A 55,506-nucleotide genomic window follows, 5' to 3' on the forward strand; every position below is an offset into this window, starting at 1 on the left:
CCGGGCCGGAGGCACACTGTGCCCCCGGGGTACCGGTCGCCGCCACCGCCATGCCCGGTCGTTTCCCGGTCGCCCGGGCATCTGCCGGTGCCGGTCGCGGGGCGCGCGCGGGCGGGCGGCTGCCGGGGGCGCGGTGGACGACGGGGATCCGACCGCGGGCCAAGGGTGCGGCGACGGGTGGCTGCGGGGCACGGTGTGCTCGCCCGGGAACGAGCCCCCGCGCCCGCCTCGCCGTGAACGTCCTCTGGTATGCGGCGGGCGGGGGCGGCCACGACATGAGTTGGGGAGTGATGGATGGACGCCTACTTTCTCACCAAGCAGCACCGGATCCTGAGAGAGCGGGTGAGGGACTTCGCCGAGAGGGAGGTACGGCCCCGGGTTGCGGAGATGGAGGCGGAGCGCCGGGTGCACCACGGCCTGTCGCGGCGGATCGCCCAGCAGGGCTGGCTGGGGGCGACGATCCCGAGGGAGTACGGGGGGATGGGCGCGGGACATGTGGCGAAGACTGTCATCGTCGAGGAGCTGGCGCGGGCGAGCGGGGCGATGGGGGCCATGGTCCAGGCGTCGCAGCTGGGGGTCGCCAAGCTGCTCCACTTCGGTACCGGGGAGCAGAAGCGCCGGTGGCTGCCCCGGGTCGCGGCCGGTGAGGTGCTGCCGACGATCGCGGTGACCGAGCATGAGTCAGGGGGCCACGTCGCCGGGATGCTGGCCACCGCGGTCCGGGACGGGGACAGTTACGTGCTGACCGGCCGGAAGGTGTACGTGGGCAACTCGCATGTCGGCGATGTCCACGGGGTGGTGGCCCGGACCGGACCGGGCCCGCGCGGTCTGACCGCGTTCCTGGTGGAGAACGGCCAAGGCGGGTTCGCCGTGGCCGAGCAGGAACCCGCGCTGGGACTGCACGGGTTCAGCTTCGGCGAGCTCGTCTTCACCGGGTGCCGCATACCGGTGGAGAACCGGATCGGCCGGGAGGGCGAGGGGCTGAAGGTGGCCTACTCCAGCAGCATCCTCTACGGGAGGGCGAACCTGACCGCGGTGGCGCTGGGGGTGCACCAGGCGATCCTGGAGGACACCGTGCGCTTCTGCGCGGAGCGTGAACGCTACGGCCGGCCGCTGCACGAGCAGCCGGTGGTCCGTGACCGGATCGGGCGGATCACCTCCCGGCTGATGACCGCCCGCCTGGCCGCCTACCACGCGGTGCACCTGCTGGACCGTGGGCTGGACTGCGACGCGGAGCTGATGAACGCCAAGCTCATCGGCGTCGACTCGGCGGTCGACTCGGCCCGCGAGGCGCTGGAGATCCAGGCGGCGGCGGGCCTGCTCACCTCACGGCCGGCCGGGCGGCATCTGCGTGATGTGCTGCACTTGTTCGCCCCGGCCGGAACGTCCGACGTGCAGCGCCTGCGGCTCGCCCAGATGTCGATGGGGCTGGCGGGCGAGCCGTGGTCGCGGCAGCTTTCACCGGCCGTCCGGGGCGTGGTGCGGAGGGAGCAGGAGGAGACCGCCGTGCCGGCCTGAGCCGTCGCCGGGCTCGCCCTGGCCCGGCTCGTGACCGGGGCGCGGGGGGAGCCGGGCGGGGTCCGCCGGACGGGTGTGGTCCATGACGAGTTCCTGGGCCTGCCCGGCGATCTCTTTCATGAGGAGCCACAGGGGCCGGCCGTCCTCGATGGGCCGGGCCACGATGTCGATCGCGCACACCGTGCCCAGGATCACTCCCGTGCCCGGTTCGGTCACCGGGGCGCCGACGTAGGAGCGGACACCGATGCGGTTCGCGGCCTCGTTGAACGCCAGGCGCGGATTGACGCAGACGTCCGGCAGAGTGAGCGCCTTGCCGCGGTCCACGACCAGGGAGCAGTAACCATGGTCGAGGGACATGGTGCGGCCCACCGCCGGGAAGGGGCGGCCGTCGGGTGTGTGGGTGGGCGCGTGAAGGCCGACGAAGTGCTGCTCGTCGCCGATCAGGTTGAGCATCGACACGAGCATGCCGGTGCGCCTGGCGACGTCGGCGGCGAACGCGTCGAACGCCGTCCGGGCGGCCGGGGCCGGTTCGGTGAGGCCGAGGGCCCGTAGCCGGGCCATGCGAGCGGGGGTGGCGGCGAGCATGACGCGGATCTGGTTCAGGCTGGTGCGCGGGTCGAACAGCAACAGGGTCTCCCGGAGGGTGGTTACAGGGCGCGGGCGCGGGCGAGGGTGTGGCGGACGAGGGTGAGCAGCACCTGGTGGGCGGAGGTGCGGTGGCGGGCGTCGCACAGGAGGACGGGCACGTCGGTGGCCAGCTGGAGGGCGTGGTGGATCTCGCCGGGGGTGTAGCGGTCGGCGTCCTGGAATTCGTTGACCGCCACGACGAACGGCAGGCGCCGCTCCTCGAAGAAGGCGACCGCGTCGAAACTGGCCGCGAGGTCCCGGGTGTCGATCAGGACCACGGCGCCGAGCGCGCCCTTGGCGAGGTCGTCCCACACGAACCGGAACCTCTCCTGGCCCGGGGTCCCGTACAGGAGCAGGATCAGGCCCTGGTCGGCGAGGGTGATGCGTCCGAAGTCCATCACGACGGTGGTGGTGGTCTTGGGTTCGGGGCCGCGCAGATGGTCGATTCCTTCGCCGGCGGCGGTCAGGTACTCCTCGGTGCGCAGGGGTTCGAACTCGCTGACCGCGCGGACGAAGGTGGTCTTCCCGACACCGAACGGTCCGGCGATCACCAGCCGGACGGGGACCATGTCGTAGATGCCGTAGGCACAGGCCGGGTCAGTAGCGTTCGAGGCCGGCAAGGACGCGCTCCATGAGGTCGACGTCGGGGGCGGACGCGGGGGTCGGCCGGTCGGACAGCTGGACGAGGAGCCGGACGTCGAGGAGGTCACCGATGAGGATCTTCACCGTCTGGACCGGGAGGTGGAGGCGTCCGGACAGCTCGGCGACCGGCATCGGGTCCTTCTGGCACAGGCCGAGCAGGCGGGTGTGCTCGCTCTGCAGTCCGTGGGCCGGCCGGAGGCCGGGGTTGGCGATGACGAGGCTGTCGCGGCCGAGCCCCGCCGGGGCGCTGGTGCGGCCCTGGGTCAGGGTGTAGAGCCGTGGGGTCACGGCGTCCTGTTCGACCCAGGGCCGGCTGTCCGGGCGGCCTTTCATCCGGCCTTGGGCCGGCGGACGCTGGTGCCCAGGTGCTGGGGAAGCCGGGCGGCGAGCTGTTCCATCTGGTACGCGATGACGGACATCTCCGCGTCGGGGCGGGTCAGAACGGCCAGGATCGCCTGGTCGCCCGCACGGCCGACCAGGAGACGGCCGTTCCCGTGGTAGATGACCACCTGTTCGAGGGAGCCACCGGAGGGCAGGTCCAGGCCGGGGATCCGGTCCAGACCGCGGCCCAGGGAGGCGAGACCGCTGACGATGGCGCTGACTCGCTCGGCGCCCTCCTGGGTGAATCCGTGCAGGTGCAGGGGGAGCCCGTCGTTGCTGGTGACCAGGGCGCCCATGGTGCCGGGGGCGCTGGTGGCGAACCCTTCGAGCAGCCAGGCCAGATTGCCGGCGCCGGTGTCGGTCATCGCGATTCTCCTTGGGTCGGTGGAACGGACAGAGCAGCGCCCCGCAGCACCTCGGCCGCAGCGACGGAATCGGCGAGTCCGCGCCCGGACACCGGCTCGCGGGCGGGCTCAGGGGCCACGGGTTCCGGCGGTGCCGCTGTGCGGACCGGAAGGGCGCGGCGCCCCGGCGTACGGGCGGGCAGGAGGGCCGGGCCGGGCGGGGACGGACGCGGGCCGGGCCGCTTTGGGGCTGTGGCGTGAGGCACCGGTGCGGGAGCGGATGCCGCAGGCACCGGAACCCGCTCCGCTTCGTGAGGGGCGGCGTCCGGGGGCGGCGTCGTGACCAGGCGCGGGGGCAGGGTCACTGTGGCGCGGTGGCCGGGCCCGTCGGTGCGGGAGGCGAGGTGCACGGTGGCGCCGTGACGGCGGGCGATCATCGCGACGACGATCAGCCCGGTCCGGCCCTCCCGGAGCTGGCCGGTGAGGTCCGCGTTCTCCGGGTGCGCCATCAGGTCGTTCATCCGTTCGAGCTGGCCCTCGGCCATCGCCAGGGCCCGGTCGTCGATCTCGATCGCGAGACCGCCGTCCTCGGCGCGCTGCGCCCGGATCTCCACCGGTGTGCTGGGGTGGGAGTAGTCGGAGGCGTTCTCCAGGAGTTCGGCGAGCATGTTCGCGATCTCGACCATGGCGAATCCGGGAATGGTGCCCGGCGGGCAGGAGGTGACCTTCATCCGGGCGTACTGGGCCGTCTCTCCCATGGCGGTGCGCAGGACTTCCTGGATCTCGACCGGGTTGCGGATCTGGCGGGGGCTTCCCCCGCCGAGGACCGCGAGATTCTCGATCGAGCGCCGCAGCAGGGTGACGAGGTTGTCGAGGGCGAACAGCTGGGCCAGCTCGTCGGGATCCTCGACCGACCGCTCGATCAGGTCGAGCTGTTCCAGCGCGCGCAGCACCAGGACCTCCAGGCGGCGGGCGATGTGCACCAGGATGTCGACCTGCTGGCCGGGGACCGCGGCTGCGGTCCGCCGGTCCTGGGCCACCGACGCGATCACCGCGAGCGCCTCGTCCTGGCCGCGCACGAGCAGCCGCTCCAGCTGTGCGAGCGGCCCGTCCCCGGCGGGCAGCGGGCGCGGCCGGGGCACCGCGGGCTGCTCGCCCCGCTGGATCCGCCCCGCCAGATGGCTCACGTCCCAGCGGCCCTGTTCGGCCAGGGCCAGCAGACGGCCGACCACGTCCTGCTCGTGTTCCGGCGGCGGCGCGGGAACAGGGGATGGAGAGGACGGTGGGGGAGAAATGCGGGCGGCCCGCCGCCAGGAGACCAGCAGCGCGGCACCACCAAAGCCCGTCACCAGCGTCCACGCGGCCGCCGGCGGCAGAACGTGCGGGGCAGTGAGCGACAGTCCGGCGGCGCCGATGGTCCCGGCCAGCGACACCACGGCGGGAGCAACGACCGCAGGGCGGGCCAAGTCCGCGCGGCGGCGGTGGCGTGCCCGCGGGGTACGCGGCTCAGCCATGCCGCTGCCCGTCACCGGCGCCGGCCAGCCCGCCAAGAGCCTGCGGAGAGAAAGAAGGGGACATTGCATGCCTCAAGAGGTGACAGGGGAACGACAAGGAGGAGCACGGGCCCGTCCAGGCGCGACGGCGCGGACGGTGCCGAGGGGGTCGGGGCACTACAGCAGCAATGGCCCGGTCGCCGCCACGCCCGGGCCCGGTCGATTCCCGGTCGCCCCCGGACAGCTCAGCAGCCCCGTACGGCCCGTGCGCTGCGCGGTCACCCGACCGGGTAGGCCGCCCGGGGCCGGGGGCGACGGCGATCCGACCGGTGACCGCCCACCCGGCGACCGGACCCCGACGGCTCATCGTGAGAGGTCCGCGAGCCGGGACAGGGAAGCCTCAAGCCCGCCCATGTGCAGGAGATGACTGCGCGTGCGCACCAGGCCCCCGATGCCCGACGCGGTCAGTTCGCGGCACCGCCCGGCAAGCCCTCCGGCGTCCAGGTCCAGATAGGCGGCCAGCCGCAGCAGCCGGCCGGTGCTGTCACCGGCCGCGATGACGCTGTGGGCCCGCGCGTGGGCGACCGCCCCCGCGTACAGGGCCACCCGCGCCGGGTCCTCCGCCGTCGCGGCCGCGCAGATCCCGTCCCCCCGCGGCACCCAGTTCCCCACCACCGCCATGCGCTCCGCCACCAGCACCTCCTCCATCACCTCATAGGCCGGGTCGTCGGAGACCGATATGACGATCCCCCGCGACTCCAGCAGCGCGGCGAACAGCAAAAGCAGCATCCGCTCGTACGGCTCGCTGCCCCCCACCGCCTTCTCCGGCAGACACACCGCCATCTGTCCCTGCCCGGTCCCGCCGGGCGGCCGCAGCAGCTCCAGCACCCTCAGCCGGTCCCTCAGCAGCAGCCAGGCCGCGGCCTCCGGCCCGCTGCGGACTTGCGACCACAGCACCGGCACCCCGCCGCCGGAGTCCGCGAGGTGACGCTCGGCGTGTACCGCACACACATGCGACCCGAGCCACACGGCGCCCGCCGACGACAGTCCCGGCAGCGCCGACCGGGCGAAACCCGTCCGCCCCACCGCCCCGTGCTCCAGCCGCTCCCGCTCGGCGGTGAGCAGCACGTCGTCGGCCTGGAGCCAGTCGTCGAAGCAGAGCGCCGCCCACACCAGCGCGTAGGTGAGGTCATCGAGCCGGTAGGCGTCCGGCACCGTCAGATCACGCACGAAGGGCAGCGCCGTCGCCTCCCGTGCCGCCGTGCCGTCCATCAGGTGAAAGACGTCACGGCCCCGCCCGCTCAGCGACCCGAGCACCAGTCCCCGCCGCGCGGGCCGGGTGAACATCCGCACGTGGTCCAGGTCCTCGTCCCCGATCACGGCCCCGCCGGCACCGGGCCGCGCCTCGTACGCGGCGACGGCCACCTGCGTCCCGTCGAACACACCCGCGTCCCCGCCGTGCAGATGCCACAGGCCCCCGCCCCCGGGCGGCGCCGTCAGGAACAGCGACGACGTCGGCATCCGGCGGTCCACCTGGTATGCAGCCGACAGGGTCTGCGGATCCAGATCCCGCACAGCGGTGTACTCCCAGTTCACCGGCGCCGGCTGGAGCAGCTTCTTCACCTCGATGCCGAACAGGAACTCCAGCACGGTGGCGAAGTCGCCGGTGGGCTCCTGTGTCCCCTGCCGCCAGCGCCGGTAGGTGGTCTCCGTGAGATCCAGACCCCGCAGCCGGCTGTTCCTCAGCTTCCGCGCGGCGTTCTGCCCGGCCTCCTTGAACCGGGCCCTGAACACCCGGTACGGCGTCCACTGATACTTGTCCAACAGCGCGTCCAGCAGCGTCGGCGGGCGCGTCGTGTCGGGCGGGTGCATGAGCGAGACGATCCTTCCTCAGCCCCGCCACCGGGCGGGACCCATGAGTACGAACAAGAAAACGGGACAGAACGCCCGAAGAGAGGAAACAGGCAGAACAGACGCGAGGGCCCGGCGGTCTCAGGCGACGGCCGTCCGCACGGCCGCGTCATGGAACACCGCTCCCTCCAGGGACGCGAACCCCACGCCGGCACGCCGCTCGGCGAGCAGATCGGGCGCCTCCACCGTCCACAGCACGCCCGGCTCCGCCCCGGCCCACTGCTGAGATCCGTACCACTGGTGCTGCCCGTCCAGCACGCACGCCCGGTCGTGCAGCAGTGCCCCGAACACCGGCACCGCGTCCTGCTCCCGGAGCGCGACCTCGATGCCCCGCAGCAGCCGCCGCAGGAACGGTCCGTCCCCGCACAGCAGCGCGATCTCCAACGCCGCCAGCGACCCCTCGACCCCGACCAGCCGGAACCCCGGCCACCCGTGCACCTCGACGATCCGCCGCAGCGCCCGCGCATGAGACGCGGTCAGCAGAGCGCGCGGGGACGGCGAACCGTGACCGTCCTCTTCCTGCACGTCGCCCCGCCAGTCCCGCGCGGTCCGTGCACGGCTCGTCAGATCCGTCACGAGCGCCGGACTCAGCGGCTGCCGATCCGGCAGACGCCGGCACGCGGCACCCGCCGCGGCGAGGTCGTCCGGACGCACGTCCCACAGGTCCTCCACCGCCGCGACCGGCACCGGGCCCCGCGGCACGACGGCACGCACGGCGGGAGCAACGCCGCGGCCAGCCGCTTCGCCGCCGCACACCGGGCCGGAGACCGTACGGGCGGACCGGAACAGCAATCGGCGGATCCATCCACCGGCGCACGGCCCCGGGCACCCCCCGAACACCGCAGACATGAACCACTCCAAATCATCATAAAAGGCGCGTCGAATGGTGGCGTTGGCCCGCGCCGCCGTTGTCACGGCGCGGGAAACCTGAAGGGGGTGGGGGCCGGTGCCTGCGCCGGGATGTGCGGGTCCCGCGCGCAGGCACCGGGAGCGGACGCTCCTCCGCCGGACACCCGGCCCGGCCCCCACCCTCAAGGAGGCGCGGGACACGGCGGACGGCGGATCCCCCGGGAAGGGGCGCGTACCGGCGCGGCTGCGGATGGCCGGACCCCGCAGAAGGGGCCGGGCCCGTGCCGGTACGGCCCGTAGCTTCGCTACGGCGGCCGGCCCCGGTAGCCGCCGGCAGCCCGGGGCAGCGGCGCGCCCGCAGGAGGCCGGGTCCCGGGGGCGCTGCGGGTGCTGGGGCTCGGGTCGTAGAGGGGGAGCGGTTCGGGACGGTCCGGGTGCCAGGGCGGGACCAGCCACCGTCGGCCGCCCGCGGGCGGGAGCGCCAGCCACTGGTCCGCGCCCGTCAATACCGCTCCCCCGCACTGGACCATGCGGTGTCCCGTGCCCGGCCGGACCAGGAGCGCCGTCCACTCGGCGTCCAGGGCCATGGCCGGGGCGGGCGTACCGTCCGGTGCGGTCCGGGTGAGGAGACCGGCCACCACGGACGGCACCACGACCGCGTCGAACACGTCGCAGAAGACGCCCAGGTGGACATCACCCGCATCACCAGGCTCCAGTGCCTCCTCGAACCGGACCCTCGCGGGCCGGTGGGTCACCGGCCAGCCCAGGACCTCGCGGTACGCGGCCTCCAGCGCCGACGCGTCACCCGGGCCGGGAGGCCAGGACGAAGGAGCGGTGCTCACAGGGGCCTCCGGGAGAAGTAAGCGGCGGTGAGCGGCCGGCGGGGCCCTGCGGCGCGGTCCCGTACGCGGGGCGGTACCGGGGCGGTGTGGGGCGGTGTGCCGGTCATGCGGCCACCTGCCGCGTGCCGGTGGGCCGGTGCGGGGCGATGATCTGGCCGTCGGGCAGGAGGGCCCCGGTGTCGTCGAAGAGGAGCACCCCGTTGCACAAAAGAACCCAGCCCTGGACCGTGTTACAGGTGACGGTGTGGGCGTTCGCGCCGTTCTTCGCGTCCGGCTCCGGGCACGGCGGCGTGTGCGGGCAGGCGGGGCCGGTCATCGCGCACCCCCGGGGAGCAGGAGCAGGTGCCCGGTCGCCCGGGGTGCGGGACGGATGTGGGTGAGGAGCTCCTGCACGGCTTCCGCGAGCTGGACCAGTGCCACCACGGCCGCCATGTCCCCGGGGGCCACCTGCCGCCGGGCCTTCTCGCGGGTCTGCTCGGCCAGAGCGGCCGCGTCCTCGCCTCCCGCCCCGCGCACACGGAGCAGGAGCAGGGGGTGGCGCAGTAACAGCTCCGCGATCCCGGCCAGTGCCTTCATGAGCCCGGGGGCCTGGTCGGCGCCGATGGGCATCGGGCCCTCGTCGTCCTCCAGGAGGAAGCCCGTCATCCGCCGGGCCAGATCCTCGGCGAGGTCGAAACCGTCGGGCCCGCACGCACGGCCCGTTCGGGACCCGGCCCCGGCGCCGCCCGCCCGCAGGACACCGCCGGGCGGGAGCGGGGGCGGCCCACTGGCGGCCAGGACGGCAGCAGAGATCACATGCACCACAAGAATCACTCCAGACACAGCACAGTGCACAAAGAGACGGACAGGACTGGCGGGGCGGGGCGTTGGGGTGCCGGCCCGTGTGAGGACCGGACGCGCCCGCGGGCCTCCCGGGCGGGCCGGGAACGGCGCGCTCTAGGGCGGGGGCGGGCTGTCCCGGGCCACGAGGGCGGCGTCCGGGAACGCGAGCGGTGCCCGGCGGGCCGGGTCCCACGGGGGGATCTCCCACCGCATCCCCGGGGAGGGCGGCACGACGAGCTCGCCGCCCACCCCGATCATCGGCCACCCCCTCACCCGGGACACCTCTTCGGCCGTATCCGGGCGGACCAGGAGGGTGCGGGCCCCGCTGCCGGTGACGAACGAGGGCACGACCAGGTCGCCGCAGTACAACCGGTCGTCGAGTTCCAGGACCGGCACCGGGGGCCCGCCGGGGCGTGCCGGCAACTGCAGGGCCTCGAAGCCGATGCAGACCACGGAGACCATCGAGTCGGGCCGCCGCCGCAGCGTATCGGCCGCGTCGGTGCCCGGGACCCGGAGTCCCTCCACGGCCACGGTCCAGCCCATTACCTGCTCGTAGGCGGTGAGCAGGGCGGTCAGGTCACGGTTCCGGGGCGGCGGCACAGCACCGGTGCCGGCGAGCGGGGGAGGCAGGGGGAAGGGCATGGGGACTCCGAAGCAGGGATCACTGGAACGTCAGGCCGCGCTGGTGAAGAACCGGGGGCGGGGTGCCCGGTCGTGTTCGACGCGCATCCACACGGTTTTGCCCGGGCCGGTGTGGTTGGTGCGGGAGCCCCAGGAGTGGGCGACGCTGTCCACGATGCCCAGGCCCCGCCCGGAGCAGGCCCCGGCCTGGGCCGGGCGCGCACACGGCAGCACCGGTGAGCGGTCCTCCACCGCGGCCTCCAGGAACCACCGCGCCCACCGCAGGGTCAGGACCACCGGATCACCGGTTCCCGACACCGAACCGTGGCGGGTGGCGTTGGCGACCAGCTCGTGCACCGCGAGCCCCACCTCATCGGCATCCCACGCACAGCCAGCGACGGTCCGTGGTCGCAGGAACGCCCGCACCAGCCGGCGTGCGGAGCCGAGTTGCGACAGTTCCCCCGGGAACACGGAACACCACACCACCTCCGCGCCGGCGCCCGCCTCCGCCATGGTGCAGCGCCTGGTGTCCGGGGCGGGTGTCAGCTCGACCACCCGTACCACGGGCGGGCAGGGACCCAGATCGCGGCGGGAGGCGACCACCAGCACCGGCGCGGCCCCGCCCGCGATCCCGCCCACCCGCGCCCACCCGGGTCGGGAGGCCAGCTGCCCGTAGGGTGCGACCGAGTCGCTGACCGCCCCGCGCACCGCGTAGCCGCGGTCCTCGGCGGCCGCGGCCAGACCCGCCAGCGCTCCTATCGCGGAGGGACCGCAGGCGTAGACGACAGCGGGCGGCGCACAGCTGGTCACGACCAACCTCCAGAGGGGAAGAACGGAAGGGGAACTTCGGCCGTGGGGTCGGCGGTGGAGCGGGATGGGCCGACGGCGGCCGCTTGACAGGTGCCCGGGGTACCGGTCGCCCGGATCCGTGAGAGCGGCCGCAAGGGCACCCGGACGGGCTAGTGCTGGTGTGCGGGCGGGCCCGTGGGAACGCGGAGCCACCGCGTGAGCACCTGGCCATCCGGCAGGTCCAGCGGGCGGCGGCCGGCCCGGGCCCACGGCGGGGTCTCCCACCGCAGCCCGAACGTCGGCGGAAGGACCACCCGGCTCTCCCCCGACAGCACCTCCGCCCCAGGGACCCGGGGTGCGGTGCCGGGCCGGACGAAGAAGAACCGCTGGTCCCCGGCGACCAGGCACGGCACGACGGTCCCGGCCCGCTGGAGGTCCTCGTCCCGCTCCAGGAGCAGCGCCGTCTCCCGGCCCGCGACCGCGGGAACGGACACGGCGTCGAACCGGTCCCCGCACAGGACGCTCCACTCCGTGTTCCGCAGCCTGGTCAGTACGGTGCCGGCATCGGCCGCCACCGGCACACGGTCGGCGAGCAGCGGCCAGCTCAGGAGGCCGGTGTACGCGGTCAGAAGACCGGTGGCGTCGGCGGAGCGCGGGGGCCAGGGGGACGTCGTCGTTTCCATGCTGTTCCTCAAGGGAAGGGTCGAAGTGCCGTACTCGGAGCCGTGGTTGCCGTACGGGCGGTGATTTTCCGCCACGGGCGTCACGGGAATCGCGTGGCGCCGCTACGGTGAGCAAACCGTGGCCGGGGGTCGCGGGGTACCCCGGCGGCGGAGGCGATGCCGTCAAAGCCGTCAAAGATCATTTCAGGACCGGGGGGCGCACGATGGCGCGCACACGCAACACCCTTCTGGCGGCGCTCATCCAGGAGACGGGCTGGTCGCAACCCCAGGCCGCTGCCCATGTGGTGAGGGTGGCCGCCGAGGCCGGGGCGGACGAACTGGCAGCCGTGACCCGGTCGCACATCGCGATGTGGATCAGCGGGACGCGCCCGTCCGGCCGGGCGGTGCCTATCGTGTGCGAGACGCTGTCCCGCAAGCTCGGGCGCGTCGTCACACCCGCCGACATCGGACTGGACGGGGCCGACGGCCCCGGACCGGACGCCGATGCCTGGGAGACCGACACCCTGACCGCGATCACGTCCCTGGGGGGAACCGCGATGGACCCAGCCCGCCGGAAACTGCTGGCCACCTCCGCCTACTCGGCCGCAGCCGCCGCCCTGCCCGCCGCCGCCTGGTGGGACAACGCCCCCCGGGCGGCACAGGCCCGCCGCCCACTGTCCCGGGAGGACATCACCCCGGCCCACGTCGACGCCGTCCGCGAGACCGCCGGCTTCTTCTCCCGCCGCGACCAGCGCCTGGGCGGACGCGCGGGCCGCGCCGCCCTGGCCGCCTACCTCCACAGCGATGTCACCGACTACCTCGGCGGCCGCTTCACCAGCGAACCGCTGCGCCGGGAACTGACCTCCGCCGCCTCCGAGCTCGCCTACCTCGCCGGATGGATGGGCTTCGACGGCGGCGAGCACGCCCTCGCCCAGCGCTACTTCACCCTCGCCGTCCGCCTCGCCGCCGAAGCCGACGACGCCCCCCTCGCCGGCCACACCCTGCGCGCCATGGCCCACCAGGCCATCGACCTCGGCCACCCCGCCCAGGGCCTCCAGCTCGCCGAAGCCTCCGTCGCCCACCGCCGCTACACCCTCGCTCACCCCCGCGAGAAAGCCCTGATCGGCGTCGTCCACGCCAAAGCCCTCGCCGCGGCCGGCTACAAGAAGCCCGCCCTCGCCGCCCTCGTGCGCGCCGAGAACGACCTCGGCCACGCCGACACCACCCGCGATGAGCCGGGCCGGGTGTTCTTCTTCGGCGAAGCCTCCCTCGCCCACGAAACCGCCTGCACCCTGCGCACCCTCGGCGACCTCACCGGCGCCGAGAAGGAGTTCCGCCGCAGCGTCCGCACCCGCCGCGTCCAGCAGCACGCCCGCACCCACGCCCTCACCCTCGGATACCTCGGCGCCGTCCAAGCCCGGCGCGGCCACCTCGACGCCGCCATCACCACCTGGAACCAAGCCCTCGACACCATGACCGGCATCCAGTCCGGCCGCGCCCGCGACACCGTCGTCCAGATGCGCCGTGCCCTGTCCCCCCTGCGCGGCAGAGGCGGAGCCGCCGCCACCGCCCTCGACGACCGCGCACGGCAGATCCTTCGCCCCGTAGGCTGACTGGCGACCACATCGCCCGCCGCCACCGGAGCGCGGCCGGACCCAGGGAGAGCCGTGCCCGACGCGTACTCGATCACGCCCGTCGCCACCGTCGTCGGCGGCCACACTACGGTTGCCGACGACTACCAGGGCGGAGTCGAAGCCATCATCCGCCTCCACCACGACTACCCGCGCGACACCCTGACCGGGCTGGAGGAGTTCAGCCACCTTCAGGTGCTGTGGCAGTTCCACCTCGGCTCGCCGGACGACGTCGCCCTCCACGCCCGCAGCCCGCGCAACAACCCCGCCTGGCCCGCGACCGGAACTTTTGTCCACCGCAATCACCGGCGTCCCAACCGGCTGGCGGTCTCCCACCCCCGGCTCCTGCGCCTGGACGGGCACGACCTCCACGTCACCGACCTCGATGCCGTCGACGGCACGCCGGTCTACGACATCGCCCCCTGGTTCCCCGTCATGGGCCCCCGCGGCGCGATCCGCACTCCCGCGTGGGTCGAGGAGATGCTCCCCGACTACTGGAGCACCTCTCGCGACGAGCGTGGCTGAGGAGCGGCCCGACACCATTAACGCCACCAACAGCGGGGTGCAGTGCGACCCGCAGGGCGCAGAGAGTACGCCAGGCCGAGGGGACAGAGCCCTCCGCCTGATCACGCCGCCACCTCCGAGACCGATCGAAAGGTGAACATCGAAGCGGCCTGGAACGCGAGTTCGCGGACGAATTCGGACGCCATCACGATCGTGATCTTCGCCGTTAGACCCACCTCGCCCTCGGCCCGCAGGAGCAGTGACCGAGCCGCCCGGTCGGCCCGCCGGCGCGGTGTCGCGCCCGGCGACATCGGCCACCGCAGCCCGGACCATACGGCCGCAGGTAACGGCCGTGCGGGACAGGGCGTCGAGGACTGCCATCGCCGCCGCCGGGTTCGGTTCGCAGACGTAGAGGTCGGCGGTCTTCATCACAGCCTTTCCTCGGAACAGCACCCGGGAACGGGGAGCGGCGCAAGGACGGCGCACCGGCGCGGTGCGGGTACCGGCCTGGCCGGCCTATGACGCGGGTGGTCCTGGTCTCGGAGGGCGAGTACGCAGGCACCGGTTCGGATGACCTGGATGCGCCGGACTGTGGCCGAGGGGCGCACGTCCCCGAAGACGTACGAGAGGCGTACGGCGACCTGGTCGCGGCGGGGTTCACCAGTCGGCTTTCGGCCTGAGGAGCGGTTCCGTGCATTGCCCGGGGTCGCGGTGGCGGCGGGGTGGATGGGCCTGCGGGGTGTCGTGGGCACGGTTCCTCCTTTCCACGCTGGTTGACCGGTGTACGGGGCCGAGTTGATGGGTTCTCCAGCCTTGCAGCGGTGGAGGTGAAGGAGGGACCGCGGTGGGCCCTCACTTCGTCCCACTTCACCGCCAGGACAGTGCCTTTGACGCACCCGTCGGCGAGGAGCAATACATCTCATAAGTGATGAAACGCCTCTCCTGTTCGGAGGGGGTGGAGCGGTTTCCCACTTCTCCTCATTTCACGCTGGCCTCTTGACAACGAGCCCGGGAATGGTGTGGCGCAGCCTGGGGCTCTGGTTCTCCCGTCACCGTGTCAAGGCGGCCGAGATGTGATCCGTGTCAAACATGATGGAGACCGGCGGGGATTGGGGAGAGGTCCGGCTGTGGGCCTGGTGTGGGCCTGTTGGGGGCCGGGCGCTCGTAGGCTGTGGTGAACGCCGATCCCAGGGAGGCAGACTCGTGGCGGTGGCACGGTGGACCGGGCACGAGGCAGCTCTGCTGGGTGAGGCGATGAGGATGCCGATCAGGGCGTACGCCGAGCGGCTGGGCGTGAACCCGCGGACGGTGACGAAGTGGCGTGCCCGCGGGCGTTCGATCGAACTGCTGCCGGAGACCGCCCTGCTGCTGGACTCGATGCTGCGGATGTGCGATCCGGACGTGGCCGCCGTCTTCCACGCCGCGCTGGCCACGGGCTCGGCCGACAGCCCGGCTGACGGCGGGCAGCCGGTGCCGGTGGGACCGTTCACGGTCGTCAGTCACAAGGTCCTGCCCGTTTACGTCGGTGAACCGCTCAGGGCGCTGTGCACCCGGGCGCGGCCGAGCCCGGCGGGACCCGGCGGGCTGGAGCACCGGGTCACCGAGGTCGGGCACCCCGACGGCCCCGGGGCGCGCCTGTACCTGTACGCCTGCGGCGTTGCGGTCTTCCACCTGGCCCAGCGCCGGACGGCGGCTTCTCCGGGAGAACTGGCCGAGTGGCGCTACCGCACCTACGCGACCGATCTGGTCTGGGCCGACGAACGCCTTGCCGAACTCCTCGGACCCGGAACGCCGAGGGCCGGCTACGTGCTCTCCGCCTACGTCCTGGAGGACAGCCCCTGGGAGGCACGGCTCCTGCCGACCGCGATGCAGGTGCTCACCACACCGTCCGCCGTGGTCGACCGCGGACACCCGGACGGCCCCAGACGCCTTGGTGACGAGACCGACCGGGCGCTGCTCACCCAGGGCTACTCGCACCCCGATGTGGTGGACTTCGGCAGCCGTGCGGTGTCCCTGGGACTGGCGGGCTGGTCCGGTGTCGCCTACCACCCCCTCGCGCCCGAGCGGGCGCTCGCGGCGGACGCGATCGTGGCCCTGGAACTGGACGTGCAGGCCCTGTGGGCGCTGAGCACTCACATACTCGACGAGGTCGAGGCCGGCCGCGATCCGGTCATGCCCGCCGACTACGGCTGGCGGTTCCTGCGGGGCGCGCGCTCCCGGCTGACCGCCGCCCGGCCCCAGGAGACCGCTCAGCACCAGTTGATGCGCGAGGCGATCCTGACCACGAGCGGACTGCCGGACCGGCTGCGCTCCGCCCAGGAAGCCCTGCGGGAATCCCACGCACCATGAGCCAGACCCCACCGAAGCGGAGGACAGCCGATGGATCTTCACCGAGCCGTGCTGGTGATCGTGGACGCACAGCGGGGCTTCATCAACCCGCACACCCGGCCAGTGGTACCCGCCCTGGTACGGCTGGCGAGGGAGTGGACCGCAGCCGGACGGCCGCTCGTGCTGACCCGCTTCCGCAACCCGCCCGGCTCACCGTACGAGACCATCACCGGCTGGACCCGGATGCGCACCGCCGACGAGCAGGAGGTCATCGGTGAACTCGCTCCCTTCACCGAGGGCGCGCACCTCGTCGACAAGACCGGCTCCAGCGCGATCACTCCGGACTTTGTCCGTCTTGCCCAACTGCACGGGTGGCGGGAGCTGATACTGGCCGGGCTCGACACCGACGCCTGCGTCTACGACACCGCCACCGCCGCCTACCACCAGGGCTTCGTCCCCTGGATCGTGACCGACGCCTGCGCTTCCGGCGGCGGTCCCGAGTACCACGAGGCGGCCCTGCTCCTCGCCCGCCGCAACCTCGGCCCACGCCAGCTCCTCACCACCACCCAGCTCACCGTCGCCGGCCACGCCGACAGCACCGTCCGCCCGGGCACGGGAGCGTCCGCATGACCCCCGGTCCGGACACCGACCTCATCGTCGTCGGAGCCGGCCCGGCCGGCGTGGCCGCCGTGGTCATGGCCTGCGGCCTCCACCTGTCCACGATCCTCGTCGAAGCGACCGCCGTCGGCTCCAAGCTGTCCGCGATCGGCGCCGTGAACAACGTCCCCGGCGCCTGGACCACCGGCCCCGAACTTGTCGCCGCACTCGAACGCGACATCACCCGCCACCAGCACACCGGCCGCCTCACCCTCCTCACCGCCCGCGCCCGCAGCGTGACCGGACACCCCACCCACGCCGAACTCACCCTCCACGACGGCCGCACCCTCACCGCCCGCGACATCGTCGTCGCCACCGGCACCACCGCCCTCACCCCCACCGACACCGACTGGATCACCACCCCCCAGCCCATACCGCCGCTGCCCCCGCTGTGGCGGGCGACCCCCGCCGACCTCACCAACCGAACCACCGTCGTCCTCGGCGCCGACCGCCCCCTCGGCACCTGGCTGCGCGCCCACCCCGACACCCCGGCCCGCCTGGACGTGCTCCACCCTCCGGCCGACGCCTACAAGACCACCGAGGTCCAGGACGACCCCCGGGTCCGCCTCGTCCCCGTCACCCGGGCCGTGGTCGAACCCCTCGCCGAGGGACGGGTCCGGGTCACCGCCGGGGATCGGTCGGGGAGCGTGTACGAGCGGGCCGACGGGGTCGTGGTCACGAACCTCGGCAGCGCGCCCGCCGCACTGGAGGGACTGCACCGCGGACCGGACGGCTACTGCCCTCCCGACCGGCAGCATCCCCGTGTCCACGTCGTCGGCGACCTCAAGGGCGCCCGGATGCAGCGGATCTCCGTGGCGATGGGCGACGGAAGCCGCGGCGCGCTGAACGCCTACTACCGGGATCACGCCGGCTAGAAGGGAGTATCACGAAAGCGGTGTTCACCACTCGGTTGGCGTAGAGGTTTCTCGTTGATCTGATCGGCCTATACCCGTCCGGCCGAGAGGCGGCCGTCGAAGGCGATGTCGAACGCGTTCATCGCCTCCATCCAGCGGCTGGTCCACCGCTTGCGGCCCTTGCCCGTCGGGTCGCGGGCGAGCGTGGTCAGGTAGAGGCGCTTGAGTGCGGCGGTCTCATTGGGGAAATGCCCGCAGGCGTTGACCGAGCGCCGGTAGCGGGCGTTCAGGGACTCGATCGCGTTCGTCGTCGAGACGATCCTCCGGATCGGTGGCGGGAACCCGAGGAAGGGCACCACCTCGCTCCAGGACCGTTCCCAGGCACGGATCGCAGCCGGATACTTGGCCTCCCATTTCTCGCCGAACTCAGCGAGCCGGGCAAGGGCCTCGTCCTCGTTCGCGGCGGTGTAGACGGGCTTGAGGTCGCGGGCCGCGGCCTCCCAGTCCTGGCGCGAGATGTATCTCAGGGTGGTGCGGATGAGGTGAACGATGCAGAGCTGGACCACTGTGGCGGGGAAGACGGTGTTGACCGCCTCGGGCAGGCCCTTGAGACCGTCGCAGACGAGCATGAGCACATCCCTCACGCCCCTGTTCTGCAGCTCGGTGAGGACGTTCTGCCAGTACTTGGCGCCCTCGCCGCCGTCGCCGGCCCACAGTCCGAGGATCTCCCGGTGACCGTCGCAGGTGACCGCGAGCACGACGTAGACGGGGCGGTTCGCCACCGCACCATCGCGGATCTTGACATTGACGCAGTCCACGAACAGGACCGGATAGACGGCATCGAGCGGACGCGTGCGCCAGTCCGCCATCGAGTCCAGAGCCTTGTCCGTGATCGTGGAGACGGTCTCCTTGCTTGTCTCCATGCCGTACGTCTCGGCGAGATGCGCGACGATCTCACCGGAGGTGAGTCCCTTCGCGGTCAGGGACAGGACCATCTCGTCGAGGCCGCCGGTCCGCCGGGCGTACTTCGGGAGCAGGCTGGAGGTGAAGGTGCCCAGCCGGTCCCGGGGGACCTGCACCGTCACGGTGCCGACCTCCGTCATCACTTTCCGGGACCGGTAGCCGTTGCGGGCGTTGCCCCCGGACCGCGATCTCCGGCCACCCGTGCGGCCGGCCTCCTCGGCCAGGTGCCGGTCCATCTCCGCCTCCACGGCGGCCTGCATGAGGTGCCGGGCCAGCTCGACCAGCAGCCCGCCCTCGCCCATCAGCTTCAGTCCACCGTCGCGGACCTTGACCTCGGCGAGTTCGGCCAGCTCGTCCAACAGAGCGGGACTCAGCCCGTGCGCGGCTGCCGCCTCGCGGCTCAGGATCGTTGCCTTCGATGCCACATCAGCACCGTCAATGCCGCTGCCCGGCATCGCAACCGACACGCCGCCAGCATCCTCGATCAGGTGACCGTTCTCCGTGTCCATCAGGGGTCCCTTCTGAGCAGCCGCCCACCTGATTCATGACACTCCCGGCTAGAACCGCCCGGCGTCCGGCGCACGCCGGGCCGGCTCAGACGCGGGGCAGGACTGCGGGGGCCGGCAGGCGGGCGGTGTGGAGGCGGGTCCACCGGTAGGCGGTGCTCTCGCGGCGCAGTTCGACGAGTTCGACCCGGGCGATGCGCAGCGTGACCGGGGGGAGGGTGCGGAGGGCGGCGACGGCGTCGATGACGGGGCGGGCGTCGCGGTCCCGGTTGTTGTAGGCGATCCCAAGGTGAGGACGGAAGCCCGCGGTGGGGCGGCCCGCGGGCAGCCCGTGCCGGCGGGCGGCGCTGTTCAGCACGGTGTGGAGGTGCAGGAGCGGGGTCCAGGGGGTGAGGCTGTAGCGGACGGCGCCGCGGGACCCGGTCATCGGGTGGGCGGACAGGGCGAAGGCGCGCGGCGCGTGTTCGGCCACGGTCCGGGCCAGTTCGGCAGCCTGGCGGGGGGTGACGTCGGTGCGGTGGCCGATCCTGCCCAGGGTGATGTGGAGACCGTCGTCGGGGACGGGGTCGAGCCGGAGGGGGGCGAGGTGGTGCTGGCAGTGCCGGGTCAGGGCGGTGAGTTCGGGCGAGCGGGGCAGGAGCATCCAGTAGTAGGCCCGGTGTCCGGGCGTCCAGCCGGGCCGGTCCCAGTGATCGGTCATCCGCGCCAGCGCGGCGAACGCGTCCCAGTCGTGGGCGACGACCGCCTGCGGACGGTCGGGGTCCGGCGGCGGATCGACGGGGAACGACCGGGCATCGGACCTGAGGGCGGCGGGCACAGCGATCTCCTCCTACAGCCGGTGCGCGGCGGGCGCGGCCTGGGGCGCGGCCTGGGGCTGGGAGCGCCAGGAGCGCAGCATGTCGGCATAGTCCCGTACGGCGGGCGTCGTGTGCCAGCGGGCGGCGTGCTGGTGGAGTTCGCCGGCGCGCTGCCAGACGGAGCGGATGGGGGCGGTGGCTCCGGCGGTCAGGGCGGTGCGGCCGAGGACCATGGCGTGGTCGATCTCGGGTGAGGGCTGGTGAAGCAGGGCGGTGGCGACGTCGAGGCCGACGAGGGCCCGGCTCCAGCGGGAGGAGGACCGGTTGAGGAGCGGGTCGATCTCGGCGGCGTGGTCCAGGACGGCCTGGGTGTCACCGAGGGCGAGGCGGGCGGTGATGGCGTTGGCGAGCGTGCGCGCCAGGGAGTACGGGGTGAACGCGATACATGAGGTCATGCCCTCGGAAAGCGTCGTCTGCCGCTCGGACAGGGTCATGGCGCGCCCGATGGCGGCTTCCGCGCCGCGGCGCTCCCCGGTACGGGCCAGGGCCCGTGCGCGGCCGTTGACCAGGAGCCGGATCGCCTGCGGGCTGTCGGGCGCCAGGTCGACGCCCGCGCGGGCCGCCTGGTCGGCCTCGGTATACCGGCCGGTGTAGTAGAGGCCCAGCGAGCGGGTGCCCGCCGCCCACATCTGCGTCTCCCGGTCCCCGGCCTCGCGGGCGAGCAGCTCGGCTTCGGTGCAGTACGCGTCCACCGTGGCGAAGGGCGCCGAGCTGTTCACGGCCATGTAGCCGAGTACCCCGGCTGTCCGGGCGGCGAGATGGAACAGCTCGGCGCGGGCCCGGGGCGGCTGATGTCCGGCGAGGAGCGTGTGCAGCATGGTGCGCAGCAGCCGGGTCTCGCCCACCAGCAGCCGCGGGCCGAGAGCCTCGTAACGGTCGATGACCCCTTCCAGCGAGGTACGCACCGTGGCCACGAGGGCCGGGTCCGCGTTCGACGCGGTCAGCAGACGCGTCTGCGCGCCGATCTCCTGCGCGCCGTCGAACTCCACCTCCCCGCCGTCCGGCGCGGGGGTCCCGGTGTCGGCGTCTTCGGTGTCGGCGTCTTCGAAGAGGTGCTCGGCGGGCATGGCGAACAGGTGGCGCAGGATCGTTGCTGCTTCGCGGCGGGGCACCCCCTTGAGCCGGCCGGCCGACCACCGGTCGAAGGTGGCGCGCGAGACCATGACCCTGGCCAGTCGCGGCTCCCGCTCCGCTCCGGCCGCCTGGACGGCGGCCTCGCGGAAGGCGTGGCGGAACGCTTCGTACGCCGTCAGGCCGCGCTGCTCCAGCAGGACGGCGAAGACGGTGGTGCGGACCATAGGGGTGCTGCTCCTTCCGGACCCGCTCCGACTGGAGCGGGCGGTGCTGTCACCAGGGGGGTATTCCGTTGTGGAGGTAGGCCGTCCGCCCGGTGGTGAGGGCGGCCAGGGCCTGTTCGAGCCGCCGGCGCTGGGCATCGGGCAGCAGCGGGAGCGCCTGGTCCGGGGGGAGGAACGCGCACGCGTTCAACTCCTCGTCCCGGGGGCGTACGGCGGCAGCCTGGGCGGCGGTGAGGGTGCCGGCGTCGAAGACGAAGGCGATCAGGTCGTCCCAGGGGCCGTGCGGGGCGACCCAGTCGATGACCAGGAGCCGCTGGACGGGCAGGTCGAGGGCGAGTTCCTCGCGCAGCTCGCGCCGCACCGTCTCGGTGGGGGGCTCGTTCGCCTCGGCCATGCCGCCGGGAAGGTCCCAGCCGTTCTTGTAGTCGGGGTCGACCAGCAGGACGCGGCCGTCCGGGTCGCGGATGACCGCATCCGCGCAGGATCGCTTGCGGGCCTGCAGAGCGTTGCCCTCGGCCAGGTATTCCGTCCAGCCCGGGTCACCGGGTCGCGGCTTCGTCGTCATGGTGGGGATTGTTCCCCGCCCGGGCCACTGCCGTCCGGCACGCCGGGGAAGAGCAGCCGGCGGTGCCGGGCGGTGTCCTGGACGCGGGTGAGGAGCTCGGCGACCGTGTTCCGCGAGCCCCGGGGCATCACGGTCAGAGCCTGCTCCAGGCCGGTCAGCCGCTGCGTGATCCGCACGGAGCCGAGGTCGGCACACGCGTCCAGGAGCTCGTGACCGACCGCGCACGCGCCCTCCAGCTCACCCTGGGCGAGGAGGACCCGGGCGAGGCAGAGCTGGGAGAAGGTCCGGCTGCGGCGCCGCTCGGGCCCGCGCAGCGCGACCGCCCGCCGGGCCTCGGCCGTGGCGGTGGACAGGTCACCGAGGTCGCGGTGGACCCACACGGCCCCGCTGGTGAACGCGGCCTCGTCGAACGGGGCGACCCAGTCCGGCACAGGCACCGCGGGAACCAGGCCCAGCAGGCCGCGCGCGACCTCCAGAGCCCGCAGAGCGCCGGGGCCCTCGTGCCGCCGGGCCAGGGCCCGGGCCTCCATGGTGTGCAGCCGGGCGGCCAGCATCGGCACCGGCGCCGCACCCCGCAGAGCGACCAGCCCCGTCCGGGCCAGATCAAGCGCCTGGTCGGGACCGGCGCTCTGCAAGGCGAGATGACTCATCGCCACGAGCGCGTTGGCCGCGACCGACGGATCGGCGACACCGCGGGCCAGTCTCAGAGCGTGGGTGAAGTGCTCACGGGCCAGCGCGTCCCGCCCGCTGTCGTGAGCCATCCACCCGGCCATCTCCGTCAGCGCCGCCGCAGCCCGAAACGCCGTCTCCCCACCCGGGTGCGCACCGCCGAAGAGCACCGGGCCGAGGGTGGTGCGCAGATAGTGGACGACGGCCGGGTAGAGGGTGCTTCCGCCCTGCCGGCGGTCGGTGCGCCGAAAGCTCTCCACCGCCGCCAGATACGGGTCGTCGGCCACCGGCTCCGGAGCGGGCAGGGCCCAGACGCCCGGATCGGGCCGGCGCGTTACCGCGTCGAGGCGGGAGAACAGCACGCTCACGGGCTCATCGAAGAGGTGCTCCAGGACCCGGGCGACGGCGCTGCGGGGCACCGTCCTGATTCCGCCGGACACCCACCGCTCGAACGTGGCGCGCGAGACCGCCAGCGACCCGAGGCGCCGGTCCCCGCACCGCTGGGCGAGTTCCCCGGCCGCGCGGGCGAAGTGCCCGCTGAACCGCTCGTATGTCCAGCCGCGCTCCCGGACCAGCTGCCCGAAACGGGTCGCTGTGGCCATCCGCCGCTCCCTTTCCTGGCCGGAGGGGACAGCCGGCCATGGCGTCGTCCCCCCTCACTCCCCGGCTGCCGCCGCGACGCCCGCACAGGAGAAACAGTCCGCGACATCACATGTACGGTTCGTGATGTCCGACAGCATGCTCCCTGGACACCCCTGTCAGCAACCAGTCCGAGCAAATTGCCCGACTGCCTTGTCTTGTCCGGGAGTTAGCGCACCCGCCACACTTGCGGTCATGCCGGAACACAAGCAAGCGCCCGGGTCAGCCGCCCTGGGGGAAGTGGGGCGCCGACTCGAACGGCTCCGCACCACCAGCGGACTGACCCTCACGGCCGCCGCCGCGCACTGCCGGGAACAGGGCCTGCGCACGGACGCCACCGCGCTCAGCCGCATCGAGAACGGCCGCCGCCGCACCGTGGCCGACGACCTCGTCACCGCGCTGCTCCGGCTCTACCGGGCCGACAAGCGGACCAGCACCGAAATCACGAAGCTCCTCGGGCCCGGCACGGGCCCCGTCCGCCGGCCGCGGCCACCCCTCCTGCGCCGCCACAGCGACCTCCTGGGAGAGATGAGGTTCGAGGACTACCTGGACCGCGAAGCCCAGGCCGTCCGGCTGCGCAACTACGAACTCACCCTCGTCCCGGGCCTGCTCCAGACCTCCGACTACACGCACCACGTCATCACCGCACTCCGCCCCGACCTCACACCCAGGCAGATCGAGGGCCTGTGCGACGTGCGCCTCCACCGCCAACGCGCCGCCGCCGAAGGCGTCCCGCGCGAACTGGACGCCCTCATCGACGAGAGCGTCCTCCTCCGCACCATCGGCGGCCCCGCCGTCATGCACGAGCAGCTCGAACACCTGCTCACCACATCCGAAGCGCCCGGAACCACCATCCGGATCCTCCCGGCATCGGCCGGCGGCCACCCGGGGCTGGCCGGACCCTTCGTGATCATGAGTTTCCCCGAGGCCACCCACGCCCGGGACATCGTGTGGATCGAGACCCTCAGCACCTCCGTACACCTCGACCAGGAAACAGACGTCGCCCGCTACACCGACACCTTCACCCACCTGTGGAGCCTGGCTCTCGACCCCGCACACACCCGTACCCACATCAGAAACCAGATCCAGGAGCTCCACGAGTGAACCGCCAGCACCCGCCCCTCCCCGACCCCTCCACGATCACCTGGACGGTCTCCTCCTACAGCGGAGGCGGCGGCAACTGCGTCCAAGCGGCACCCCACCCGGACGCGGCCGGCTTCATCCTGCTCGGCGACTCCAAGCGGCCCGATCAGCTCCCGCTGACCGTCCGCCGTGACACATGGAGGACCTACCTCCAAGCGGCCGCACAGTAGCCCGGGGCCACCGCAGAGCAGCATCCGCCACGTGCCGCCCCTCCCGGACAAGGCCGCACCGCGAACTCGTCGAGACCGGGAGGGTGCAGCCGCAGAAACCGGCGCGTCTTCTTCCCGCGCGTGGCCGGGGCCTACCCGGGAGGCAGGGCCCACGGGCGCAGAGTGCGCCGCAGGGCCTTCTCCTCGTCGAAGGGGAGGTTGAAGGAGTGGGTCCCGGCGCGCGCGCCGGTCAGCTCCAGCTCGCCGTCGCGCGAGCGGAAGAACAGGGCTCCGTCGCCGCGCTGTACGGCGGCGACGATCTCCGCCAGGGTCTCCAGCTCGCTCTCGTCGCCGTCTCCCCATTCCCCGGGCCCCCAGGCGAAGTCCGACCAGGAGTAGCCGCCGACCCACAGCCGGGTCGTCGGCTCGGACAGGACGGCCGCGGTGAGGTCGGCGTTGCCGTCTCCTGTGGCGAGAAGAACGCTGAAGTCGGCCGATTCGAGCAAGGGCGCCTTGTAGTCGGCGGCGGCCCTCCGGAAGATCGCCCGTACGGGATGGACGTCAGCCACAGGGGTTCTTCCTCGGGTTGCCGGCTCCCCAGTTGCCGTAGCGCATCGTGCCGTCCACCTTTCCAGAGACCCGAAAGTACACCCGAAATGTACCCTTCTGGCATTTAATGTCGAAGGTCTGGCCCACATACTTTTTACCCATCCGGATACCCGGGTGCGGGGTCGACCGGTTCTTGGTGACGTTCTTCCACCCCCGACCGGACTTCTTCTGGAGCTTGGCGTCGATCACCAGCTTGCTCACACCCTTCGTCCCCCGGCACATCGCGCTGACCTTCGCCAGAATCACCTTCCGGTTCCTCTTCTTCCCCTCCCCCTTCGACTCGTGCGGATCCATCGCCTTGGCCGCGCACGCGCCCTTCCCGGCCGCCGGGGCCGACTCGGCCGCAGCCGCCGCGGGCGACAGCGACACCACGGTCATGAGCAGGGCGACAACGGCAGTGAGGGAGCGACGCAACAGGGGACTCCTCATGGTGGACGGGATATGACTCGGCCCCAGCACCCAGGAAGAGGCAGCACGGGCCGGCTCCCGGGAACGCGAGGTCCGCTTCCCGGCCGGGTCGGTCAGTATCTTGCCGAGCCCGAGCCCGAGCCCGAGCCCACGGGCATGCCCCGTATGGGAGTTCACCCATCCGAGTGGAACACCGCTCCCAGCCACTCCAAGAGACAGCCGTGCACACCCGGGGCGCACAGAGCCGGCCGCGGGCGATCATCTTCCCGGACGGACCGCGACCACGGAACCTCCCGCGTCCCGCTGCTTCCAGCTGGCGGACGAGACCGGCCGGCATATCGCCGGACTGGGAACCCTCAGATCCGGCAGGCAACCGCATCCGTGCCGACTTGACTCCGGCGTGGACGGTCAGCGGCGGTTGAGGGCTTCGTACGGGAGTTCGATGGGTGGCGTCTCGGACCGGTGGGGCGCCCGCAGTGCCGGGCCGGGCGTAGCGTGGCGTCTCCTGGCGAGAGGGGTGTCCGTGTCCGGTATGTCTGTGGTGGACTGGGACAGTGCGGTGCGGGAAGCCCGCGAGGCGACTGGATTCCGTGGCGAGGTCACCGGCCGTACGATCGCGGCGGTCCGCGCGGAGGTACGGGCCGACCGGCGGGAGGAGTTCGACAGCGAGCTGGGCGCCCTCGGCGGGGGCGGCGCGTTCGAGGCGTTCCTGGACCACTGGTGGACCCAGGCGCTGGCAGATGCCGCCAACGACGAGGAGGCGCGAGAGCACGTGATCGAGTTCGCGGATCTCGCCATCGCATTGCGGGTCCGCGCCGAAGGCGGCCCGACCCACACCGCGGACGCCGTCGAGCAGATGATCACAGGTCCGGCCTCATGAGCCATACAGTCATCTGGGAGCACGCCGCGTCCGAGGGCCTCAAACGACTCCGGACAAAGTACGGAGATGCGGTCAGGCCCTTCGTCCGGGCGGTGAACGCCCTCGGCACCGACCCGGAGCCGCCGGCCAGCAGCAAACTCGGCGGGACGAACCTGCGGCGACTGCGGATCGGGGACTTCCGCGCCACCTACGAGATCGACGGCACCCGCATCGCGGTAAAAGTCCTCACCGTCGGCTCCACACCCGCCTGACCCACACCCCCGCGTAGCCGGGCTCCGCCCGTCGGCTCCTGCACCCGGTGCGCCGCACCGGGCCGGACCCCGTCAGTGGCCAGCTGATGATCCGGTCACCACCTGACCGGAATCAGCCGCGATGAGGCAAACCGACCATGACGCCGTGTCCTGGTCTCTACCCTGCTTCTCATGACGACCGTCGAAGCGAACAGGCCGCCCCGGGGACCCGTGACGCCGAAGCCCGCCGGGCGTCCGCCGGGGCCCGTGACCCCGGATAGGAATCCTCCATTTCCGCCCAATCCGCCCGTACCGCCCGCAGTTGAGAACTAAGGATGACGTCGGGGCGCATCGGCTGGGCGCAGCTTCCCGAGGCGGTGGTGGCCGCGGTCGGTGAGCGCCTCGGTACGTTCACCGCCCGTGACACCGAGCATTCGGCGGCGGCCGGGATCGCTTCCCTGCTGGAGCTGGAATCGGGGGCGCTGGTCTTCGTCAAGGGACAGCGCGAGCGTGCCCCCGTACCCGCGGCGGGTGCCAGCCTTGAGGAGGACGACTCGTGGTGGGGGCCCGGCTGGTCGCCCGTGGACGAGCTGGATCTCGAAAGGGCGGTGAACCCGCACTTGCCCCCGAGCGCGCCACGGGTCCTGTGGCGCCTGGACGGCCACGGCTGGCATCTCCTCGCCTTCGAGGGCGTGCGAGGCCGGGACGCGGACTTCTTGCCCGGATCACCGGACCTCGCGCCGGTCGCCGCAGCTCTGGCCGAGCTGGCGCCCCTGCCCGCACCGCCCACGGTGCGGCTGCCCACCGCCTGGGACCGCTGGGGCTACTACTGCGCCGACCGGGACCGGGAACTTCTCGCCGGTACGCGTCTGCTGCACACCGATCCGGCCTCGACCAACGTCCTGGTGGAGGATGGCGGGCGGGCCCGCCTGGTCGACTGGTCATGGGCCACGGCCGGCCCGGCCTGGATCGACACGGCGCTGTGGGGGATGCGCCTGGTCTCCACCGGCGGACACTCCCCCGAGCAGGCGTGGCAGTGGGCGACCCGGGTACCGGGCTGGACGGCGGCCGACCCGAAGACGGTAGCTGTGCTCGCACGGGCCGAGGCACGCCGCTGGCACGACCTCGCCGCCGAACAGCAGGCCACGGCCGACTCGATCGCCCAATCCGCCGACGAGTGGGCCGACTTCATCACCATGCGCAGCAGAACCTGACCCACCCGAGACCCAGGAGGCGGGCTGCCACCCCACGGCCCGCGCCGGTCAAACCGCCTCGCGCCGGACGGCGCGGGTCTTCACACCGACCCCTCCGGAACCGGCGCGAGGAGACCGTCGCCGACCCGCTGAAGCCGCCATGCAGCCAGCGGACGCGCACCGCGGCGACGAGGTCACTCCCGGCGCCGCCGGTGGGCAGGAACACCTCCGGCTGGGCCGCTCAGGTGGTCCGGCGCATCCCGGCGGTGGCCTGGTGCGTTGTGCTGGCCGACAGGTCACCGCCAAGCCGGGAGTCCCCATGAATGCCATCGACCCCGCATATCGGATCCGCCCCAGTTGGTGGAGCACCGACACCTACATCCATCTTGCTGCACTGGAGGACGGCGCCCTTCCGTGCAAGGGGCTTTCTCCCCAGGCTCGGGAGTCTCCTACCCTTCCGATCCTCGGACTTCTGCTGTCCGCGATCTGGGCCCTCGGCCAGACGGCCAACCTGACCAAGGCCAACGAACGCGCGATGGAGCAGCTTCAGAACGCCGAGCTCAGAGCACGCCGCGCCGCTGAGGAGGCCCGGCTGACGGTGAGTCGTCTGACCGACCGGACGTACGACGACGAGCTCGCCGGGTACGAGCGCAAGTGCGAGCAGACCGACCCGGGGTGGGGTCCTCCCCAGGCGCATCTCACCCGGCTGAGCTTCACGGTCCGGCTGCCCGGCTACTCGGGCGACCAGGTCACCACGATGGTCCACATCGACAACGAGGGCCGCTTGACCTCATCGGGCACGGGGCCGCTCACGGACCTCGATGGACTGGACAGACTCGATCTCCGCGCCGCCATCGCCACCCTTGAACAACTCGTCGAGCGATCGGCCACGCACAGCCAGCAGCAGTAGGCCGCGGTGAGGGTGGACACTGCCCTGTGGGAGTCACCGTCCTGGCTCGGTGCGGGCGGCGCGCAGCAGGCCGACGGCATCGTGCGGGGTGAGGAGTTCGGTGCCCGGGCCGAGGGGGATCTCGTCGGCGGTGAGCCGGGCGGGGGCGCGCTCGTCCCGGCCGCCGAGGACGCCCCTCACCGCAGGTGCGCCCTCCGGCGCGGGCAGGACGCCCCGGACGTACTGGTCCCCCAGCAGGGGAGCGTGGACGAATCCCAGGAGGAAGCGGGTCACGTCCGTCTGGAGGTCTTCCACCTCGTGCTCGTCTTCGTCTGCAGCGTTCACTCGTTCACCCCGTCGGGGCATGTGCGCATGCCGGCGCAACACTCTCTCCTCAGGGAACGGCAGGTCCACACTGTGTCGGCCGAGCCGTCCGCCCGTGCACTCGACCTCGCCGGAGCCCTGCCCGCCACCCCGGCGGCCGGACTCCTCCCGGCAGCCCCCTCGCAGGGGCTGGCTGTCAGTACAGGTGGGCGATCTCCAGCGCGGTCACCATGAGAACCAGGCCGGTGGTGACCTGGTACTTGACCACGGCGGAGTGGACCGTTGCGATCCGGCGGTCCCGCTCGTCGCGCTTCATGGGCTCGGAACCGTGACCGTAGGGGTTCTGGCCCAGAGTCTTCTTCTTCGCGGCCTCGAAATCGGAACGGACCCCCCGGGGCATCGCCCTCAGATCACCGATCGCCCGATCCGTGTATGCGATCTTGTAGCTCAATGCTCGACCTCCCCGGCCTCGCTGACACCGGTGAGGTCGCCGCTGCCGATACGGTCGCCCTCCGCGTCGATCTGAGCCGCCGCCTCGGGCGGGGTGGCCCACATCACCAGCCGCTGGAACAGCCGGTGCCCGGGAACGTGCCGGATCTCCTCGTCGAACCGCTCCCGACGCCCGGGATCAAGGGCCTCACGGATCCCCGCGATCGTCGCCGGCCGACGCACCCGCCCCGCCGGAGTCGACATCCCCCACGTAGCCGGAACCCCCGGATCCGGTGCCTCCTCCGGCACCACCGTGAACGCCACGACACCACCGCCCACCGTGCGCGCGAAACCGTCGAGGGAACCGCGCTCCACCCGCTCGGCCCCCCCGGCTTCCGCAAGCACCGACCCCGGCAACGCCCAGCGCAGCAACACGCGGTCCAGGTAGTTCCCGGCGGTGCGCTCCACCTCCCGGTCGAAAACCGCCCGCTGCTCCCCGTCCAGTTGCTCCCGCACGCCCGCGATGGTCGCGGGCACCTCCAACGGCACCCCGTCGGCCTCGATGATCCAGACGTTGTCCGTGCGTGTGCCGGGCACGCCACCTCCCAAAGGGGTCAAGTACAGCCTCTGCGGAACACCAGCCGTGCGGACGATCCCCGGACCGACAGCACGCGCACCACCCGCAGCGGTTCCGTGCCAGCCCCTAAGACGCCCATGGCCCGGATCAGCCTAGAGGCGGACAAGCCCGGATGAGGCGCTCTTCTCAGGGGCGCACGCCGCACACCGACAGCGCCAAGGGCACTGCCGTACGCCCCCGGACCACGACCGCGATCATGAGGGACCCCGGGCTGCCGGACCCGCCGCGCTCCGGCCCGGGACCCTGCGCAGAGTCCCACGCCTGACCGGAGGACGACTGATGGATCTTCACCGAGCTGTGCCGGTGACCATGGACGCCCAGCAGGGCCTCATCAACCCGCGCACCCGGCCAGTAGCGCCCACCCTGGCGGGCCTGGTCGCGGAGTGGACAGCTGCCGGACGGCCGCTCGTGCTGACCCGCTTCCGCAACCCGCCCGGCTCGGTACGAGACGGTCACCGGCAGGACCCGGATCGCCCCTTCACCGCAGGCGCACCTCGTCGGCAAGGCCCGCACAGGGAGACTTCGATCGCGCGGGCCCGACTCTGTGCTCCAGCGTCCACCCGCAACCGAACGCCTGCGCCAACGAGGCCACAGTGACACAAGCTCCGGTACCGGCCGCCCTGGGAATGCGCTCGGTATAGTGCGTGGCTCATATACCCAAGAGGGTTCCTGTCCGCCGCTCCGACCGGATACGGCCGCGCCCTTCTTGGAGATCCCATGCCCTCACCACCTTCACTCTGTGCCATCTGGTTCGTCGTTCGCGGTGAGTCCCCGGGGACACAGGCAGTCGATCCCGGCCAGTACGGGGTCGACATTCCCAACGATGTACTGACGTGGGCCGAGAGCCATGGCCTTGACCCTGCCGACCCGGACATCTACCTCTTGGTCGCCCCTGCCAACGAGGCGGATCCCGAGGTGACCGGAGAGATGGCCCGCTGCTGGCACCCACTGCACCCCGAGACGGAAGCCCAGCTGCGCGAGGCATGGGAGGAGGCCCACTGAAGGACGGTCCACAGCACAGGCAGCGCCGCCTCCCGGCATCATGCCGGAGTCAACAGGCGGCTGCGCGCCCCCGGTACCGCGCCGGTCCGCCGGGCCAGACCATGGCGGAGAGCTCCAGCGTGTTGGCGCCGGCGACGACGGCGTAGCTCGCCTCGGTCACGCATCGCGGGCCGATCCGCGCCGCCGCCATCCGCGCCGCACTCGCGGCCGTGTAGCGCACGGCGAGGGCCATCAGCATCACGCTGATGGCGGGCCAGGCCGCATCCGCCGACACCCGCCACGGCCAGTCGACCAGCAGCTGAGTGAGGACGGCGGCGGTGGCGAGCAGCGCGACTGCGGTGGCCGCCGCCGCGACCGCCTGCCCGGCGGCCACGGCGAGCATGGCGCACCGGTCGGTCCGCCACGCCAGACGGACGGCTTGGGCGACCAGGCCGGGGAGTTCAGCGGCAACGGCACGGCCAGTCATCGACAGCGTGCGCCGTTGATGCACATCCAACGGCGGGGAAGGGGGCGGGGTCTGCGGGGTGGTCATGGGCACCATGTGAGCCGCAGCGGGTACGGCGGCGGCACCGGATTTCCGGGAGCCCGGGCCGCCCGCCGCAGGTCACCCGCCACCGTGACGCAGAGTGGTTCACCCGTTCGGGTACTTTCTGGTCGTTCAGATCTCCAGGGCGGGCAGATAGCGCCAACCGTCCCCGGTGTACTCCCCTACCGGCTCCCACCGGGGACCCTGACCCAGGCGTGGTACTCCGTCGGTGGTTCGACCCGCGCCCCAACACACCAGGTCAGCCGCCTGCCGAGCAGCGAACAGGCCAGTGTCGCCCCAAACTCCCTTCGAGGCAGGCGATCCGGACCGGCCACCGGCGTCCGCCATGTCGCGCGCGCAGCGGGCCTCTCCCCCGGATTCACCGATGAGGGAGAGCGGCGGTGAACCCGGCGGCGAGGTCTTTGACCTGGATTGAGAGGTGTGCGACCGGAGGAGGGTGAGAACGTCGTGGCCTCGGTCGGACATGACCTGGTCTGCGCCCACGGCCGTACCGCGCTTCCCGCCGCAGCAGCTCGCCGGCCACCGCGCCGTCGATGTCGAGGCCGCCGTTCCCGGCTGGCAGCAGCGCGCCGACCTGCGAGTCCGGGCCGTCACGGAACACGAACCGTGTACCGGCCGCGTGACCTGACCGAGGTCCGGAATCCCGGCACGCCTGCGGTCCCACCCGTGTCCTCGACGCCTTCAACGGCCCGCTGGGTCCCGGTTCCTTTCTCGGGGAGGGTCTTCACCTCACTCTCGTCAGCGACCGCACCCTGTGGCTCGCTGACGGCGGGAACCGGCACCCGGACACCCCCACTCGGGGGCCGGGGCCGGGTGGAGTCTTGTCCATCTCACTTCGGCCGCCGCGGTCCGCGGGCTCGGCCCGCTTGTGGCAGCCCGGGCGCCGGTCCGGACGCCGTCAAGGAGATGCGCCTGCTGTGCCCGTCTCCGACTCCTGGAACTGTGCCCTCCTCCCGGAAGGGCGTGCGCTGGCTGCCCGTGCCCGGGTGGGCGTCGGCGTCCGTGCCCTGGGGCATCCTGACGCTATGGGAAAGATGGAGGCGGCGATCGCGGATCCACGGGCTGGGGATCTGCTGGGCCCTCAGCAGGCCGCCGCCTATCTGGGCCTGCGGAAGCGTGAGTTCAGCTATCTGGTCGAGGCCGGTCTGGTGGTTCCCGCCGCCCGGCGGGCGGCCGGCCCTCTTCAGTACGACGCCGGCTCCCTGGACAGTGTGCTGCGGATGCCCCTCGGCTGGGACGCCGCACGGGCCGCCCATCCCCGCCTGGGCTCGCCATGGGCTGGCCTGGCCGGCTCCGCTGCGGAGCGCGGGACGCTCGTACGGGACACCGTCCAGCAGCTCCGGGCGGCCGGTGTGGGCGTGTGGGCGCGGTACAGCTCCCGGGCGGACCAGTGGACCCTGGACTGGGAACCCCGGCCGGAGGGGCCGGAGCGCGAGCATGTGCGGCAGTTGCTGCCGGACCGGCTCGCTCGCGCGGTGGACGCGGGACGGCTGGTACTCCTTGGGCCCGTCGGCCAGACGATGCACTGGGCCCACGCCATGACCCGACCCGGGGCCAGTTGCGTCGTCGACACCGAGACCACCGGACTGGGACCCGACGCGCGCATCGTGGAGATCGCCGTCCTCGACGGGCACACAGGGGAGACCCTTGTGGACACCCTGGTCCGTCCGGGGGTTCCGATTCCCGCTCGCGCGAGCGGTGTGCACGGGATCACGGACAGCATGGTCAGGTCCGCCCCGGAATGGGACGAGGTCCTCCCGCGGGTCCTCGGCGCCGTCGGCTCCCGTACCCCGCTGGCCTACAACGCGCCCTTCGACTGCCGGATGATCCAGCAGCACTGCCGCGCTCTCGGACTCGGCTCCGGGCCCCTGCGCGATCTGTCGGTGTGGGGATGTCTGATGCGCCGCCGGTCCGCCTGGCTCGGAACCACCACCCCTCTGCGCCTCAATGGCGGCCACCGGGCCCGCCGGGACACCGAGGCCGCGTACCGCCTTCTGCACGAACTCGTGAGGACACCCGCAACGCTGCTCTCCCCGACCGCGGACTCCGCAGGCATCTGAAACGTGGATGCCCTGGCCGTCCTGCCGGCTTACCCCCGCGTGGGCGGGGAGGAGGCTTCGTGAGCGGGCTTGTCAGCTGGGCGGGGCGAGGGTGAGGAGTCCGCAGCCGTATGCCCTGCCGTGGCCGATGCCGTGCGTGAGGGTTCGCCGCAGGGCGTCGGGGTCGGTGACGCGCAGGTGGCCGTCGAAGGTGACGGCGCGGATGCGGACCCGGTCGCCCCGGCTGTGATTGCCGGTGCGGTGGAAGTCGAGCGCGTCGCTCGCGGTGACGGCGGTCTGGGGGTGTCCGCCGGTGGTGGGAAGGGTGAACCCGAGGGTGGGTGACCGGTCCGTGAGCCATTGGAGCTGGTCTGCGGGGGTGGTGAGGGCGGTACGGACGCCGCGCCGGTCGGGGCGGCCGGGTCGGCGAATGGCCTTGGTGGGGTTGGCGGTCAGGCGGAACCGGAGCCGTACCCCGGGGCGGAGCTTGTCGAGGAGGGGGGTGTAGGGGCGGGTGTCCCAGCCGGGGTTGCCGGGGGTGGCGGTGCGCGGCCAGCCCGCCTGTTCGACGACGTGGGTGAGGTCCGGGACGGCCGGGCTGACGACGAGGAGGGTCTGCTGCCGGTAGGGGTGGCGGGTTTCGTCGAGGCGCCACAGGGTCCGGCCGTCCTGGCTGTCCTGCGGGGACGGGGGGAAGGCGGCGGCAACGGCGGCATGGAGGCGTTGAGGGGAGGCGGTGAGGTGGGGGCGGGCGGGGTTGAGGTGGATGCGGGTGAGGTAGTGGGTCATGTGAGGTCGTCCAGGGCGTCGAAGAAGTCCGGCCCGCCATCACGGTCCCGGTCGGCGGGCTGGGGTGCGGCGAGGGCGCGGGTGGCGGTGGCGCGGGGGGCGTGACGGCGGCGGCCGGGGGTGAAGTCAAGGGGATGGTCGTTGGCCAGCCGGGCGGCGGGGTCGGTGGGGTGGGTGTCGTGGTGGATGGTCATCCGGTGGCCGGGGTGGGACTGCTGGAACCAGCCGGCGGCCTGCCACGACACGAGGTGTTCGAGGACGGTGACGGGGTCGTCCGTGTCGTGGTGGAGGCTGTGGGCGACGGGTCGGGCCGGGGGACAGGAGCGGCGGCCGAGGAAGAGCGGGTGCACGGGGCTGCGCAGGGCCTGGTGGAGGCGGTTCATCACAGGGGTGGGGCCGGCGAGGGCGGCGGTGAAGACGGCGTCGGCGAGGTAGAAGCGATTCGACAGCGGCATGGCCTTGCCGGTGCGGGAGTGGGTGGTGTGAAAGTCCCGCAGCCGGTGCCCGGGCTGGTCGGTGCGCACCGCATAGGTGAGAGCGGCGAGGCGGGCGAGGCCCGCGGTGTCGGCGCGGTCGAGGCCGCAGGCGGCGCCGAGGAGTCCGATGACACCGGACTTGGTGGGCTGGGGCTCGGTGGGGCGGTGGGCCCAGCGGGCGGCGAGGCCCCACGCCTGGAGGGGCCCGGCGAGGACGAGGACGAGGACGCTCACGCCGCCGCCCGGGCAGTGGTGGTGCGGGCGGCGAGTTCGGCCGCCGCCGTGTCGGCGAGTTCGCCGATCGTGGCGGTGCGGGTGGCGAGGGCGTGGAGGGGCTCACTGGCCCTGGGGTCGGTGGTGAGGATCCAGGAGACGGCGGCGGGGTCGCCGTAGGCGGCGGAGAGGGCGCTGGCGTGCTCGGCGAGCCGGGCCGCTGCGGCGGGGAGATAGCCGCCGGCGGCGGTCTCGACGGGGGTCTCGAACGCCGCGGCGTGGCTGAGGGGGGTGCCGGTGACGGTGGCGATCAGCACGGTCGGCCGGGTCTGGTGGGCGTAGGAGGTGACCGAGCCGGAGGGCAGGGACTCGGCGAAGACCCGGACGACCGCCGCCGTCACGGTCTGGACGGTCATCGCCCCGGCGTACGCGGTGAGGTTGGTGGCGAGGTCGGGGCCGGTGAGGGAGGCGTAGCGGTAGAGGGTGGGGGCGGTGAACTCGCGCTGCCCGATCATCCCGGCGCCGGTGTCGTGGGCGAGGTCGTCGACGGCGGAGAAGAAGTCGGCTTCGACGGGGGTGCGGTGGACGGCGAGAGCGTGCGCGACCTGGACGGCGGCGTCGACGTTCAGGTCGTCTCCGGCGGCGATCATCCGGCCGAACAGGGCGATGTCGACCGCGTCGGCGGACCGGACCGCCTCCGTGAGCGCGGTGGCGTTGGTCCGGGTCTTGAGGAAGGCGGTGATGTCGTCGGCGCCTTCGGCGGCGAGGGCGGCGAGCCGGTCGATCTGCCGGTGGCCAAGGAAAAGGATTTCCTTGGTGGGCGGGGCGCTGGTGACGGTGGTCTTGCGGCGGGTGGCGGCGGTGTCCGTGCTGGCGCCGGTGGCCTGGGTGAGAACCTTCTCGGCGATCTCGGCCGCCGCCTCCTTGCCGAGGCCGGGCCGCAGGGTGCACAGGGAGGTGGCGAGGAGGCCGATGCCGTGGCGGGTGCGCACCGCGAGGTCCTCGGCGGGGACCAGACCGGCGGTGGTGAACTTCTCGCGCATGGCCCGCTTCCAGGACTGGGACGACACCCGGGCCCGGCGCACACCCCCGTAGGTGGCGGTCTTCGGGGAACCGAGGTCGTCCCTGTTGATGTTGCTGGGCGGCAGAGTCTGCAGGGCGTGGAGGTCGAGGTGAACGCTCATGAGGGTGCTTCTTCCTTGTCTCGTGGGGTGGTTCAGGCGGTGGTGGTGCGGCGCTGGGCGCGGGCCTTGGCGCGGGTGTAGTCGGCGGCCCAGGCGCGGTGGACGCGGTCGGGGCCGCCGGGGGTCTGCCAGGTGTGGAGGTCGTCGGCGAGGAGCCCGTAGTCGAGGGCGTCCGCACCGCGGAACAGGCGCCGGGTCCAGGGGAGGAGGGCGTCGAGGGTGGCGGCCCGCAGCGCTCGGGCGAGGTCGGCTTCGGCGGTGGGCCGGGTGAGAGCGGTGCGGGCGGCGGCGGTTCCGGGGCGGGTGTCGCGCTGTTCGGTGGAGCGGACGTGCGGGACCTGGGTGCGGGCCCAGAGCTGGGCGGCGGCGCATACCGCGGTCGCGGCGCGGGCGTAGGTCTCCTCGTCGGGGCCGGGACCGGTGGCGGGGTGGAGGCCGGTCAGCTCCAGGGCCACCCACAGGCCGGGGTCCGACGGCGGGGTGCTGCGGGTGAGGCGGGCGCGGACGCCACGGTCGAAACCCTGCTCTTGGCGGCTCTGCAGGCGGTTGAGGAACCGGTCGGTGACGGTACGGACCGGGACCGGGCGGGCGGCGGGGGCGGGGGTGGTCATGCGGACACGTCCTCCTGCGGTACGGGGGCGGGGGTGGTGAGGGCGACCAGGGCGGCGGTGTGGATCCGGGCGGCGGCGAGTGCCGCCCGGCCGCTGCTTCCGGGTCCGGCGGTCCGCCGCACGGCCGCTCGGAGGGCCTGGTGCCACGCGTCGGATCCGGCCGCCGGGTCGGCGGCGAACTCCTCCCACGCCCAGGCGAGATGCGCGGCGAGGGAGAGGGACGCCCGGGACTGCACGGCCTTCGGCGCGAGGTTCAGGGCCTCGGCGGCGGCGTGATTGATCTCCCGCTGAAGTTCCCACGGCCGGCGGGCGGCGGCCGCCAGGGCGGCGCGGGCCTCCGGGTCGGCGAGGGTACGGGCCGGTCCGAGGGGGGCGGTGAGGTGGACGATACCGGACAGGGCGGCGCGGTGACTGGTGGTGTGCCCGGCGCGCAGCACCTCCGCCCGCAGGGGCAGGTCCGCGGGGAGGGTCCCGCGCTCGGCGGCGGCCGTGGCGTGGTCGAGGACCGCGCAGCCACCGGCTCCGTCGTCGAGAAGGGCGGCGGGTGCCCAGGGGAGAAGGTGGCGTGCGGCGTCCGTGATGGCCAGACGGGTTCCGCGGGCGTTCACCGCCGCGGCGGGGTCCCACTGGGCGGCGGCCTCGTCGGGGCTGCCCGGCCGGTCGCCGTCGTGGACCGCGACCGCGGTGATACGGCCGCCGTCGCCGGGCAGGAGCCGCAGGCGCCGGGTCGGCCAGGTCCACCAGTCCAGCGGTCCGGCCGGCTCCCGCTGGCGCATCGGCGCGGGCGCCGGATCCCGCTCCCACACCGGCGCGTCCCCTGCCAGCCGGGCGCCGGGCGGGCAGTTCAGCAGCAGCTCGTCCTTCAGGCAGGAGCCCGGGATCCGCAGGTGGGTCATCACGCTGAGCGGGCCCGGCTTGGAGCCGTAGACCTTCCCGCCCCGGGTGGCCGGGTCGTCGGGGTGTCCGGTGCGGATCCCGCCCGGGTGCCACGCCTGCAGCACCACCAGACCGACCGCGGCGTCGGCCGGGTCCCACGGCCGCGGGGCGAGGAGGAGGTGCGGGGCGAACTGTGACGCGCCCGAGCCCCAGGAGGCGCAGTCCAGGGCCGCGGCGTCCCGGGTCGGTTCGGTGACCGCCGGGGACTGCCAGAACGGCTGGACCGGGCTGAGCAGGTCGAACCGGCCGGCGTGTGCGTCGAGGTAGGCGGTGACGCGGCCGGTGTCCAGGGTCGGGGCGTGCCAGGCCGCGTCCCAGCCGTCCGTGCCGGCGGGCCGGGCCGCCGACGCCCACACCGCGAGCAGCGGCCTCATGAGCGCGGCGGTCTCCTCCGGCCGCCCGGCGAGCCGGACCTCGTGGGCGCGGGCGAACGCCTCGCGCAGCGAGAGCCGGGCCGGGCCGTCACAGCTGTCCAGGACGGGCAGCCAGGGCCGCTCAAGCAGGTCGAATCCCATCGGATCCCCTTGGTCTCGGCGGCACTTCACCGCGCTGCGGGCTGGTCTGCCGAGCACCCTGACAGACCCGTCCCCAAATCGCAACATGCTATGTTGCGATTTGATCGGAGGGTTCTGGAGAGGAGCACCCGCATGACGAAACGGCTCATCAGGCGCGTCCCGCGCCCCTGGCCGATAACCCCGGAAGCAGGCATTCGCGTCCGGCTGGTCGCCCGGCGGCGCTACCATCGGGTGGTCCGCAGCCCCACCGACCGCCCCGAGGCCATGACCACCGGCGAGACCCTTCCCGAGCTGATCCACCGCCTGGTCGGCAAACACGGCCGCGCCTGGGTGGAACGGGAGATCGAATACGACGCGGACACCATCGACCGGCACCTCCTCGACGCCGTGCTCGTCCACGCGCGCCGGCACCCCCGGGGACCCGCCACCGACCCCGGTGAGGTCACCACCGACCCGCTGCCCCTGGCCGACCTCGCGGCCCTGCTGCGCGTACGCAACGACACCCTGTCCCGGGCCCTGCGTAACGACCCCGCCGCCCCCTCCTCCGCGACCGCCCCCGGCACCCGGGCCGCCTGGCGCTACGCCGACATCCACGCCTGGTGGCCCAACCGGCGCCGCCGCGGACAGTACGACCGCCCGGCCGGCGGAACGGCATGACCACCACCGTCTGAATCCCCGCCCCGTGAGGGGCGCCACCACCGCCGCCCCCTTTCCTTCCCGGCGGCACCGAAAGCGGCTGACGGCACCGCCGTACCCGAACACCCCTGGCACCCTCAGCCCCGGCGGAACCCCCTCACCCGGGGCGCCACCGCGACCCTGCCGAAGGCGCCCTGATCCCGGCCGCCGACTGCACATCACCGCCCCGCGCACCAGCCCGGCGGCCTGACCGAACCCCGGCGCCGGGAGCGCCATGCCCCCTCGGCCCGCGGGCGCCGTGAACGAAGGAAGGTATGGATTGCCATGGTGCGGACGCACGGCATCGACGGGGGCACGCCGGCCGATCGCGCGCACGGCGCGATCCGCAGGGCCGCCCCGCAGATCCCGCGGACCGGGGGCGAGGGTCTCGATCTGACGGTACTCCCGCGCCGGAGGGAACCCCGTGCGCCCCGTCCGGCCCACGCGAGCCCGGTACGACCTGCTGCGGACGGGCCTCGCCGACCGCCCCCCGGCCAGGGACGGCCAGCGGCCGGAACTCCCGCGCGGGCGGGCGATCGCCCCGGCCGGCCACGTGTCCATGCCCCGGCGGCCCCGGCCGGGACCCGGCCCGCCGGGGCCGCCCCGGCGACGCCCGACGTGATGGACCAGGGGCACGTCACCCCGCGGGGCGGGCCGGAATGGGCGCAGGCGTGGCCGCGGAGCCGCCGGCGGATCGCGGTGGAGGGGGACCGGAGCACCGGCACCGACGGCTCGGACGCCTTCGGCCACCACACCGTCTCCGGAATCCTCGGTCTGCCGATGCCCAGGGAGCGGTGATGGCGCGCTACCGGATCGACCGCGCCTGCGGTCACCAGGAAACGGTCCAGCTCCCCGGAAAGGGACGCGAGCGTGACCGGCGCGCCGCGAGGGAACAGTCGCGCCCCTGTCGCGAGTGCTGGCACAAGGAGCGCGAGGAGGAGAGCCGGGCCGCCGCCGAGGCCGCCGAACGCGACGGGCTGTCCAGGCTCCAGGGCCCGCCCAGGGCGGTCGCGTGGGCCGCAACCATCCGCCAGGTGCTCCTCACACGGTTGGAGAAGTACGTCGCGGACCTTCAGCACGCCGGGCCGGACAGGAGCGGGCATGGCGCCGAAGGCGGCGGGGCGGGTGCGCACAGCGCACCCGCCTCAGCTCCGGCCGTGGCGGAGGCCGGGCGGACGGCGCTGGCGGCGGTACGTGAGATCAGCACGGCCGGCTGGTTCATCGACCACCGCGACGTCCCGCCGCCCGTGCTCGTGACACGCGCCGGGAGGGGCGAGTTCGTGCCGCGCACCCGGGAGCAGAAGGCCGCGGGATTCGACCCCCACGGCTACAACACCGTCACGCTCCCGGAGGGCGAGGTCCGGCCCGGCCGGGACGGTGACGCCGCTGTCGTCACGCTCCGCTGCTCGCGATGGGAGGGCTGTACCTTCACCCATCCCGCCGCCCTGACCACGGTGCGCGCAGCGGGCACCGGCCCGCAGGAGCGGGCCGGGGTGGTGGAGTTGCGGTTCCATGGAGGCTGGCGCTTCGCGGTGAGCGACGGGCGGCGGACGCTGCGGGTGCCGGCGCAGGAGATGCACGCCGACCGCACCACCGGCAGGCGCGACGGGCCGGGCCCCCGGCACTACCTGCTTCCCGCTCCCTGGCGGGAAGGGGCATGGAACGAGATCGACGTTCCGGCAGGGGACGTCGACGGCGAGGCGTTCACCGCTTTCGGGGAGCGCCGGCCGGGGTGGGTGCGGGTGACGCTGCGCAGGTCCCGGTGGGAGGGGCTGCATCTGCACCATCGCGGGGAGCTGGTGGTGCGGCACCGGCCCGGGTTCGTGACGCTCCTGGTCCCGCCCGACATGCCGCAGGTGTGGCTGCGCGGCGGCGTCGGCAGGACCGTGGTGCCGGCCGCGGAGCTCGCCGGGGACCGCGCCCGCCCCCTTCACCGGCCGGGGGAATCCCTGGCCGTACCGCAGGAGCGGTGGCACCGGGTGGTCTTCGACCCCTCCCGGGTCCGGCGGGTGAAGGACGTGAGCATGTGCCGCTTCGGCTGGGAGACGGGCGATCCGAGGGCGGTCGTCTTCCATCGGATGACGATGTGCCGCACCCGCGAGGATGGCACGGTCGCCTGGCACTTCCCAGGCCACTGGGAGTTCAGGCTCCACCTCCCCCAGGGCGGCACACGCACCCTGTCTGCCACACAGTTCGTGGAGGCCACCGCCGACTGGGCGCTGACCGAGCCCGCCCCCGGCACCCACCGGCGCGTCCCCGAACCGCTCGATCCCGTCGTGGCCGAGATCGACGACGAACTCCTCGACGACCTCGGCATCCCCGAGGAATGGGACCTCCACGACGGCCCGGACCCCGGCGACGGACACCCCGCTCCCGCCGCCGCGGCACCGGGCGACGACACCGGCCGGGCCACCGCGGACAGCAGCGCACCCACCGCCCGCGCCGACCACCGGCCCGGCACGACGGCACACGGCACAGACGATGAGGGAAGGAACACGGACCGGTGACGACGGAAGAAGACGGCGCGGCGGGGCGGCCGGAGCTGCCGGGGCTGACGATCGAGCAGACCGGCGCGCTGCGCCGCTTCGCCCGGCTGAAGGCGGGCGCGGTCTTCATGGAGCAGGGCATGGGCAAGTCGAGGGTCGCGGTCGAGCTGGCGAACCACCGGGCCCGCGCCAGACGGGTCGACGCGGTGCTGTGGGTCGCACCGTGCTCCGTGCTCTCCACCGTCCAGGACGAGGTCGAACGGTGGGGCTGCGACGTGCCCGTGCGCTACCTGGGCTACCAGACCCTCTCCCAGGCCGACCGCGCCTACCTCGAAACCCTCGCCTGGGCGAAGACCCGCAAGCTGCTGATCGTCGCCGACGAGTCGGGCTTCATCAAGAACGGCTGGTCGAAACGCCACCAGCGGATGGTCGAACTGCGCCGCCACGCCGCGTACGCCCTCGCGCTCAACGGCACGCCCCTCACCCGTGACCTGTGGGACGTCAAGCGGCAGATGGACTGGCTCCACCCCAGGATCCTGGGTACGAGCGACCGGGCCTTCGGCTACCGGTACTTCACCCTCGTCGAACGTTCCGACCCCGCCCGGGGCCGCCGCGCCTGGTTCGAGGTGTACGAGCCGAATGTGAAGCACCTGCGCAGCCTGATGGAGCGCTACATCTTCGAGGCGCGCCTGGACATCGGCCTGCCCGAGGCCGAGCTCGACATCTCCCACGATGCAGGCGCCGGGACCCGGGAGAGGTACGAGGCGGAGCGGGATGAGTTCTTCGCGGCCTGGGAGCGGTACGGCGAGGAGATCGCGCTGTACCGCCTGCTGGGGAACCTCAAGCGCATCGCTGCCTGCTGCCCGGACAAGTGCGCCTCCGTCGCCGAACGCGTCGACGGCCAGCACACGATCGTCTTCTGCCAGTACCGCGCCGAACAGGACACCATCGCCGCCGCCCTCACCGGGGACCATCTCGTCATGTCCGGCTCCACGCCCGCCCGCGCGCGCGAGGAGATCTTCGCCCGCTTCCGCGCCGAGCGCCTGCCGCTCCTGGTCACCTACGGCACCGGGAGCTTCGGCCTGAACCTCCAGCACGTCGCCTCGGCGCACTTCGCCTCGCTGCCCTTCGACTTCGGGCAGGTCGAGCAGGCCCGCAGCCGCATCCGGCGCCTGGGCCAGCAGCATCCGCTCGTGTACACGACGCACACCTCTGACCTGGGCATCGACACCCTCGTCGCCCGCAATCTGCGCAACAAGAGCTGGCTCGCGCAGCTGATGCGCCGGGAGATCGACCCTTCCGGGATTCTGTGACATGCGTATCCCGACATGGGATACGGTGCGGGGTGCGGGGCCCGGTCCGGGCCGGCACCCCGCACCCGGCTCCCGCACAGCAGCACTCGGAAGGGACGAAGCCCCTGATGAAGAAGACCAGGCACATCGACGTCTGGGAGGCGACCCGGCGGCGACTCGACGTCATCCACCGGGACTTCGACAACCGGGTGCTCGCCTTCTCCGGCGGCAAGGACTCCGGCGTGATGCTCAACACGACCCTCGCCTACATGCGCGAGCACGGCATCACGAAGAAGCTCACCGTGGTCCACTTCGACTACGAGGCCCAGTACCAGGCCACCACCGACTACGTCACCGAGGTCATGACCTCGAACCTCGACCTCATCGACCCCGTCTGGATCTGCCTCCCCATGGCCGTGATCAGCGAGGTGTCGATGTACCAGAGCCACTGGAAGCCGTGGGACCCCGAGCTTCAGGACATCTGGGTCCGCCCCCTGCCCGACGCCCCCGGCGTCATCCACACCGGGAACGTGCCCGAGGGCTTCCCTACGTTCGACGGCGTGTGGGACTACACCTTCCAGGAGCAGGTCTCCCGGTGGCTGCACCGCCGCGCCGGCGCCGAGCGCACCGCCGTCCTCGTCGGGATCCGCACCCAGGAGTCCCTTCACCGGCAGGGGGCGATCCACCGCGAGGACAAGCACGCGATGTGGCAGTCCTACCGGTGGACCACCAAGCTCAGCGACGGCGTCTACAACGCCTACCCGATCCACGACTGGGACGTCGAGGACGTCTGGACCGCGAACGGTGACCACCAGTGGTCCTACAACGAGCTGTACGACTACTTCCACCTCGTCGGCGTCCCCCTCCACGACATGCGGGTGGCCAGCCCCTTCCGCGGCGAGGGACAGGAAAACCTCAAGCTCTACCGGGAGATCGAGCCGGACACCTGGGGCCGCCTCGTCGGCCGGGTCAACGGCGCCAACTTCACCGCGATCTACGGCGGCACCGGCGCCATGGGCGCCAAGAACGTCAAACTGCCCGAGGGCCACACCTGGAAGTCCTACGCGGTCTTCCTCTGGAAGACTCTCCCCGAGGAACGCCGGGCGGAGATGCTCCCGAAGATCCGCACCACCATGCGGTACTGGACCGTCACCGGCGGCGCCCTGACCGAAGGCACCGCGGCCAACCTCCGGGAGAACCCTCCAGACGATGCCGAGGTCGAGTTCCTGGGAGCGCCCAAGGACAACCGGAAGCGGAAGACGCCCATGGAGATCGTGCGCTTCTCCCGCTACCCCGACGACCTCTCCGGCCGCGGCCCGGCCGCGGAGATCCCGGACTGGCGGCGCATGGCCATCTGCTTCCTCCGAAATGACTGGCAGCTCAAGGGCATGGGCTTCGGCCAGAGCAAAATCCGGCACACCCAGAGGGTGCAGGCCCTGGAGAAGCTGAAGGAGACCCTGTAATGGCGGCCACCCGCGCGAAGAAGCAGACGCAGCCGTTCCGCAGTCCCGTCTATGACGTGCGGCCGGTCCCGCTGGACCAGGTCCAGGCGAACAACTACAACCCGAACCGGGTCGCACCTCCGGAGCTGACGGGGCTGGAGAACAGCATGTGGGTGGACGGCATCACCCAGCCCGTCGTCACCGTCCACGACGAGGCCACCGGCACCTACGAGATCGTCGACGGCTACCACCGCTGGCGCACCGTGCGGGAGTCCGGCCGTATCCGCGAGCGGGAGAAGGACACGCTCCCCGTCGTCGTCCTGCGCGGCAAGGACGACGACCAGCTCAAGGCGTCCACCGTCCGGCACAACCAGGCGCGCGGCAAACACGACGAAGAGCTGATGTCACGCCTGGTCGCCCTGCTCATCGACTCCGGCATGACGCCGAAGTGGACCATGAAGCAGCTGGGCATGGAGCCCGACGAATTCCGCCGACTCCTCCAGCTGACCGGAGCCGCCCGGTACTTCTTCGGCACCGGGGCCGTGGACATCGAACCCCCCGCCGACACCCCCCACTGGCAGGAGGAACCGGGCCCCGGCGCCCCCGTCCAGCAGGTCCTCCCGCTCCACACACCCCGCGCGGGCGCCCCCTCGGACAGCCCCGTCTACCGGGTCCAGGCCGTCCCCATGAGCATGATCCGCGCCAACAACTACAACCCCAACCAGATGACCCCGAGCAGGCGCCGGCTCCTGCGGACCTCGGTGTGGCAGGACGGACTCACCCAGCCCGTCGTCGCCCACTACCTCCCCGACGAGGACGTCTACGAGATCGTCGACGGCTACCACCGCTACCTCACCGTCCGCGACACCCCCCGCATCCGCGAGCGGGAGAACGATCTGCTGCCCGTCGTCGCCCTGGAAGGCGACATGCCCCACATGATGAGCTCCACCGTCCGCCACAACCGCTTCCGCGGCACCCACAGCATCCTCCTCACCCGGGACCTGGTCCGCACCATCACCCGCAGCAAGCCCGACACCTGGGTACTGGAGAACATCGGGATCGGCGCCGAACAGCTCCTGCGGCTGAAGGACGACAGGCCCCTGGCCTCCGCCTACGCCGGCCGCGGCTACAGCGAAGGAGACCGCGATGCCTGAGAACCCGCTCACCCTCCGCCTCGACACGCGCGCACTCGCCCTCATCGACGCCTCCGGAAACCGCACCCGCGCACTCCGGGCAGCCCTCGAACAGATCGCCCGCGGCGCCATCCCCGACCACCGACGCCCGGTCCGCCAGCAGATCTCGGCACGACTCCCGCACGACCTCGTCCACCGGGCCCGCGACCGCGCCGCCGCCCACGGCATCGACCTGGCCGAAGCCGTCGAAGCCGTCACCCTCGGCACCACGCCCCGGGACGGACCCCAGATAAACGCTCGGACCGTGCACTTCCCCGGAATTCCCCTCGGCGGACGCGAACCCGAGACCATCGACCGGCCCAACGACGACATCGGCCATTCGTGTTCGGGCGCCCGGATCGGGAGTCCAGCTTGTTCCTGCACATCGGATGGTCACTCTTTGGCGTGAGTGCAGGGTATGAGGCAATCTTCCTCATGATTCCGAACCCTGCGACGGGACACGGGAGGTCATGGAGGGTTGCGGAGTCCGCGAGGCCGGAGGCGACGTGCCCGGCGCGGGCTCGGGTGCGCCGGGCACGGACGGCCTGCCGCCGTTCATTCCTGGATGCTCTCGGGGTCGGGGAGTTCGGGTGGGAAGTGGCGCTCGAGGATCTCGGCCCAGCGGGGCAGCACGACGAAGCCGGTGGTGTCGGCCTGGGCCTGGGCGAGTTCGGTGAGGGCGTCGGCGAAGCGCTGCGCCGGGGTGCCGGGAGGCAGAGCGGCGGCGGCTTCCCGGAGCCGCTGGTGGGCGGCGGGGAAGACGCCCCTCGCCCAGGCTTCCGACTCGGCGACCCGCCGGGCGCCGTCCTCCGACTCGATCCTGAGGATCGCGAGTTCCGGGCACTCGGCGGTGTGCCAGACCTCGTGCCACACCCGGTCCTCCCCCACCCATGCGATGCGGCTTTTGTCGGGGCCCGGCAGCGCCCAGCAGTCGGTGCAGTCGGTTCGTTCCCTCTTCGGCCCGTCGTCCACAGGGGCCTCCCTTCCTGATGGGCAGAGCCTGCCATTCCGCCCTGCCCCGGGGCCAGGGAATAGCCACGGCTCTTCCCGGGCGGCCAGGGCGGCCCGTACGACTGCCGCCGACGTGATCGCCTGTCGCGTGGTCCCAGCGCGTGGAGCACGGCAGTGAACCCTGTACCGCACCCGCTCTGCTCCCGGAGGCGGCCGGCCTGGTCGGTGCGTCTATGCTCAGCTGCCTGTTCCTGTCGTGATTGCCCGTCCCGTACCGCTGTTCTCCAGGAGCCGTCCACCGTGATGTCCGCAGAGGTCCGCACACGCACCCATGCCGCTGTCCTGGCGGTCACTGTCCTCCTCGCGCTCGGGCTCCTCTACGCCTTGTTCGTCCAGGACAGGACCGATCCAGCGCGGCGCGCGGCCGCGAACGCGTGGCCGGGGGGAGGCTTCGATCCGGAGGAGTACACCCGGCGGGAGGCCGGGGACCCGCTGGCCATCGGCAGCCCCGACGCCCCGGTCGTGATGAACGACTACCTGGACTTCCGCTGCGGCTCCTGCACCACCTTCGCCCGCGAGATCGAGCCGGTTCTGGTCGAGAAGTATGTCAACAGCGGTCAACTGCGCATCGAGTGGCGCAACGTACCCCTGCTCGGCGAGGACTCTGCGCGGGCCGCCCGCGCCGCCTGGGCTGCCGGGCAGCAGGGCCGGTTCAGGCAGTTCCGTGCGCTCGCCCTCGCCGAGGGAACGGAAACCGGGGCACTCTCCGAGAGCAGCCTGAGGAAGATGGCGGCGAAGGCCGGGGTGCCCGACCCGGACCGCTTCTCCAAGGACCTGCACGGCCGGATGGCCGACGCCGCGATCGTGAGGGACCAGGCGGAAGCCGAGGAGATCGGCATCACCTCCCTTCCCTTCCTGCTGATCAACGGCCAGCCGGTCAAGGGAAGTTTGTCCCTGGCGGCCGTCACACAGGCGATCGAGAAGGCATTGAGGGCACGGGAGGACAGCATGGGTCTTGAATAGCCGGCGACGGTCAGGGGCCCTCGGCCGGGACGCGGGAATCCGGTCGGCAGCGGCCCCGGCGAGACCGGGCCTCCTATGCCACCGCCACGGGGAAGGCCCCGCACAGAACCGTCTCCTCAGGGAACAGGGAGCGGGGGAGCCGATCCAGCCCCGCCGGCACCCCACGGAAAGGCACTCCACCCGGTGAGTCCGCAACGTGCGCACGCCCGCCGCAAGCGCACAGGGCCGCCGCCCCGTCGTCCAGCCAGGCGAGCGGGCCGGAGCGGGCAACCTGCGGTGCGCGAGCGCGGGGCCTGCTTCCTCGCCGACGACCTCGTCCTGGTCCGCCCCGGGCCCGTCCATCCGCGCGTCGAGCGGATTCTGCCATGGCTTCCGGCGGGAATCCCCGGATCCCGCCGCCCCTGCGGGCACGGTCCCGGCCCCCTGAGGCCCCGGCGGGGCGCCGGTGGCCATGCTCCGGACGCTGTCCGGGTCCTCCTGCAGTGCCGCTCGGGCCGGGGTCCGGGGCGCCGGTCACAAGCCCGCGTCCTGGCGCAGACCGTCGTGGTGGCGGGTGGGCGGGCGGCGGGTCCGCTCGAGGGGTGGGTGTTGCGTTTCCGCTCCGGTGCGGGCCGGGCCGCCGCTAGGCTCGATGGGCGCGGGCTCGTGAGGCCCGTGCCCCGCAGGAGTACATGGGGAGGCTGCAGCTCGTGGGAACGGCTCCGCCGGACACGACGGTTCCCGAGGGCGGTCCGGCCGCGACGACCGGGCCGCCAATGGCCGAGCTGGCCGGGTGCGCCGTGGTGTTCCTGCCGTCGGACCCTCCGCGGGAGGGGCGCGTGGTGTTCTGGCGCCGGAACGGAGCAGCGTTTCCCGGGGCTGATGAGCGTCTGATGGTGGTGCGTCCGCACGGTGCTTCGGTACGCCGCAGGGAGGTGCCGGCCACGGTGGTGCCGGTGGCGAAGGCGTTGGCGGTGCTCACGGAAGCACGCCGGATGCCGGGCGCGGATGAGGCGGCCGTGTTCTGGGGCGCGGCCACTGTCCTCGCCCTGCACCTGCTTGCCCGGGGCCGGCTGCTGCCCGGGGTGAGCCCAGGGGGGTTCGACGCGTGGCGGATCGGCCCGTTCGACCGTGATGACGCGGTCAGGGTGCGGGAGCTGGCGGCCGCGATGCCGCCCGAGGCCCGTGCGGCCCCGGCGGCGGGCGGGAAGGAGGTGGAGCTGCCGCGGGCGGAACCGCTGCTGAGGGCCTTCCTGGATGCGGTGGCCGATGTGCTGGCCCGCACCCCGGCAGGCGCGCTGGCCGCCGGCGGCCAGGCATGGACCGCGGCCATCCCGCAGCCGGTGGCGCGGCAGCGGGCGTGGGCGGCCGGTGTCGCCGACGGTCTGGACGCGGGGACCGGGGTCTCCCTGCGGATCGAACTCCCCGACCCGGCCAATACGGATGCGGTCTGGGCCAGTGAGGCGGACGACCTGGGCGGGGAGGGCCGGGTGCGGGCCGTCGTCCAGCTGCACCACCTTGCCGACGCCGTGGTCGCCGACGCCCGTGACGTCTGGGCGGGGAGGGCATCGGCGGTGTTCGGCTCCTGTGCCCGGTCCGAGGCGCTGGTGGCCCTGGGGCGGGCCGCCCGTGTCTGGCCGCCGCTGGCCCGTCTGCTGGCGGCACGGGTCCCGGCCGAACTCGTCCTGTCCGATGAGGAAGTGTCCGCTCTCCTCGGCGAGGGCGCGGCCCGTCTGGCGGCGGCCCGTGTTCAGGTCCACTGGCCCAAGGAACTGGCCCGCCGGATCCTGGCCCGCGCCGTCGTCGAACCGGCCGGGAAGACCGCCTCCGACCTGCCGTCCCTGCTGTCCGCCGGCGCTCTGCTCGACTTCCGCTGGCAGTTCGCCCTCGGCGACCGCGAACTGGATGCGGCTGAAGTCGACCGGCTGGCCGAATCGCAGCGGCCCCTGGTGCGGCTGCGCGATCAGTGGGTGGTCATCGACCCGAGGGTTCTGGCCCGGGCCCGGGACCGCACGGCCCGCCGGCTCACCCCGGTGGAGGCGCTGGGCACGGTCCTGGCCGGCAGCGCGGACCTCGACGGCGAGCGGGTGGAGGTCACCGCGCGCGGCTGGCTGGCCGACGTGAAGGAACGCCTCGCCGATCCGGAATCAGCCGCCCGACGTGCGCCGGTGGCCCAGCCGGCCGCGCTGAACGCCGCCTTGCGGGACTACCAGGTGCGCGGCCTGGCCTGGCTGCACCAGATGACGTCGCTGGGCCTGGGCTGCTGCCTCGCCGACGATATGGGCCTCGGCAAGACGATCACCCTCATCGCCCTGCACCTGCACCGGCAGACCGGCCCGGCGACCGCCGGGCCCACCCTGGTCGTGTGCCCGACCTCCCTGCTCGGCAACTGGACCCGCGAGATCGAGAAGTTCGCGCCCTGCACCCCCGTCCACCGCTACCACGGTACCCGGCGCACCCTCACCGGCACCGGCGCCGGTTTCGTCGTGACCACCTACGCCACCATGCGGCTGCGCGCGGCCGAACTCGCCAAGCCCGTGTGGGGCATGGTCGTCGCGGACGAGGCCCAGCACGTCAAGAACCCGTTCTCCGCGACCGCGAAGGCCCTGCGCACCCTGAACGCCCGGGCCAAAGTTGCGCTCACCGGCACCCCCGTGGAGAACAACCTCTCCGACCTGTGGGCCGTGCTCGACTGGACGACCCCCGGACTCCTGGGCACCCTGACATCGTTCCGCAGCCGGTACGCCCGGGGCGCGGAGAGTGGCAAGGACCCCCAGGCCGCCGCCCGCCTGGCCGCACAGATCGCCCCCTTCCTGCTGCGCCGCAGGAAGACCGACCCGGGCATCGCCCCCGAGCTGCCGCCCAAGACGGAGACCGACCACCCCGTCGCCCTGTCGAAGGAGCAGATCGCCCTGTACGAGGCGGTGGTCCGGGAGACGATGGCCCAGATCCGCGAGAGCGACGGCATCGCCCGCCGCGGCCTGATCCTGACCCTCCTCGCCTCCCTGAAACAGATCACCAACCATCCCGCGCAGTTCCGCAAGGAAGAAGCCACCGGGGCGAAGACCGCCGGCCGGTCCGGGAAACTGGAACTCCTCGACGAACTCCTGGACACCATCCTCTCGGAGGGCGCGAGCGCCCTGGTCTTCACCCAGTACGCACGCATGGGCCACCTCCTCCACCAGCACCTCACCACCCGGGGCATCCCGGCCCAGTTCCTCCACGGCGCCACCCCCGTCCCCCGGCGCGAAGAGATGGTCCAGCGCTTCCAGGACGGCGACATGCCCGTCTTCCTGCTCTCCCTCAAGGCCGCGGGCACCGGCCTCAACCTCACCCGCGCCGGGCACGTCGTCCACTACGACCGCTGGTGGAACCCGGCCGTCGAGGAACAGGCCACCGACCGCGCCTACCGCATCGGCCAGACCCAGCCCGTCCAGGTCCACCGGCTCATCACCGAAGGCACGGTCGAGGACCGCATCGCCGACCTGCTCGCCACCAAACGGGCCCTGGCCGACTCCGTCCTGAGCGGCGGCGAGAACGCGTTCACCGAACTCTCCGACGCCGAACTCGCCGACTTAGTCCAGCTGAGAAGAGCCCGCCGATGACACCCGCCCCCACCAGCGGCTGGCACCACCGGCAACGGGTCTTCCCACCCCTGCCCGCCACCCGCAGCCGCTCCTTCGCCGAAACCTGGTGGGGCAACGCCTGGGTCCAAGCACTCGAAGGCCCCACCCGCTCCGCGACCGGACGCCTCGCCCGCGGCCGCACCTACGCCCGCGCCGGCAACGTCGGCCAGATCACCATCACCCCCGGCCACGCCACCGCCCAAGTCAAAGGCAGCCAACCCACCCCGTACCGCACCTCCATGAACATCCCCCCACTCACCCCCCAAGCCTGGAACACCCTCCTCGACACGGCCGCCGGCCAGGCCGGGCACCTCGCCGCCCTCCTCAACCGGGAGATGCCCACCACGCTCGCCGACACCGCCGCCCAGGCCGGTATCCACCTGCTGCCCCGACCCCGTGAACTCACCCCCAGCTGCTCCTGCCCCGACTGGGGCACCCCCTGCAAACACGCCGCCGCCCTCTACTACCAGATGGCCCGCATCCTGGACGAGGACCCCTTCGTCCTGCTCCTCCTGCGCGGCCGCGGCGAACGCGAGCTGATGGACGAACTCCACCGGCGCAACGCCACCCCGCCCACCACACCCGCCCCCACGGCGCCGCCGGGCATTCCCGCCCGGGGCGTGTTCGCCGCAGCCCGCGCCGGGCTCCCGCCCCTGCCCGCACCACCACCGCCCGTCGACCACCCCGGCCCCGTCCCCGAACTGGCCTCCACCACCGCCCCGGCACCCGGACTCGACCCGGCGGCCCTGCACTTCCTGGCCACCGACACCGCCCAGCGCGCCGCCGCACTACTCCACCAAGCCCTCCAGCCCCACGACGCACACGCACAGCACCCCGCCGCCCTCAGCGCCGAGGACGACCTCGTACGCCTCGCCGCAGCCGACCCGCCCCACGAGATCTTCACCCGGCTGTGCTGGAGCGGCCACCACACCCCCGCCGCCCTCACCCGCGCAGCCCGGGCCTGGACCTACGGAGGCCCCGACGCCCTGAAGATCCTCGACACCCCCTGGGAACCCGGCCCCACCCGCCTGCACGCGGCCCGCCAGGACGTCACACGGAACTGGCCAGGCGAAAAGCCCCCCGCGCTGCGCATCGGAACGACGAACTGGATCACCGTGACCGGACACGACGCCCAGCTGCGCCTGAGCACCGGCGGACACCTGTGGTACCCCTACCGCAGGAGGCACGGCATCTGGTGGCCGTCCGGATTCCCGCACCATGACGTCGCCACCGTCCTGAACGACCTGCTCGAAACGGACAACACGTAGCTCCCGCACAGCCGGCCGGGCGCTACCGGGGCCGGAGCTCTGGCGTCCACCGCCGCGCGCCGCCCCGGGAACGTCGTGCGTGGCCCCGCCTACCGCCCCCGGCACTCCGCACTGGCCGCCGATTCCGTACGGAAGACGGACGACGGCCCCCGCCCCGGACCGGAGAGGTCAGGGGCGTCACCGAAGGTGCCGCTACGGGACACACCATCACCGCAAAGGAAGGGTAAAATGCCGTGTTCATCCACCACTGTCCGGGGAGCTGTCTTGACGAGCGAGAACGACCGCGATGCCGAGGAATATGCCGCCGATATGCGCAACGCACGGATCATCGACACCAACCTCGCGCGCCTGTGCACCCATGACCCGGACGCACGCCACGCGTTCGGCGATGTGACCTTCACCGCGGCACTGACCGACCGACGGCTGAACCAGAGGCTCGGCACCGCACTGGAGAACTACGCCAAGGCCAAGTACGCCGAAGGCCGGATGGACCAGTACGGAGACCTCTTCCGCAGGACCGACGACTTCGATCCGGCGGAATGGGACACCAGCGCTGAGGTATGACACGGCGCGGACCGATCCCCGGGACCCGGCGGTCGGGGGGGAACGGAACTTCCGGCCACTGCAGACATGTCACCCTGAACCGCCCCTTCAGCACCATCGTGTTCGCGCTCGTCGCCTCCCCGCTGCCGCCGCAGTGGCTGGCACCACCCCGCCGCCCCCGGGCGGCCAGGAAGGTCGCGCGCGACGCCAAGGGCGCGGGTGCGCAGCTGGAGCGAGCACCACGGGGATGCGACGCTCCACGAGGACGAGAACGTCCCTCTGACCGAGCTTTGCGCCGACGCGGCGTGGGACCGGTGGGGCTGGTGGATCCCTTCCGACAATGCCTCGCACGCCGTCCGCCAGGCCCGCGCGTACCTCTCCGAGGACCTGCGCGTTCACGCCTTGTGGGCGGGCCCCGCCGGCAGCTTCGGCGAACCCGTGTGGATCTCCGTAGACATCGCCGAGCAACGCGCACAGCACCGGATGTTCCGTAGCAGCGGGTCTCGGACGGCTGGTCGCTGTTCGGACTGCGGCTCAGCGACCTCGCGGCCCTGCGGCGAGCCGACCCGGCCGGTACCCTCACCCGGGTCTTCCCCGACCAGAAGGCGTGAGCTGTGACCGACTCCCTTCCCTCCCTCGACACCTCCGGCCTCACCACCCTCGGCATCGCGCTGCCCGCGCTCGCCGCCATACGCGTCGCGCTCACCGGCGGACGCGGCGCCAAGTTCCACGTACCGGTCTCCGACCTGCGGCGCGGCTACGGCGACTGCCGCTACGCCAAGCCCTCAACGGACGCGGCCACCTTCGCGCTGCTGGAAGTGTTCGGCGACGTCTGCAAGAAGTGCGCGATCGTCCTGCCGGACCCGGCGGACGCCCTGTGGCGGGCGGCGGCGTTCGCCACACGGCGGGCCGCCGCCCTGGAGCGCGCCCGTAACGACACCGCCGTGCGCACCTGGCTCGGCTATGCCCGCCTCACGGCCCGCCATCAGACGGGCGATGATGAGCAGTTCGCCGCCTGGCTGACCCGGGCGCGCACCGATCGGAAGCTGGCCCGGGACGCCCGTACGCTCGCCGCCGTGTGGAAATGCCTCGCCGCCGACACCACTGGGTTCCTGGAGGAGTACGCGGCCGGCTGCCCTGCGGTCGACGCCTTCAACGGGGCCCGCGACGCCGTACGGCGCTCTCAGGGCTCACCGGAGCGGCACGCCTTGGACCAGGTGTCGGCCGCCGTCGCCCGGACGTCGAGGACCCGTACGAGGATGTTCGGGCCGGATCCCGACCTCGATGTGTGGCAGGTGGTGTCCGGGGTGTGGCTGGCGTCCCGTTCACAGGGCGCGTCGGCCGGCCGGGGCGCCGAGCTCGTACGGGCGGCGGCGGCACGGGAGCTCGACGGTGTTCCCGTCGTCGACGTCACCCGCCTTCCGCCGCCGTCCACCGGCGGCGGCGCCCACGCATCCCCCGCGGCCTGGGCGGATCATGAATTTGCGCTCTGGTGGCCGCGTGCGGTCGCCGAGGCGTGCCGGCGGCTGGAGGAGGAGTTCGAGGCCGAGTCCGCGCAGGCGCCCACGCGGCTGCTGCTCGTCCACGACTGGCCGCTGACCGGCGCCCGGGACGCCCCGGTGGCCTATCTCGCCGCCTCCCCGGTCGTCGGGCCGGTGGTCCCGCACGGCTACCGGCGCGTGGACGACTACGTCTCCTGGAGTGGCGGCGACAGTGCCGGCCCGTCCTATTCGGCGGTCATCGCCGCCCCGGGACACCTCGTCGCGAAACTGGAGAAGGAACAGGCCGCGGTCCGCGACACTCCACCCCGTTTTGTCGCCGCGGGCCGGTCCACCGGCCGCCGCGCGGACCTGGAAGCCGCCAAGAGGCTGCTGCGGACCGCGTTCCCCTTCCTGCCCGGCGACGGCGACGGAGAGCCCGCCGTCCCGTCTCCTCAGGTTCAGGAGCAGCGCCGTGCCCGCGCGGCGGGCCACCGGATCCACCTCATCGCGGGGGACGAGCGCCCCTACCGGGTCGCCTCCGCGCTGACCGACGGATACGGATCGTGGATCCCGGAGGGGTCCGGTGACCTGGAGCTGCTGGAGGAGCTGCTGCCGTGGGTGCACCGGCGCGTCCTGCGCCTGGATGCGTGGTGCGGGCCGGCGGGAGGGGAGAAGGTCTGGGCGAGCCTGTTCGGCACGCTCGACACCATCGAGGGGACCGGCCTCGGCTTCAGCCCCGCCGGGCGGCACCGTCCGGTGCGTGTCCCGCTGCACCGGGTCGTGGCCCTCACGGGTGCGCCGCGGTGGGACGACCAGCACCCCTACCGGACAGCGTCCCTCTGGGAACCGTACGAGGCCCTGCCGCCCCTCCAGGAGACCGCCGCGCGGGAACGCGGTCGTATCCGCGCGGTTCCCTCCTCCGGGGACTCTCGGTGACCCTGCCCTGGGCGCGTCCCGGGGCAGGGGTCTGCCGGGTTCACAGGGCGGTCAGCATCACGATCATGATCTTCGACAGGGCCGATGCCACGGCCCGGTCGGCGGTGGCGGCGAAAGAGTCCGTACGGCCCGCGCCGGGGTGCAGGTTGAGGGCGTGCTGGTACGCCAGCGACAGATCCGTCCCGGCGCGGAAGAACGCGGCCGTCGCGGCCGCGTCGCGCGGCCGGTCGGCGAGGCAGGCGTCCATGTGCGCGCCGGCCTTCTCCCCGATGGCGCCGCTCGTGCTGATCAGCCACATCGTCCAGTCCTGCCGGTGCATCAGCGCCGACAGGTCCACCGGACCCAGGACACCGCCCGAGGCCGTGGCCGGGGGTGCGGTCCGGCCCGCGCGGGACCGCTCCCACGCCGGCTCCCCGTCGTCGCACAGGTCGAGATACCAGCCGCCGATACCGGACCC

At 72.8% G+C, this 55,506-nt stretch carries 58 protein-coding genes (1 of these 58 running past the window's edge); 27 read left to right on the forward strand and 31 right to left on the reverse strand.

What is annotated here, in order from left to right; genetic code table 11:
• The first annotated feature begins 294 nt into the window (after positions 1–294).
• Positions 295–1,518, forward strand: a complete 1,224-nt coding sequence (locus SYYSPA8_RS27855; protein WP_323450113.1) for an acyl-CoA dehydrogenase family protein — start codon at positions 295–297, stop codon at positions 1,516–1,518.
• On the opposite strand, the gene SYYSPA8_RS27860 is transcribed toward SYYSPA8_RS27855, so the two are convergent.
• The 13 genes from SYYSPA8_RS27860 to SYYSPA8_RS27920 form a co-directional block, all read right to left on the reverse strand.
• Positions 1,459–2,145, reverse strand: coding sequence for a GAF domain-containing protein (locus SYYSPA8_RS27860; RefSeq protein WP_323450114.1), 687 nt, complete (start codon positions 2,143–2,145; stop codon positions 1,459–1,461). The genes SYYSPA8_RS27855 and SYYSPA8_RS27860 overlap by 60 nt on opposite strands.
• 20 nt (positions 2,146–2,165) lie before the next feature.
• Positions 2,166–2,714 carry a GTP-binding protein gene (locus SYYSPA8_RS27865; RefSeq protein WP_323450271.1) on the reverse strand — a complete coding sequence of 183 codons (549 nt, stop codon included), beginning with the start codon at positions 2,712–2,714 and terminating at the stop codon, positions 2,166–2,168.
• Between the two features lie 28 nt (positions 2,715–2,742).
• Positions 2,743–3,075, reverse strand: coding sequence for a DUF742 domain-containing protein (locus SYYSPA8_RS27870; RefSeq protein ID WP_323450115.1), 333 nt, complete (start codon positions 3,073–3,075; stop codon positions 2,743–2,745).
• 41 nt (positions 3,076–3,116) lie between these two features.
• Positions 3,117–3,533: a roadblock/LC7 domain-containing protein gene (locus SYYSPA8_RS27875; RefSeq protein ID WP_323450116.1), complete on the reverse strand. Its 417-nt coding sequence runs from the start codon at positions 3,531–3,533 to the stop codon at positions 3,117–3,119.
• Positions 3,530–5,026 carry a sensor histidine kinase gene (locus tag SYYSPA8_RS27880; protein ID WP_323450117.1) on the reverse strand — a complete coding sequence of 499 codons (1,497 nt, stop codon included), beginning with the start codon at positions 5,024–5,026 and terminating at the stop codon, positions 3,530–3,532. Before SYYSPA8_RS27880 ends, SYYSPA8_RS27875 begins: the two co-directional genes overlap by 4 nt.
• Before the next feature lie 342 nt (positions 5,027–5,368).
• Positions 5,369–6,877: a hypothetical protein gene (locus SYYSPA8_RS27885; RefSeq protein ID WP_323450118.1), complete on the reverse strand. Its 1,509-nt coding sequence runs from the start codon at positions 6,875–6,877 to the stop codon at positions 5,369–5,371.
• 120 nt (positions 6,878–6,997) lie between these two features.
• On the reverse strand, positions 6,998–7,630 hold the full coding sequence (locus SYYSPA8_RS27890; RefSeq protein WP_323450119.1) for a hypothetical protein: 633 nt from the start codon (positions 7,628–7,630) through the stop codon (positions 6,998–7,000).
• Between the two features lie 440 nt (positions 7,631–8,070).
• Positions 8,071–8,607 carry a hypothetical protein gene (locus tag SYYSPA8_RS27895; protein ID WP_323450120.1) on the reverse strand — a complete coding sequence of 179 codons (537 nt, stop codon included), beginning with the start codon at positions 8,605–8,607 and terminating at the stop codon, positions 8,071–8,073.
• A gap of 103 nt (positions 8,608–8,710) precedes the next feature.
• Positions 8,711–8,923: a DUF5999 family protein gene (locus SYYSPA8_RS27900; protein WP_323450121.1), complete on the reverse strand. Its 213-nt coding sequence runs from the start codon at positions 8,921–8,923 to the stop codon at positions 8,711–8,713.
• Positions 8,920–9,402: a hypothetical protein gene (locus SYYSPA8_RS27905; RefSeq protein ID WP_323450122.1), complete on the reverse strand. Its 483-nt coding sequence runs from the start codon at positions 9,400–9,402 to the stop codon at positions 8,920–8,922. Before SYYSPA8_RS27905 ends, SYYSPA8_RS27900 begins: the two co-directional genes overlap by 4 nt.
• A gap of 141 nt (positions 9,403–9,543) precedes the next feature.
• Positions 9,544–10,071 (reverse strand): hypothetical protein, encoded by a 528-nt coding sequence (locus SYYSPA8_RS27910; RefSeq protein WP_323450123.1) that lies wholly within the window; start codon positions 10,069–10,071, stop codon positions 9,544–9,546.
• Between the two features lie 30 nt (positions 10,072–10,101).
• Entirely contained in the window at positions 10,102–10,860 is a 759-nt protein-coding gene (locus SYYSPA8_RS27915; protein ID WP_323450124.1) for an ATP-binding protein, read from the reverse strand.
• A 149-nt stretch (positions 10,861–11,009) separates the two neighbouring features.
• Positions 11,010–11,522 carry a hypothetical protein gene (locus SYYSPA8_RS27920; RefSeq protein WP_323450125.1) on the reverse strand — a complete coding sequence of 171 codons (513 nt, stop codon included), beginning with the start codon at positions 11,520–11,522 and terminating at the stop codon, positions 11,010–11,012.
• 203 nt (positions 11,523–11,725) lie between these two features.
• On the opposite strand from SYYSPA8_RS27920, the gene SYYSPA8_RS27925 reads away from it, so the two are divergent.
• The 5 genes from SYYSPA8_RS27925 (at position 11,726) to SYYSPA8_RS27945 (ending at position 17,496) form a co-directional block, all read left to right on the forward strand.
• A complete protein-coding gene (locus SYYSPA8_RS27925) occupies positions 11,726–13,114 on the forward strand; it encodes a tetratricopeptide repeat protein (protein ID WP_323450126.1) in 1,389 nt (462 codons plus the stop codon).
• A gap of 54 nt (positions 13,115–13,168) precedes the next feature.
• Positions 13,169–13,657, forward strand: a complete 489-nt coding sequence (locus SYYSPA8_RS27930; RefSeq protein ID WP_323450127.1) for an SAM-dependent methyltransferase — start codon at positions 13,169–13,171, stop codon at positions 13,655–13,657.
• A 1,182-nt stretch (positions 13,658–14,839) separates the two neighbouring features.
• Positions 14,840–15,985 (forward strand): XRE family transcriptional regulator, encoded by a 1,146-nt coding sequence (locus SYYSPA8_RS27935; protein ID WP_323450128.1) that lies wholly within the window; start codon positions 14,840–14,842, stop codon positions 15,983–15,985.
• 30 nt (positions 15,986–16,015) lie between these two features.
• Entirely contained in the window at positions 16,016–16,594 is a 579-nt protein-coding gene (locus SYYSPA8_RS27940) for an isochorismatase family cysteine hydrolase (RefSeq protein WP_323450129.1), read from the forward strand.
• Complete coding sequence (locus SYYSPA8_RS27945; protein WP_323450130.1) at positions 16,591–17,496, forward strand: FAD-dependent oxidoreductase; 906 nt, start codon at positions 16,591–16,593, stop codon at positions 17,494–17,496. Before SYYSPA8_RS27940 ends, SYYSPA8_RS27945 begins: the two co-directional genes overlap by 4 nt.
• A gap of 68 nt (positions 17,497–17,564) precedes the next feature.
• On the opposite strand, the gene SYYSPA8_RS27950 is transcribed toward SYYSPA8_RS27945, so the two are convergent.
• The 5 genes from SYYSPA8_RS27950 to SYYSPA8_RS27970 all read right to left on the reverse strand — a co-directional run bounded on the left by SYYSPA8_RS27950 (position 17,565) and on the right by SYYSPA8_RS27970 (position 22,935).
• Positions 17,565–18,893 (reverse strand): IS256 family transposase, encoded by a 1,329-nt coding sequence (locus SYYSPA8_RS27950; RefSeq protein WP_407706109.1) that lies wholly within the window; start codon positions 18,891–18,893, stop codon positions 17,565–17,567.
• Positions 18,894–19,032: 139 nt separating this feature from the next.
• On the reverse strand, positions 19,033–19,761 hold the full coding sequence (locus tag SYYSPA8_RS27955) for a 2'-5' RNA ligase family protein (protein WP_323450132.1): 729 nt from the start codon (positions 19,759–19,761) through the stop codon (positions 19,033–19,035).
• 12 nt (positions 19,762–19,773) lie between these two features.
• The gene (locus tag SYYSPA8_RS27960) at positions 19,774–21,099 is read right to left on the reverse strand and encodes a hypothetical protein (protein WP_323450133.1); all 1,326 of its coding nucleotides are present in this window, start codon (positions 21,097–21,099) and stop codon (positions 19,774–19,776) included.
• Positions 21,100–21,148: 49 nt separating this feature from the next.
• Positions 21,149–21,664 (reverse strand): NUDIX hydrolase, encoded by a 516-nt coding sequence (locus SYYSPA8_RS27965; RefSeq protein ID WP_323450134.1) that lies wholly within the window; start codon positions 21,662–21,664, stop codon positions 21,149–21,151.
• Positions 21,661–22,935 carry a hypothetical protein gene (locus SYYSPA8_RS27970; protein WP_323450135.1) on the reverse strand — a complete coding sequence of 425 codons (1,275 nt, stop codon included), beginning with the start codon at positions 22,933–22,935 and terminating at the stop codon, positions 21,661–21,663. Before SYYSPA8_RS27970 ends, SYYSPA8_RS27965 begins: the two co-directional genes overlap by 4 nt.
• A gap of 232 nt (positions 22,936–23,167) precedes the next feature.
• Here SYYSPA8_RS27970 and SYYSPA8_RS27975 point away from each other — a divergent pair, with 232 nt between their 5' ends.
• On the forward strand, positions 23,168–24,076 hold the full coding sequence (locus SYYSPA8_RS27975) for a helix-turn-helix domain-containing protein (RefSeq protein WP_323450136.1): 909 nt from the start codon (positions 23,168–23,170) through the stop codon (positions 24,074–24,076).
• Entirely contained in the window at positions 24,073–24,285 is a 213-nt protein-coding gene (locus SYYSPA8_RS27980) for a DUF397 domain-containing protein (protein WP_323450137.1), read from the forward strand. The genes SYYSPA8_RS27975 and SYYSPA8_RS27980 overlap by 4 nt, the downstream gene beginning before the upstream one ends.
• A 131-nt stretch (positions 24,286–24,416) precedes the next feature.
• Here the strand turns inward: SYYSPA8_RS27980 and SYYSPA8_RS27985 are convergent, their stop codons facing one another.
• Together SYYSPA8_RS27985 and SYYSPA8_RS27990 are read right to left on the reverse strand one after the other, a co-directional pair.
• Positions 24,417–24,833 carry a hypothetical protein gene (locus tag SYYSPA8_RS27985; protein WP_323450138.1) on the reverse strand — a complete coding sequence of 139 codons (417 nt, stop codon included), beginning with the start codon at positions 24,831–24,833 and terminating at the stop codon, positions 24,417–24,419.
• A complete protein-coding gene (locus SYYSPA8_RS27990; protein WP_323450139.1) occupies positions 24,826–25,287 on the reverse strand; it encodes a hypothetical protein in 462 nt (153 codons plus the stop codon). Before SYYSPA8_RS27990 ends, SYYSPA8_RS27985 begins: the two co-directional genes overlap by 8 nt.
• Positions 25,288–25,813: 526 nt before the next feature.
• Here SYYSPA8_RS27990 and SYYSPA8_RS27995 point away from each other — a divergent pair.
• The 4 genes from SYYSPA8_RS27995 (at position 25,814) to SYYSPA8_RS28010 (ending at position 28,494) form a co-directional block, all read left to right on the forward strand.
• Entirely contained in the window at positions 25,814–26,161 is a 348-nt protein-coding gene (locus tag SYYSPA8_RS27995) for a hypothetical protein (RefSeq protein ID WP_323450272.1), read from the forward strand.
• Positions 26,158–26,412 carry a type II toxin-antitoxin system RelE family toxin gene (locus SYYSPA8_RS28000; protein ID WP_323450140.1) on the forward strand — a complete coding sequence of 85 codons (255 nt, stop codon included), beginning with the start codon at positions 26,158–26,160 and terminating at the stop codon, positions 26,410–26,412. The genes SYYSPA8_RS27995 and SYYSPA8_RS28000 overlap by 4 nt, the downstream gene beginning before the upstream one ends.
• A 314-nt stretch (positions 26,413–26,726) precedes the next feature.
• Positions 26,727–27,605: an aminoglycoside phosphotransferase gene (locus SYYSPA8_RS28005; protein WP_323450141.1), complete on the forward strand. Its 879-nt coding sequence runs from the start codon at positions 26,727–26,729 to the stop codon at positions 27,603–27,605.
• A gap of 298 nt (positions 27,606–27,903) precedes the next feature.
• The gene (locus SYYSPA8_RS28010; RefSeq protein ID WP_323450142.1) at positions 27,904–28,494 is read left to right on the forward strand and encodes a hypothetical protein; all 591 of its coding nucleotides are present in this window, start codon (positions 27,904–27,906) and stop codon (positions 28,492–28,494) included.
• Positions 28,495–28,527: 33 nt separating this feature from the next.
• Here the strand turns inward: SYYSPA8_RS28010 and SYYSPA8_RS28015 are convergent, their stop codons facing one another.
• The 3 genes from SYYSPA8_RS28015 to SYYSPA8_RS28025 all read right to left on the reverse strand — a co-directional run bounded on the left by SYYSPA8_RS28015 (position 28,528) and on the right by SYYSPA8_RS28025 (position 29,823).
• A complete protein-coding gene (locus SYYSPA8_RS28015; RefSeq protein WP_323450143.1) occupies positions 28,528–28,818 on the reverse strand; it encodes a hypothetical protein in 291 nt (96 codons plus the stop codon).
• Positions 28,819–28,993: 175 nt separating this feature from the next.
• A complete protein-coding gene (locus SYYSPA8_RS28020; RefSeq protein WP_323450144.1) occupies positions 28,994–29,248 on the reverse strand; it encodes a hypothetical protein in 255 nt (84 codons plus the stop codon).
• Positions 29,245–29,823: a hypothetical protein gene (locus SYYSPA8_RS28025; protein WP_323450145.1), complete on the reverse strand. Its 579-nt coding sequence runs from the start codon at positions 29,821–29,823 to the stop codon at positions 29,245–29,247. The genes SYYSPA8_RS28020 and SYYSPA8_RS28025 overlap by 4 nt, the downstream gene beginning before the upstream one ends.
• 757 nt (positions 29,824–30,580) lie before the next feature.
• On the opposite strand from SYYSPA8_RS28025, the gene SYYSPA8_RS28030 reads away from it, so the two are divergent.
• The gene (locus SYYSPA8_RS28030) at positions 30,581–30,865 is read left to right on the forward strand and encodes a hypothetical protein (protein WP_323450146.1); all 285 of its coding nucleotides are present in this window, start codon (positions 30,581–30,583) and stop codon (positions 30,863–30,865) included.
• Positions 30,866–30,914: 49 nt separating this feature from the next.
• Here the strand turns inward: SYYSPA8_RS28030 and SYYSPA8_RS28035 are convergent, their stop codons facing one another.
• Complete coding sequence (locus SYYSPA8_RS28035) at positions 30,915–31,397, reverse strand: hypothetical protein (RefSeq protein ID WP_323450147.1); 483 nt, start codon at positions 31,395–31,397, stop codon at positions 30,915–30,917.
• 478 nt (positions 31,398–31,875) lie between these two features.
• Between SYYSPA8_RS28035 and SYYSPA8_RS28040 the strand changes: the two genes are divergently transcribed.
• Together SYYSPA8_RS28040 and SYYSPA8_RS28045 are read left to right on the forward strand one after the other, a co-directional pair.
• Positions 31,876–32,040, forward strand: coding sequence for a hypothetical protein (locus SYYSPA8_RS28040; protein ID WP_323450148.1), 165 nt, complete (start codon positions 31,876–31,878; stop codon positions 32,038–32,040).
• A 397-nt stretch (positions 32,041–32,437) separates the two neighbouring features.
• Complete coding sequence (locus SYYSPA8_RS28045) at positions 32,438–33,472, forward strand: 3'-5' exonuclease (protein ID WP_323450149.1); 1,035 nt, start codon at positions 32,438–32,440, stop codon at positions 33,470–33,472.
• Between the two features lie 72 nt (positions 33,473–33,544).
• Here the strand turns inward: SYYSPA8_RS28045 and cas6e are convergent, their stop codons facing one another.
• From cas6e to casA, 5 genes are read right to left on the reverse strand one after another with little or no spacing between them, the layout of a single operon-like run.
• Positions 33,545–34,240 (reverse strand): type I-E CRISPR-associated protein Cas6/Cse3/CasE, encoded by a 696-nt coding sequence (gene cas6e / locus SYYSPA8_RS28050; RefSeq protein ID WP_323450150.1) that lies wholly within the window; start codon positions 34,238–34,240, stop codon positions 33,545–33,547.
• On the reverse strand, positions 34,237–34,950 hold the full coding sequence (gene cas5e, locus SYYSPA8_RS28055; protein WP_323450151.1) for a type I-E CRISPR-associated protein Cas5/CasD: 714 nt from the start codon (positions 34,948–34,950) through the stop codon (positions 34,237–34,239). Before cas5e ends, cas6e begins: the two co-directional genes overlap by 4 nt.
• Positions 34,947–36,113 (reverse strand): type I-E CRISPR-associated protein Cas7/Cse4/CasC, encoded by a 1,167-nt coding sequence (cas7e, locus tag SYYSPA8_RS28060; protein WP_323450152.1) that lies wholly within the window; start codon positions 36,111–36,113, stop codon positions 34,947–34,949. The genes cas5e and cas7e overlap by 4 nt, the downstream gene beginning before the upstream one ends.
• Positions 36,114–36,145: 32 nt before the next feature.
• Positions 36,146–36,724: a type I-E CRISPR-associated protein Cse2/CasB gene (casB, locus tag SYYSPA8_RS28065; protein ID WP_323450153.1), complete on the reverse strand. Its 579-nt coding sequence runs from the start codon at positions 36,722–36,724 to the stop codon at positions 36,146–36,148.
• Positions 36,721–38,175, reverse strand: coding sequence for a type I-E CRISPR-associated protein Cse1/CasA (casA, locus tag SYYSPA8_RS28070; protein WP_323450154.1), 1,455 nt, complete (start codon positions 38,173–38,175; stop codon positions 36,721–36,723). The genes casB and casA overlap by 4 nt, the downstream gene beginning before the upstream one ends.
• A 132-nt stretch (positions 38,176–38,307) precedes the next feature.
• Here casA and SYYSPA8_RS28075 point away from each other — a divergent pair, with 132 nt between their 5' ends.
• From SYYSPA8_RS28075 to SYYSPA8_RS28105, 7 genes are all read left to right on the forward strand, one after another.
• Positions 38,308–38,832 (forward strand): hypothetical protein, encoded by a 525-nt coding sequence (locus tag SYYSPA8_RS28075; protein WP_323450155.1) that lies wholly within the window; start codon positions 38,308–38,310, stop codon positions 38,830–38,832.
• A 639-nt stretch (positions 38,833–39,471) separates the two neighbouring features.
• The gene (locus SYYSPA8_RS28080; protein WP_323450156.1) at positions 39,472–39,648 is read left to right on the forward strand and encodes a hypothetical protein; all 177 of its coding nucleotides are present in this window, start codon (positions 39,472–39,474) and stop codon (positions 39,646–39,648) included.
• A complete protein-coding gene (locus tag SYYSPA8_RS28085) occupies positions 39,648–41,357 on the forward strand; it encodes a hypothetical protein (RefSeq protein WP_323450157.1) in 1,710 nt (569 codons plus the stop codon). The genes SYYSPA8_RS28080 and SYYSPA8_RS28085 overlap by 1 nt, the downstream gene beginning before the upstream one ends.
• Complete coding sequence (locus SYYSPA8_RS28090; protein WP_323450158.1) at positions 41,354–42,649, forward strand: DEAD/DEAH box helicase; 1,296 nt, start codon at positions 41,354–41,356, stop codon at positions 42,647–42,649. The genes SYYSPA8_RS28085 and SYYSPA8_RS28090 overlap by 4 nt, the downstream gene beginning before the upstream one ends.
• 107 nt (positions 42,650–42,756) lie before the next feature.
• Positions 42,757–44,091 carry a DUF3440 domain-containing protein gene (locus SYYSPA8_RS28095; RefSeq protein WP_323450159.1) on the forward strand — a complete coding sequence of 445 codons (1,335 nt, stop codon included), beginning with the start codon at positions 42,757–42,759 and terminating at the stop codon, positions 44,089–44,091.
• Complete coding sequence (locus tag SYYSPA8_RS28100) at positions 44,091–45,224, forward strand: ParB N-terminal domain-containing protein (RefSeq protein WP_323450160.1); 1,134 nt, start codon at positions 44,091–44,093, stop codon at positions 45,222–45,224. The genes SYYSPA8_RS28095 and SYYSPA8_RS28100 overlap by 1 nt, the downstream gene beginning before the upstream one ends.
• A complete protein-coding gene (locus SYYSPA8_RS28105; protein ID WP_323450161.1) occupies positions 45,217–45,651 on the forward strand; it encodes a hypothetical protein in 435 nt (144 codons plus the stop codon). The genes SYYSPA8_RS28100 and SYYSPA8_RS28105 overlap by 8 nt, the downstream gene beginning before the upstream one ends.
• Before the next feature lie 146 nt (positions 45,652–45,797).
• On the opposite strand, the gene SYYSPA8_RS28110 is transcribed toward SYYSPA8_RS28105, so the two are convergent.
• On the reverse strand, positions 45,798–46,214 hold the full coding sequence (locus SYYSPA8_RS28110; protein ID WP_323450162.1) for a hypothetical protein: 417 nt from the start codon (positions 46,212–46,214) through the stop codon (positions 45,798–45,800).
• 282 nt (positions 46,215–46,496) lie between these two features.
• Between SYYSPA8_RS28110 and SYYSPA8_RS28115 the strand changes: the two genes are divergently transcribed.
• From SYYSPA8_RS28115 to SYYSPA8_RS28135, 5 genes are all read left to right on the forward strand, one after another.
• Positions 46,497–47,216, forward strand: a complete 720-nt coding sequence (locus SYYSPA8_RS28115) for a DsbA family protein (RefSeq protein WP_323450273.1) — start codon at positions 46,497–46,499, stop codon at positions 47,214–47,216.
• A 755-nt stretch (positions 47,217–47,971) separates the two neighbouring features.
• Complete coding sequence (locus SYYSPA8_RS28120) at positions 47,972–50,800, forward strand: DEAD/DEAH box helicase (protein WP_323450274.1); 2,829 nt, start codon at positions 47,972–47,974, stop codon at positions 50,798–50,800.
• On the forward strand, positions 50,797–52,089 hold the full coding sequence (locus tag SYYSPA8_RS28125; RefSeq protein ID WP_323450163.1) for an SWIM zinc finger family protein: 1,293 nt from the start codon (positions 50,797–50,799) through the stop codon (positions 52,087–52,089). The genes SYYSPA8_RS28120 and SYYSPA8_RS28125 overlap by 4 nt, the downstream gene beginning before the upstream one ends.
• Positions 52,090–52,353: 264 nt before the next feature.
• Positions 52,354–52,653, forward strand: a complete 300-nt coding sequence (locus SYYSPA8_RS28130) for a hypothetical protein (RefSeq protein WP_323450164.1) — start codon at positions 52,354–52,356, stop codon at positions 52,651–52,653.
• Between the two features lie 593 nt (positions 52,654–53,246).
• On the forward strand, positions 53,247–55,049 hold the full coding sequence (locus SYYSPA8_RS28135) for a hypothetical protein (RefSeq protein ID WP_323450165.1): 1,803 nt from the start codon (positions 53,247–53,249) through the stop codon (positions 55,047–55,049).
• A 40-nt stretch (positions 55,050–55,089) separates the two neighbouring features.
• On the opposite strand, the gene SYYSPA8_RS28140 is transcribed toward SYYSPA8_RS28135, so the two are convergent.
• Positions 55,090–55,506: the 3' end of a helix-turn-helix domain-containing protein gene (locus SYYSPA8_RS28140; protein ID WP_323450166.1), read on the reverse strand. The gene runs 840 nt beyond the window's last position; 417 of the gene's 1,257 nt are visible here — the last part of the coding sequence; its start codon lies beyond the right edge, outside the window; the stop codon is at positions 55,090–55,092.

The sequence above is a fragment of the Streptomyces yaizuensis genome, from assembly GCF_034961445.1.
In the GTDB taxonomy this organism is placed as follows: Bacteria; Actinomycetota; Actinomycetes; order Streptomycetales; family Streptomycetaceae; genus Streptomyces; species Streptomyces yaizuensis.

Coding starts and splice junctions, on each gene's coding strand:
- SYYSPA8_RS27950 (WP_407706109.1), bottom strand. CDS start 18,893: ATGCCGGGCAGCGGCATTGACGGTGCTGATGTGGCATCGAAGGCAACG.
- SYYSPA8_RS27945 (WP_323450130.1), top strand. CDS start 16,591: ATGACCCCCGGTCCGGACACCGACCTCATCGTCGTCGGAGCCGGCCCG.
- SYYSPA8_RS28080 (WP_323450156.1), top strand. CDS start 39,472: ATGGACCAGGGGCACGTCACCCCGCGGGGCGGGCCGGAATGGGCGCAG.
- SYYSPA8_RS27940 (WP_323450129.1), top strand. CDS start 16,016: ATGGATCTTCACCGAGCCGTGCTGGTGATCGTGGACGCACAGCGGGGC.
- cas7e (WP_323450152.1), bottom strand. CDS start 36,113: ATGAGCGTTCACCTCGACCTCCACGCCCTGCAGACTCTGCCGCCCAGC.
- SYYSPA8_RS27875 (WP_323450116.1), bottom strand. CDS start 3,533: ATGACCGACACCGGCGCCGGCAATCTGGCCTGGCTGCTCGAAGGGTTC.
- casB (WP_323450153.1), bottom strand. CDS start 36,724: ATGACCACCCCCGCCCCCGCCGCCCGCCCGGTCCCGGTCCGTACCGTC.
- SYYSPA8_RS27965 (WP_323450134.1), bottom strand. CDS start 21,664: ATGACGACGAAGCCGCGACCCGGTGACCCGGGCTGGACGGAATACCTG.
- SYYSPA8_RS27880 (WP_323450117.1), bottom strand. CDS start 5,026: ATGGCTGAGCCGCGTACCCCGCGGGCACGCCACCGCCGCCGCGCGGAC.
- SYYSPA8_RS27920 (WP_323450125.1), bottom strand. CDS start 11,522: ATGGAAACGACGACGTCCCCCTGGCCCCCGCGCTCCGCCGACGCCACC.
- SYYSPA8_RS27855 (WP_323450113.1), top strand. CDS start 295: ATGGACGCCTACTTTCTCACCAAGCAGCACCGGATCCTGAGAGAGCGG.
- SYYSPA8_RS28100 (WP_323450160.1), top strand. CDS start 44,091: ATGGCGGCCACCCGCGCGAAGAAGCAGACGCAGCCGTTCCGCAGTCCC.
- SYYSPA8_RS27995 (WP_323450272.1), top strand. CDS start 25,814: ATGTCTGTGGTGGACTGGGACAGTGCGGTGCGGGAAGCCCGCGAGGCG.
- SYYSPA8_RS27975 (WP_323450136.1), top strand. CDS start 23,168: ATGCCGGAACACAAGCAAGCGCCCGGGTCAGCCGCCCTGGGGGAAGTG.
- SYYSPA8_RS27910 (WP_323450123.1), bottom strand. CDS start 10,071: ATGCCCTTCCCCCTGCCTCCCCCGCTCGCCGGCACCGGTGCTGTGCCG.
- SYYSPA8_RS28125 (WP_323450163.1), top strand. CDS start 50,797: ATGACACCCGCCCCCACCAGCGGCTGGCACCACCGGCAACGGGTCTTC.
- SYYSPA8_RS28075 (WP_323450155.1), top strand. CDS start 38,308: ATGACGAAACGGCTCATCAGGCGCGTCCCGCGCCCCTGGCCGATAACC.
- SYYSPA8_RS28085 (WP_323450157.1), top strand. CDS start 39,648: ATGGCGCGCTACCGGATCGACCGCGCCTGCGGTCACCAGGAAACGGTC.
- cas6e (WP_323450150.1), bottom strand. CDS start 34,240: ATGACCCACTACCTCACCCGCATCCACCTCAACCCCGCCCGCCCCCAC.
- SYYSPA8_RS27865 (WP_323450271.1), bottom strand. CDS start 2,714: ATGGTCCCCGTCCGGCTGGTGATCGCCGGACCGTTCGGTGTCGGGAAG.
- SYYSPA8_RS28030 (WP_323450146.1), top strand. CDS start 30,581: ATGCCCTCACCACCTTCACTCTGTGCCATCTGGTTCGTCGTTCGCGGT.
- SYYSPA8_RS27885 (WP_323450118.1), bottom strand. CDS start 6,877: ATGCACCCGCCCGACACGACGCGCCCGCCGACGCTGCTGGACGCGCTG.
- SYYSPA8_RS28035 (WP_323450147.1), bottom strand. CDS start 31,397: ATGACCACCCCGCAGACCCCGCCCCCTTCCCCGCCGTTGGATGTGCAT.
- SYYSPA8_RS27970 (WP_323450135.1), bottom strand. CDS start 22,935: ATGGCCACAGCGACCCGTTTCGGGCAGCTGGTCCGGGAGCGCGGCTGG.
- SYYSPA8_RS28115 (WP_323450273.1), top strand. CDS start 46,497: ATGTCCGCAGAGGTCCGCACACGCACCCATGCCGCTGTCCTGGCGGTC.
- SYYSPA8_RS28000 (WP_323450140.1), top strand. CDS start 26,158: ATGAGCCATACAGTCATCTGGGAGCACGCCGCGTCCGAGGGCCTCAAA.
- SYYSPA8_RS28010 (WP_323450142.1), top strand. CDS start 27,904: ATGAATGCCATCGACCCCGCATATCGGATCCGCCCCAGTTGGTGGAGC.
- SYYSPA8_RS28105 (WP_323450161.1), top strand. CDS start 45,217: ATGCCTGAGAACCCGCTCACCCTCCGCCTCGACACGCGCGCACTCGCC.
- SYYSPA8_RS27900 (WP_323450121.1), bottom strand. CDS start 8,923: ATGACCGGCCCCGCCTGCCCGCACACGCCGCCGTGCCCGGAGCCGGAC.
- SYYSPA8_RS28120 (WP_323450274.1), top strand. CDS start 47,972: ATGGCCGAGCTGGCCGGGTGCGCCGTGGTGTTCCTGCCGTCGGACCCT.
- SYYSPA8_RS27925 (WP_323450126.1), top strand. CDS start 11,726: ATGGCGCGCACACGCAACACCCTTCTGGCGGCGCTCATCCAGGAGACG.
- casA (WP_323450154.1), bottom strand. CDS start 38,175: ATGGGATTCGACCTGCTTGAGCGGCCCTGGCTGCCCGTCCTGGACAGC.
- SYYSPA8_RS28005 (WP_323450141.1), top strand. CDS start 26,727: ATGACGTCGGGGCGCATCGGCTGGGCGCAGCTTCCCGAGGCGGTGGTG.
- SYYSPA8_RS28095 (WP_323450159.1), top strand. CDS start 42,757: ATGAAGAAGACCAGGCACATCGACGTCTGGGAGGCGACCCGGCGGCGA.
- SYYSPA8_RS28045 (WP_323450149.1), top strand. CDS start 32,438: ATGGGAAAGATGGAGGCGGCGATCGCGGATCCACGGGCTGGGGATCTG.
- SYYSPA8_RS28040 (WP_323450148.1), top strand. CDS start 31,876: ATGACCTGGTCTGCGCCCACGGCCGTACCGCGCTTCCCGCCGCAGCAG.
- SYYSPA8_RS27960 (WP_323450133.1), bottom strand. CDS start 21,099: ATGGTCCGCACCACCGTCTTCGCCGTCCTGCTGGAGCAGCGCGGCCTG.